At 69.6% G+C, this 54,116-nt stretch carries 57 protein-coding genes, 1 pseudogene and 1 riboswitch (1 of these 59 running past the window's edge); of the genes and pseudogenes, 26 read left to right on the top strand and 32 right to left on the bottom strand.

The annotated features are described in order from the left end of the window. Positions 1-809 precede the first annotated feature (809 nt). Both AC1DCG_RS02100 and AC1DCG_RS02105 read right to left on the bottom strand, forming a co-directional pair. Entirely contained in the window at positions 810-1,001 is a 192-nt protein-coding gene (locus AC1DCG_RS02100; protein ID WP_165256608.1) for a hypothetical protein, read from the bottom strand. 81 nt (positions 1,002-1,082) lie between these two features. Further along, on the bottom strand, positions 1,083-1,880 hold the full coding sequence (locus tag AC1DCG_RS02105; RefSeq protein WP_477029513.1) for an SDR family NAD(P)-dependent oxidoreductase: 798 nt from the start codon (positions 1,878-1,880) through the stop codon (positions 1,083-1,085). A 125-nt stretch (positions 1,881-2,005) separates the two neighbouring features. On the opposite strand from AC1DCG_RS02105, the gene AC1DCG_RS02110 reads away from it, so the two are divergent. The 5 genes and pseudogenes from AC1DCG_RS02110 to AC1DCG_RS02130 all read left to right on the top strand — a co-directional run. Beyond that, the gene (locus tag AC1DCG_RS02110; protein ID WP_477029514.1) at positions 2,006-2,506 is read left to right on the top strand and encodes a winged helix-turn-helix transcriptional regulator; all 501 of its coding nucleotides are present in this window, start codon (positions 2,006-2,008) and stop codon (positions 2,504-2,506) included. Positions 2,507-2,625: 119 nt separating this feature from the next. Further along, positions 2,626-5,808: an efflux RND transporter permease subunit gene (locus tag AC1DCG_RS02115; protein ID WP_477029515.1), complete on the top strand. Its 3,183-nt coding sequence runs from the start codon at positions 2,626-2,628 to the stop codon at positions 5,806-5,808. Then, positions 5,801-7,015: an efflux RND transporter periplasmic adaptor subunit gene (locus AC1DCG_RS02120; protein WP_477029516.1), complete on the top strand. Its 1,215-nt coding sequence runs from the start codon at positions 5,801-5,803 to the stop codon at positions 7,013-7,015. Before AC1DCG_RS02115 ends, AC1DCG_RS02120 begins: the two co-directional genes overlap by 8 nt. Further along, complete coding sequence (locus AC1DCG_RS02125; RefSeq protein ID WP_477029517.1) at positions 7,002-8,390, top strand: efflux transporter outer membrane subunit; 1,389 nt, start codon at positions 7,002-7,004, stop codon at positions 8,388-8,390. The genes AC1DCG_RS02120 and AC1DCG_RS02125 overlap by 14 nt, the downstream gene beginning before the upstream one ends. Positions 8,391-8,450: 60 nt before the next feature. Further along, a pseudogene (locus AC1DCG_RS02130) lies at positions 8,451-8,558 on the top strand (hypothetical protein); the annotation flags it as partial. A 35-nt stretch (positions 8,559-8,593) separates the two neighbouring features. On the opposite strand, the gene AC1DCG_RS02135 reads toward AC1DCG_RS02130, so the two are convergent. The 4 genes from AC1DCG_RS02135 to AC1DCG_RS02150 all read right to left on the bottom strand — a co-directional run bounded on the left by AC1DCG_RS02135 (position 8,594) and on the right by AC1DCG_RS02150 (position 11,660). After that, positions 8,594-9,079, bottom strand: coding sequence for a nuclear transport factor 2 family protein (locus tag AC1DCG_RS02135; protein ID WP_477029518.1), 486 nt, complete (start codon positions 9,077-9,079; stop codon positions 8,594-8,596). 30 nt (positions 9,080-9,109) lie between these two features. Further along, the gene (locus AC1DCG_RS02140; RefSeq protein ID WP_477029519.1) at positions 9,110-9,487 is read right to left on the bottom strand and encodes a hypothetical protein; all 378 of its coding nucleotides are present in this window, start codon (positions 9,485-9,487) and stop codon (positions 9,110-9,112) included. Positions 9,488-9,552: 65 nt separating this feature from the next. Continuing rightward, positions 9,553-10,980: a heavy metal sensor histidine kinase gene (locus tag AC1DCG_RS02145; RefSeq protein ID WP_477029520.1), complete on the bottom strand. Its 1,428-nt coding sequence runs from the start codon at positions 10,978-10,980 to the stop codon at positions 9,553-9,555. After that, complete coding sequence (locus AC1DCG_RS02150; RefSeq protein ID WP_165256590.1) at positions 10,977-11,660, bottom strand: heavy metal response regulator transcription factor; 684 nt, start codon at positions 11,658-11,660, stop codon at positions 10,977-10,979. Before AC1DCG_RS02150 ends, AC1DCG_RS02145 begins: the two co-directional genes overlap by 4 nt. A gap of 308 nt (positions 11,661-11,968) precedes the next feature. On the opposite strand from AC1DCG_RS02150, the gene AC1DCG_RS02155 reads away from it, so the two are divergent. Together AC1DCG_RS02155 and AC1DCG_RS02160 are read left to right on the top strand one after the other, a co-directional pair. Next, positions 11,969-12,628 carry a hypothetical protein gene (locus tag AC1DCG_RS02155; protein WP_477029521.1) on the top strand — a complete coding sequence of 220 codons (660 nt, stop codon included), beginning with the start codon at positions 11,969-11,971 and terminating at the stop codon, positions 12,626-12,628. A 15-nt stretch (positions 12,629-12,643) separates the two neighbouring features. Beyond that, a complete protein-coding gene (locus AC1DCG_RS02160) occupies positions 12,644-13,306 on the top strand; it encodes a hypothetical protein (RefSeq protein ID WP_477029522.1) in 663 nt (220 codons plus the stop codon). Here AC1DCG_RS02160 and AC1DCG_RS02165 read toward each other — a convergent pair whose 3' ends face one another. Together AC1DCG_RS02165 and purL are read right to left on the bottom strand one after the other, a co-directional pair. Further along, positions 13,307-13,669, bottom strand: a complete 363-nt coding sequence (locus AC1DCG_RS02165) for a hypothetical protein (RefSeq protein WP_477029642.1) — start codon at positions 13,667-13,669, stop codon at positions 13,307-13,309. A gap of 41 nt (positions 13,670-13,710) precedes the next feature. Further along, on the bottom strand, positions 13,711-15,930 hold the full coding sequence (gene purL / locus AC1DCG_RS02170) for a phosphoribosylformylglycinamidine synthase subunit PurL (RefSeq protein ID WP_477029523.1): 2,220 nt from the start codon (positions 15,928-15,930) through the stop codon (positions 13,711-13,713). A gap of 67 nt (positions 15,931-15,997) precedes the next feature. Here purL and AC1DCG_RS02175 point away from each other — a divergent pair, with 67 nt between their 5' ends. The 4 genes from AC1DCG_RS02175 to AC1DCG_RS02190 all read left to right on the top strand — a co-directional run bounded on the left by AC1DCG_RS02175 (position 15,998) and on the right by AC1DCG_RS02190 (position 17,915). After that, on the top strand, positions 15,998-16,261 hold the full coding sequence (locus tag AC1DCG_RS02175) for a type II toxin-antitoxin system VapB family antitoxin (RefSeq protein WP_477029524.1): 264 nt from the start codon (positions 15,998-16,000) through the stop codon (positions 16,259-16,261). Beyond that, positions 16,258-16,653, top strand: coding sequence for a type II toxin-antitoxin system VapC family toxin (locus AC1DCG_RS02180; protein ID WP_477029525.1), 396 nt, complete (start codon positions 16,258-16,260; stop codon positions 16,651-16,653). Before AC1DCG_RS02175 ends, AC1DCG_RS02180 begins: the two co-directional genes overlap by 4 nt. 138 nt (positions 16,654-16,791) lie before the next feature. After that, on the top strand, positions 16,792-16,938 hold the full coding sequence (locus AC1DCG_RS02185; protein ID WP_164467334.1) for a hypothetical protein: 147 nt from the start codon (positions 16,792-16,794) through the stop codon (positions 16,936-16,938). Positions 16,939-17,129: 191 nt separating this feature from the next. Continuing rightward, the gene (locus AC1DCG_RS02190) at positions 17,130-17,915 is read left to right on the top strand and encodes a hypothetical protein (protein WP_477029526.1); all 786 of its coding nucleotides are present in this window, start codon (positions 17,130-17,132) and stop codon (positions 17,913-17,915) included. 3 nt (positions 17,916-17,918) lie between these two features. Here AC1DCG_RS02190 and purQ read toward each other — a convergent pair whose 3' ends face one another. The 9 genes from purQ to purC form a co-directional block, all read right to left on the bottom strand. Continuing rightward, positions 17,919-18,581 (bottom strand): phosphoribosylformylglycinamidine synthase subunit PurQ, encoded by a 663-nt coding sequence (gene purQ, locus AC1DCG_RS02195; RefSeq protein ID WP_165256572.1) that lies wholly within the window; start codon positions 18,579-18,581, stop codon positions 17,919-17,921. A gap of 55 nt (positions 18,582-18,636) precedes the next feature. Beyond that, complete coding sequence (locus AC1DCG_RS02200) at positions 18,637-19,122, bottom strand: DUF3291 domain-containing protein (protein ID WP_477029527.1); 486 nt, start codon at positions 19,120-19,122, stop codon at positions 18,637-18,639. Between the two features lie 89 nt (positions 19,123-19,211). Beyond that, on the bottom strand, positions 19,212-20,309 hold the full coding sequence (locus tag AC1DCG_RS02205; protein ID WP_477029528.1) for an SCO family protein: 1,098 nt from the start codon (positions 20,307-20,309) through the stop codon (positions 19,212-19,214). Position 20,310: 1 nt separating this feature from the next. After that, positions 20,311-21,138: a HEAT repeat domain-containing protein gene (locus AC1DCG_RS02210; protein ID WP_477029529.1), complete on the bottom strand. Its 828-nt coding sequence runs from the start codon at positions 21,136-21,138 to the stop codon at positions 20,311-20,313. A gap of 15 nt (positions 21,139-21,153) precedes the next feature. Continuing rightward, the gene (locus AC1DCG_RS02215; protein ID WP_477029530.1) at positions 21,154-22,401 is read right to left on the bottom strand and encodes a tyrosinase family protein; all 1,248 of its coding nucleotides are present in this window, start codon (positions 22,399-22,401) and stop codon (positions 21,154-21,156) included. Continuing rightward, positions 22,401-22,901 carry a hypothetical protein gene (locus AC1DCG_RS02220; protein WP_477041360.1) on the bottom strand — a complete coding sequence of 167 codons (501 nt, stop codon included), beginning with the start codon at positions 22,899-22,901 and terminating at the stop codon, positions 22,401-22,403. The genes AC1DCG_RS02215 and AC1DCG_RS02220 overlap by 1 nt, the downstream gene beginning before the upstream one ends. A 140-nt stretch (positions 22,902-23,041) precedes the next feature. Further along, entirely contained in the window at positions 23,042-23,704 is a 663-nt protein-coding gene (locus tag AC1DCG_RS02225; RefSeq protein WP_477029532.1) for a DUF3885 domain-containing protein, read from the bottom strand. Between the two features lie 8 nt (positions 23,705-23,712). Beyond that, on the bottom strand, positions 23,713-23,952 hold the full coding sequence (purS, locus tag AC1DCG_RS02230) for a phosphoribosylformylglycinamidine synthase subunit PurS (RefSeq protein WP_165256560.1): 240 nt from the start codon (positions 23,950-23,952) through the stop codon (positions 23,713-23,715). A gap of 65 nt (positions 23,953-24,017) precedes the next feature. Further along, complete coding sequence (purC, locus tag AC1DCG_RS02235; RefSeq protein ID WP_101712523.1) at positions 24,018-24,773, bottom strand: phosphoribosylaminoimidazolesuccinocarboxamide synthase; 756 nt, start codon at positions 24,771-24,773, stop codon at positions 24,018-24,020. A 386-nt stretch (positions 24,774-25,159) separates the two neighbouring features. On the opposite strand from purC, the gene AC1DCG_RS02240 reads away from it, so the two are divergent. From AC1DCG_RS02240 to AC1DCG_RS02250, 3 genes are all read left to right on the top strand, one after another. Further along, complete coding sequence (locus AC1DCG_RS02240) at positions 25,160-25,477, top strand: DUF1476 domain-containing protein (protein ID WP_165256558.1); 318 nt, start codon at positions 25,160-25,162, stop codon at positions 25,475-25,477. Between the two features lie 222 nt (positions 25,478-25,699). After that, positions 25,700-26,119, top strand: coding sequence for a DUF1842 domain-containing protein (locus AC1DCG_RS02245; RefSeq protein ID WP_477041361.1), 420 nt, complete (start codon positions 25,700-25,702; stop codon positions 26,117-26,119). A gap of 177 nt (positions 26,120-26,296) precedes the next feature. Beyond that, positions 26,297-26,668 carry a DUF1842 domain-containing protein gene (locus tag AC1DCG_RS02250; RefSeq protein ID WP_165256554.1) on the top strand — a complete coding sequence of 124 codons (372 nt, stop codon included), beginning with the start codon at positions 26,297-26,299 and terminating at the stop codon, positions 26,666-26,668. A gap of 2 nt (positions 26,669-26,670) precedes the next feature. On the opposite strand, the gene AC1DCG_RS02255 is transcribed toward AC1DCG_RS02250, so the two are convergent. From AC1DCG_RS02255 to AC1DCG_RS02270, 4 genes are all read right to left on the bottom strand, one after another. Further along, the gene (locus AC1DCG_RS02255; protein WP_477029534.1) at positions 26,671-27,171 is read right to left on the bottom strand and encodes a DNA-deoxyinosine glycosylase; all 501 of its coding nucleotides are present in this window, start codon (positions 27,169-27,171) and stop codon (positions 26,671-26,673) included. Between the two features lie 14 nt (positions 27,172-27,185). Further along, positions 27,186-27,935: a 2OG-Fe(II) oxygenase gene (locus tag AC1DCG_RS02260; protein ID WP_477029535.1), complete on the bottom strand. Its 750-nt coding sequence runs from the start codon at positions 27,933-27,935 to the stop codon at positions 27,186-27,188. A gap of 5 nt (positions 27,936-27,940) precedes the next feature. Further along, positions 27,941-29,251: an adenylosuccinate lyase gene (gene purB, locus AC1DCG_RS02265; RefSeq protein ID WP_477041362.1), complete on the bottom strand. Its 1,311-nt coding sequence runs from the start codon at positions 29,249-29,251 to the stop codon at positions 27,941-27,943. A gap of 238 nt (positions 29,252-29,489) precedes the next feature. After that, positions 29,490-30,983: a spinster family MFS transporter gene (locus AC1DCG_RS02270; protein ID WP_477029536.1), complete on the bottom strand. Its 1,494-nt coding sequence runs from the start codon at positions 30,981-30,983 to the stop codon at positions 29,490-29,492. Between the two features lie 218 nt (positions 30,984-31,201). On the opposite strand from AC1DCG_RS02270, the gene AC1DCG_RS02275 reads away from it, so the two are divergent. After that, positions 31,202-31,369: a hypothetical protein gene (locus AC1DCG_RS02275; RefSeq protein WP_477029537.1), complete on the top strand. Its 168-nt coding sequence runs from the start codon at positions 31,202-31,204 to the stop codon at positions 31,367-31,369. A gap of 90 nt (positions 31,370-31,459) precedes the next feature. Here the strand turns inward: AC1DCG_RS02275 and AC1DCG_RS02280 are convergent, their stop codons facing one another. Beyond that, positions 31,460-32,794: a spinster family MFS transporter gene (locus tag AC1DCG_RS02280; protein ID WP_477029538.1), complete on the bottom strand. Its 1,335-nt coding sequence runs from the start codon at positions 32,792-32,794 to the stop codon at positions 31,460-31,462. A gap of 94 nt (positions 32,795-32,888) precedes the next feature. On the opposite strand from AC1DCG_RS02280, the gene AC1DCG_RS02285 reads away from it, so the two are divergent. Beyond that, positions 32,889-33,506, top strand: a complete 618-nt coding sequence (locus AC1DCG_RS02285) for a glutathione S-transferase family protein (protein ID WP_477029539.1) — start codon at positions 32,889-32,891, stop codon at positions 33,504-33,506. A gap of 203 nt (positions 33,507-33,709) precedes the next feature. Here the strand turns inward: AC1DCG_RS02285 and AC1DCG_RS02290 are convergent, their stop codons facing one another. The 3 genes from AC1DCG_RS02290 to AC1DCG_RS02300 form a co-directional block, all read right to left on the bottom strand. After that, positions 33,710-34,360, bottom strand: a complete 651-nt coding sequence (locus tag AC1DCG_RS02290; protein WP_477029540.1) for a glutathione S-transferase family protein — start codon at positions 34,358-34,360, stop codon at positions 33,710-33,712. A gap of 131 nt (positions 34,361-34,491) precedes the next feature. Then, positions 34,492-35,475 carry a methylmalonyl Co-A mutase-associated GTPase MeaB gene (meaB, locus tag AC1DCG_RS02295; RefSeq protein WP_477029541.1) on the bottom strand — a complete coding sequence of 328 codons (984 nt, stop codon included), beginning with the start codon at positions 35,473-35,475 and terminating at the stop codon, positions 34,492-34,494. A 9-nt stretch (positions 35,476-35,484) separates the two neighbouring features. Next, entirely contained in the window at positions 35,485-35,802 is a 318-nt protein-coding gene (locus AC1DCG_RS02300; RefSeq protein ID WP_165259373.1) for a heavy metal-binding domain-containing protein, read from the bottom strand. A gap of 175 nt (positions 35,803-35,977) precedes the next feature. Between AC1DCG_RS02300 and AC1DCG_RS02305 the strand changes: the two genes are divergently transcribed. Both AC1DCG_RS02305 and AC1DCG_RS02310 read left to right on the top strand, forming a co-directional pair. After that, the gene (locus AC1DCG_RS02305) at positions 35,978-36,442 is read left to right on the top strand and encodes a DUF4112 domain-containing protein (protein ID WP_477029542.1); all 465 of its coding nucleotides are present in this window, start codon (positions 35,978-35,980) and stop codon (positions 36,440-36,442) included. Between the two features lie 32 nt (positions 36,443-36,474). Continuing rightward, a complete protein-coding gene (locus AC1DCG_RS02310) occupies positions 36,475-36,945 on the top strand; it encodes a DUF4112 domain-containing protein (protein WP_477029543.1) in 471 nt (156 codons plus the stop codon). 191 nt (positions 36,946-37,136) lie between these two features. Here AC1DCG_RS02310 and AC1DCG_RS02315 read toward each other — a convergent pair whose 3' ends face one another. The 4 genes from AC1DCG_RS02315 to AC1DCG_RS02330 form a co-directional block, all read right to left on the bottom strand. Continuing rightward, on the bottom strand, positions 37,137-37,712 hold the full coding sequence (locus tag AC1DCG_RS02315; RefSeq protein ID WP_477029544.1) for a Uma2 family endonuclease: 576 nt from the start codon (positions 37,710-37,712) through the stop codon (positions 37,137-37,139). 44 nt (positions 37,713-37,756) lie between these two features. Next, on the bottom strand, positions 37,757-38,188 hold the full coding sequence (locus AC1DCG_RS02320) for a hypothetical protein (protein WP_477029545.1): 432 nt from the start codon (positions 38,186-38,188) through the stop codon (positions 37,757-37,759). Positions 38,189-38,306: 118 nt separating this feature from the next. Next, positions 38,307-40,463, bottom strand: coding sequence for a methylmalonyl-CoA mutase (scpA, locus tag AC1DCG_RS02325; RefSeq protein WP_477029546.1), 2,157 nt, complete (start codon positions 40,461-40,463; stop codon positions 38,307-38,309). Between the two features lie 3 nt (positions 40,464-40,466). Further along, the gene (locus AC1DCG_RS02330; protein WP_477029643.1) at positions 40,467-41,909 is read right to left on the bottom strand and encodes a methylmalonyl-CoA mutase family protein; all 1,443 of its coding nucleotides are present in this window, start codon (positions 41,907-41,909) and stop codon (positions 40,467-40,469) included. 181 nt (positions 41,910-42,090) lie between these two features. Here AC1DCG_RS02330 and AC1DCG_RS02335 point away from each other — a divergent pair, with 181 nt between their 5' ends. The 7 genes from AC1DCG_RS02335 to AC1DCG_RS02365 all read left to right on the top strand — a co-directional run bounded on the left by AC1DCG_RS02335 (position 42,091) and on the right by AC1DCG_RS02365 (position 50,198). Further along, the gene (locus tag AC1DCG_RS02335; RefSeq protein WP_477029547.1) at positions 42,091-43,098 is read left to right on the top strand and encodes an NAD(P)H-dependent flavin oxidoreductase; all 1,008 of its coding nucleotides are present in this window, start codon (positions 42,091-42,093) and stop codon (positions 43,096-43,098) included. 92 nt (positions 43,099-43,190) lie between these two features. Then, complete coding sequence (locus AC1DCG_RS02340) at positions 43,191-43,928, top strand: DUF2793 domain-containing protein (protein WP_477029548.1); 738 nt, start codon at positions 43,191-43,193, stop codon at positions 43,926-43,928. A gap of 247 nt (positions 43,929-44,175) precedes the next feature. Next, a riboswitch (yybP-ykoY riboswitch) is annotated at positions 44,176-44,289 on the top strand. Positions 44,290-44,379: 90 nt separating this feature from the next. Continuing rightward, the gene (locus AC1DCG_RS02345) at positions 44,380-44,955 is read left to right on the top strand and encodes a TMEM165/GDT1 family protein (protein ID WP_477029549.1); all 576 of its coding nucleotides are present in this window, start codon (positions 44,380-44,382) and stop codon (positions 44,953-44,955) included. Positions 44,956-45,013: 58 nt separating this feature from the next. Beyond that, positions 45,014-48,619 (top strand): hydantoinase B/oxoprolinase family protein, encoded by a 3,606-nt coding sequence (locus tag AC1DCG_RS02350; RefSeq protein WP_477029550.1) that lies wholly within the window; start codon positions 45,014-45,016, stop codon positions 48,617-48,619. A gap of 44 nt (positions 48,620-48,663) precedes the next feature. Next, positions 48,664-48,876, top strand: coding sequence for a hypothetical protein (locus tag AC1DCG_RS02355; RefSeq protein WP_165259356.1), 213 nt, complete (start codon positions 48,664-48,666; stop codon positions 48,874-48,876). A gap of 62 nt (positions 48,877-48,938) precedes the next feature. After that, positions 48,939-49,553 (top strand): peptidylprolyl isomerase, encoded by a 615-nt coding sequence (locus AC1DCG_RS02360; protein WP_477029551.1) that lies wholly within the window; start codon positions 48,939-48,941, stop codon positions 49,551-49,553. 60 nt (positions 49,554-49,613) lie between these two features. Further along, positions 49,614-50,198 carry an SRPBCC family protein gene (locus AC1DCG_RS02365; RefSeq protein WP_477029552.1) on the top strand — a complete coding sequence of 195 codons (585 nt, stop codon included), beginning with the start codon at positions 49,614-49,616 and terminating at the stop codon, positions 50,196-50,198. On the opposite strand, the gene AC1DCG_RS02370 is transcribed toward AC1DCG_RS02365, so the two are convergent. The 3 genes from AC1DCG_RS02370 to AC1DCG_RS02380 are packed head-to-tail and all read right to left on the bottom strand — an operon-like array spanning position 50,195 to position 51,867. Beyond that, positions 50,195-50,548, bottom strand: a complete 354-nt coding sequence (locus AC1DCG_RS02370; RefSeq protein ID WP_477029553.1) for a potassium channel family protein — start codon at positions 50,546-50,548, stop codon at positions 50,195-50,197. The genes AC1DCG_RS02365 and AC1DCG_RS02370 overlap by 4 nt on opposite strands. 24 nt (positions 50,549-50,572) lie before the next feature. Next, positions 50,573-51,127: a hypothetical protein gene (locus tag AC1DCG_RS02375; protein WP_477029554.1), complete on the bottom strand. Its 555-nt coding sequence runs from the start codon at positions 51,125-51,127 to the stop codon at positions 50,573-50,575. Further along, positions 51,124-51,867 (bottom strand): 2OG-Fe(II) oxygenase family protein, encoded by a 744-nt coding sequence (locus AC1DCG_RS02380; RefSeq protein ID WP_477029555.1) that lies wholly within the window; start codon positions 51,865-51,867, stop codon positions 51,124-51,126. The genes AC1DCG_RS02375 and AC1DCG_RS02380 overlap by 4 nt, the downstream gene beginning before the upstream one ends. A 618-nt stretch (positions 51,868-52,485) precedes the next feature. On the opposite strand from AC1DCG_RS02380, the gene AC1DCG_RS02385 reads away from it, so the two are divergent. After that, positions 52,486-54,116, top strand: partial view of a TonB-dependent receptor domain-containing protein gene (locus AC1DCG_RS02385; protein ID WP_477029556.1) — the 5' portion only. Its footprint extends 1,309 nt past the window's final position; only the first 1,631 of its 2,940 coding nucleotides appear in the window; its start codon is at positions 52,486-52,488; the stop codon falls past the right edge of the window.

The following is a 54,116-nucleotide window of genomic DNA, read 5'->3' on the forward strand; positions in this document are numbered from 1 at the left end:
GGAAGGGTTCGCAGGGCCCCGGAGATCTATCCACGAACAGACCCTGTCCCGCCTTCCCGAGACCTTCTTGCGGCCCCGCTCGATGCGGTCCTCGCCACGCTTGGGCCGGTACCAAGAGCCCTCCCCATGGCGGGGACGGCTTTGATTATGCAGCCGGTTTGAGCGCGTCTGATTGAATAGGATGAGAAAGTTGTAGAGCGTTGAGTTCGTGGAACTCTTTTCGGCCAACGCCGGGGATAGACCGGGCTCTATCCCCATAACCGGGAACCTCCCCCTGTGGGGGAGGCGATCGCGCAGCGATCGGTGGGGGGAGTTGGAGGAAGACGGCCAGCGCCCCGCAAGCTGAGAACTTCCCCCCACCGGCCTTCGGCCGCCTCCCCCACAGGGGGAGGTTCCTGGGGGCGGGAGCTGTCGCCCTCGGGTCCGGCCAAAGGCCGGCCCGAGGATAAACTCCGCGACTGAGGGGGGGCCTGGCGCCGGCGCTGGCGCCCTCAGGCCCTTCGGGCCACCTCCGGGAGGATCTGGAGGGGCTCGCCCGCCTCACGCTGTGGGTAGCGGGCCTGCCGGCCCAGGCCGTGCGCGAGCGGCTCCTGCCGGTGCACGAGCTGCGCCACCTGACGGTGGAGGTCGGGTAGAGATCCTCTCCCCGAAGGGGGAGGGTGGCCTCCCGGAGGGAGGTCGGGTGAGGGGTCTCTCAAAACAAGACGCCGCGACAGCCGATCAGCCGTCGCGGCGTTCTCGTACATGCGACCCCTCATCCGTCGACTTCGTCGACACCTTCTCCCGCAAGGGGAGAAGGATTGGAAAGATCACTCCGCCTCGTCGTTGGCCGCCTCGACCTCGACGCCGAACACCTCGTCGATGACCTCCATGATCTCTTCGAGGTCGTCGAGGGTGACCTTGACGCGCATGGTCTGGTCGTCGTCGGCGGTGAGCGTCAGGAAGATACCGTGCTCGGTCTCTTCCAGGATGAACTCGTCGAGATTGGCTATGACGGCCATGTTGCGCCTCCCGGTTTCACAAGGGGGAGCGGCCGGCGGCGGCTTTCGTTCCGTGGTCTGGCCGCCGCCGACACGGGGGCTTCAGGCCACGCCGTAGCGGGGCGCGGGACGGTCGCGCGACAGGTTGGGCGCCAGGTTCAGGCGGGCCGCGTCATAGGCGGCGAAGTCGGCCGCCTCGGGCAGCGAGGGGATGGTGATCAGCTCGCCCAGGTCGAAGCCCGCCAGGGCCGCGTCGACCAGGTCGCCGACCTCCATCACCGTGGACGGGTCCAGCGCGTCGACGCTGCCGCCGGAGCGGTCCCAGATCTCGGTGCGGGTGGCGCCGGGCAGCACCGCCTGCAGCTTCACCGTTTCGGGCAGCTGACTGCGCAGGCCTTGGGTGAAGTAGGTCACATAGGCCTTGGTCGCGCCGTAGACCGGCGAGCGGAACTCGGGCAGCAGGCCCACCACCGACGAGATGTTGACGATGGCGCCGCGCCCGCGGGCCTGGAAGGCGACGGCGGCCGCGTGGGCCAGGCGCGTCACCGACACCACGTTCAGCTGGATCAGGTTGTCGACCTTGTCGACGTCCTGCTCGACGAAGTCGCCGCCCAGGGCCGCGCCGGCGTTGTTGATCAGGAGGTCGATGCTCGCGTCTTCGGCCAGGCGGGCCTCGACCCGGGCCAGGTCGACGGCGTTGGTCAGGTCGGCCTGCAGCACGTCGACCTTGACGCCGGTCTCGCTGCGCAGGCGTTCGGCCAGGGCGGCCAGGCGCGCCGCGTCGCGGGCGACCAGCACCAGGTCGTGGCCGCGGCGGGCCAGGCGGTCGGCATAGGTGGCGCCGATGCCGGTCGAGGCGCCGGTCACCAGGGCCGCGCCGGAAAACTGCTTGTTGCTCATGTCTGGATCCCCTCGGGATGCTGGCCGCCACGCTCGTCGCGGCGGGGTGACTTGCAGATGGCTAGTGACTTTCGAATTGCAAGTGACTGGCTTTCATTTTGCTATCGACCGCCTATCTTGATCTCATGACCACGCGCGCCTTCGATCCCGGACAGTGCCCCGTCGGCCGCACGCTCGAACGCGTCGGCGACACCTGGAGCCTGATGATCCTGCGGGACGCCCTGCAGGGGCTGACCCGCTTCGACGAGTTCGAGAAGAGCCTCGGCGTGGCCCCCAACATCCTCGCCAAGCGCCTGGCCGGACTAGTACAATCCGGCTTTCTCGAGCGGCGGCCCTATCAGGAGCGGCCGGTGCGCCATGAGTATGTGCCGACCGCGCGCGGCCGCGACTTCGCCCCGGTGCTGACCGCGCTGCTGGCCTTCGGCAACCGCCACTTCGCCGATGAGGGGATCGCCGGGCAGTTGGTCGACCGGACCACCGGCCGGGCGGCCGAGCCGATCGTGGTCGACGCCGTCAGCGGCCGCCCGATCGACGGCGAGACCTTCACCTACGCCGCCGGCCCGGCCGCGGGACAGACGGTGCGCGACCGCGCGGCCCTGATCGAGGCCAGACGCGGGCGCGGCTGAAACGGCCCAAGGCTCAGGTTGTCCACCGTTGCTGACCGCCTTGTCAGGCAGGCGTCAGCCTGACGACCCGATGGCGCCGCTACATCCGTCGCAACCTCTCCGGAACGACGGATGCTTCGATGATCTCGCTTGTGCGGACGGCCTTGGCGCGTCCCTACACCTTCGTCGTCATGGCCGCGATGATCCTCATCGTCGGCGTGCTGGCGATCCTGCGCACCCCGACCGACATCTTTCCGGAGATCCGCGTCCCTGTCGTGGCGGTGGCCTTCACCTATAACGGCCTGTCGCCGGAGGACATGTCGGGCCGGATCCTGACGCCCTACCAGCGGGCCCTGACCACCACGGTCAACGACATCGAGCACATCGAGGCCACCTCGCTGCAGGGCATCGGGGTGGTGAAGGTGTACTTCCAGCCCGGCGCCGACATCCGCCTGGCCAACGCCCAGATCACCGCCGTCTCGCAGACCCTGCTGCGCCAGATGCCGACCGGCACCACCCCGCCGCTGGTGCTGAACTACAACGCCTCGACCGTGCCGATCGTGCAGCTGGCCCTGTCGGGCCAGGGCATGAGCGAGCAGCAGCTGTTCGACTACGGCGTCAACTTCATCCGCACGCGGCTGGTGACGGTGCCCGGCGCGGCCGTGCCGTTCCCGTTCGGCGGCAAGACCCGCCAGATCCAGGTCGACATCGATCCGCAGGCCCTGCTGTCCAAGGGGCTGTCGGCCACCGACGTCGGCGCGGCCATCGCCGCCCAGACCCAGATCACGCCGGCCGGCTTCGTCAAGATCGGCGAGTTCCAGTACAGCCTGCGCCTCAACAACGCCCCCGGCTCGGTCGACGAGCTGAACGCCCTGCCGGTGCGCACGGTCAACGGCGCGACCATCCGCCTGGGCGACGTGGCCCACGTGCGCGACGGTTCGGCCCCGCAGCAGAACGTCGTCCACGTGGACGGCCAACGCTCGGTGCTGATGACGGTGCTGAAGTCGGGCGCGACCTCGACCATCGCCATCGTCGACGGCATCAAGGGCGCGCTGCCCGAACTGAAGGCCCAGCTGCCGGACAACCTGTCGATCACGCCGCTGAACGACCAGTCGACCTTCGTGAAGGCCGCCGTCGAGGGCGTGGTGCACGAGGGCGCGCTGGCCGCCATCCTGACCTCGCTGATGATCCTGCTGTTCCTGGGCAGCTGGCGCTCGACGGTGATCATCGCCGTGTCGATCCCGCTGGCCGTGCTGGCGGCGGTGGCGGCCCTGGCCGCCTTCGGCCAGACCCTGAACGTCATGACCCTGGGGGGGCTCGCCCTGGCCGTCGGCATCCTGGTCGACGACGCCACGGTGACCATCGAGAACATCAACTGGCACCTGGAGCACGGCAAGGACGTCAAGACCGCGATCCTCGACGGCGCGGCCCAGATCGTCACGCCGGCCTTCGTCTCCCTGCTCTGCATCTGCATCGTCTTCGTGCCGATGTTCTTCCTGCCGGGCGTGTCGGGCTTCCTGTTCGTGCCGATGGCGATGTCGGTGGTCTTCGCGATGATCGCCTCGTTCCTGCTGTCGCGCACCCTGGTGCCGACCATGGCGGCCTTCCTGCTGAAGCCGCACGCGCCGCACGACCAGGAGGCGCCGTCCAAGAACCGCCTGGTGCGCTTCCAGCGCGGCTTCGAGCGGGTGTTCGCCAAGGTGCGCGACGCCTATGCCGGCCTGCTGGGCTTCGCCCTGGGCGCGCGCGGCAAGTTCGTCGCCGGCTTCCTGGCGTTCGCGGTGCTGAGCCTGGCGCTGGTTCCGTTCCTGGGCCGCAACTTCTTCCCGGCCGTGGACTCCGGCTCGATCGCCATGCACGTCCGCGCGCCCACCGGCTATCGCATCGAGGAGTCGGCGGCGCTGTTCGACCGCATCCAGCGCCAGGTGCGTACGGTCATCCCCAGCGCCGAGATCGACACCATGGTCGACAACATCGGCCTGTCCACCAGCGGCATCAACGTCGCCTACAACGCCTCGGGCACCATCGGCCCGATGGACGGCGACATTCTGATCAGCCTGAAGAAGGGCCACAAGCCGACCGACGACTACGTTAAGGCGCTGCGCCAGGAGCTGCCCAAGGCCTTCCCGAACGCGACCTTCTCGTTCCTGCCGGCCGACGTCACCAGCCAGATCCTGAACTTCGGCAGCCCCGCGCCGATCGACATCCAGGTGGCCGGCGGGGATGCGGCGACCAACCAGGCCTACGCCCAGAAGATCCTGCGGGCCATCCGCGGCGTCGAGGGCATCGCCGACGTGCGGATCCAGCAGCCCACGGCCTCGCCGCAGCTGCGCTTCGACGCCGACCGCACCCGTATCCACGCCCTGGGCCTGGACGAGCGCGACGTCACCGCCAGCCTGGCCGGCGCCGTGGCCGGCAGCGCCCAGACCGCGCCGGTGTTCTGGCTGAACCCGCAGAACGGGGTGTCCTACCCGATCGTCGCCCAGACGCCGGAATACCTGATCGACAGCTTCGAGAAGCTGGGCGCCATCCCGGTCACCGGCAGCCGCGTTCCCAACGAGGCGCCGCAGGTGCTGGGCGGCCTGGGCGCGCTGAGCCGCGGCACGACGGCGGCCGTGGTCTCGCAGTACAACATCCAGCCGATGGTCAACGTCTATGCGGCCACGCAGGGCCGCGACCTGGGCGGCGTGGCGGCCGACGTCCAGAAGGTTCTCAAGAGCCTGGAGAAGGACAAGCCGGCCAAGGTGCGCGTAACCCTGCGCGGCCAGTACCAGACCATGAACACCGCCTTCTCCGGCATGGGCTGGGGCCTCTTGGGCGCGGTCGTGATGATCTACCTGCTGATCGTCATCAACTTCCAGTCCTGGCTGGACCCGTTCGTGATCATCTCGGCCCTGCCGGCCGCCCTGGCGGGCATCGCCTGGATGCTGTTCGCCACCGGCACGCCGCTGTCGGTGCCCGCCCTGACCGGCGCGATCATGTGCATGGGCGTGGCCACGGCCAACTCGATCCTGGTGGTCAGCTTCGCCCGCGAGCGGCTGGCGGCCACGGGCGACGCGGTGCAGGCCGCCTTCGAGGCCGGGGTCACCCGCTTCCGCCCGGTGCTGATGACCGCCCTGGCCATGATCATCGGCATGGGGCCCATGGCCCTGGCCCTGGGCGAGGGCGCCGAGCAGAACGCCCCACTGGGCCGCGCCGTCATCGGCGGCCTGATCTTCGCCACCTGCGCCTCGCTGCTGTTTGTTCCGACCATCTTCGCCATCGTCCACGGCCGCCGCCCCCGCGCGGAAGCGCCGTCCACCGAAGGATCCGTCCATGCCTGACACCCTGCCCAAGACCGATCCGCGTCGGCTGCGCCGTCTGGCGCTGGTCGGCGCCGCGGGTTTCGCCCTGATCCTGGCGACGGGCGCGGCCGCCCGCTTCATGAGCGGCAAGGACCTGGCCGCCGCCAGCCAGGACGCCGGCGTCGTCACCGTCAGCGTCGTGCGGCCGACCGCCGGCGAGGACGGCGCGCTGGTGCTGCCCGGCCGCCTGCAGGCCTGGAACCAGGCCCCGGTCTACGCCCGCACCGACGGCTATCTGCGTCGCTGGTACGTCGACATCGGCCAGCCGGTGAAGGCCGGCCAGGTGCTGGCCGATATCGACGCGCCGGAAGTCGACCAGCAGCTGGTCGCCGCCCGCGCCGCGCTGGCCACGGCCTCGGCCCAGCGTGACCTCGCCTCGGTCGGGGCCGCCCGCTGGAAGCGCCTGGTGAGCGAGAACGCCGTCTCCCAGCAGGAGGCCGACGAGAAGCAGGGCGACCTGGCCGCCCGCGAAGCCATGCGCAACGAGGCCGCCGCCAATGTGCGCCGGCTGGAGAGCCTGGCCGCCTTCAAGCGCATCGTCGCGCCGTTCGACGGCGTGGTGACCAGCCGCGACACCGACCTGGGCGCCCTGATCAGCGCCGGGGGCGGCGCGCCGTCGCCCTTGTTCACGGTGTCGGACACCCGTCGCCTGCGCCTCTATGTCAGCGTGCCCCAGAGCATGGCCGCCTCGATCCGTCCGGGCATGACCGCCAGCTTCGCCACGCCCGACCAGCCCGGCCAGTCGTTCCAGGCGCGGCTGGTGCGCGCCGCCGACGCCGTCGACGCCCAGTCGGGCGCCATGCTGGTGCAGCTGGAGGTCGACAACGCCGCGGGCCTGCTGAAGCCCGGCGCCTACGCCCAGGTCAGCCTCGATCTGGGCAAGGGCGGCCTGGCCCAGGCCGCGCCCGCCACCCTGCGCGTGCCGGCCAACACCCTGCTGTTCCGCAAGGAGGGCACGGCGATCGCCGTGGTCGACAGCAACGGCAAGGTGCACATCCGCAAGGTCACGATCGCCAAGGACCACGGCTCGGAACTGGAGCTGGCCGGCGGCCTGGCGGCCAACGAATGGGTGGTCAGCAGCCCGCCCGACGCCATCGCCGACGGCGACAGCGTGCGCGCCATCCAGCCCAAGCCCGCCCAGAACAAGACCGCCCAAGCCGAGGGAGGCGCCGGTGCGCGCGGCTAAGGCTGTCCTGCCCCTGGCGCTGCTGGGCCTGGCGGCCTGCAGCACGGCGCCGGCCTATGCGCCGCCGGCCGTCCAGGCCCCCGCCGCCTTCCGCGACACCGGACCCTGGACCCCGGCGGGCGCGGCCGGCACGGCTCAGGCCGGCGACTGGTGGGCGGTGTTCGCCGATCCGGTGCTGGACGGCCTGGAGCAGCGCCTGTCGGGCGGCAACGCCAGCCTCGCCCAGGCCCTGGCGCGCTATGACCAGGCCCGCGCCCTGGCCCGCCAGGCGCGCAGCGACCTCTATCCGACGGTGGGGATCGACGCGGGCGCGGCCAGCCAGCGCACGACCTCCGCCGGCCGCACCGATCCGGTCGGCCTCAGCGCCTCGGCCGCCTACGAGCTGGACCTGTGGGGCCGCGTGCGCAGCCAGGTGGCGGCCGGCCGGGCCGACGCCGACGCCAGCGCCGCCGACCTGGCCGCCGTGCGCCTGAGCCTGCAGGCCCAGCTGGCCGACGCCTATTTCCAGCTGCGCGGGGCCGACGCCCAGATCGCCGTGCTGTCGTCGACCGCCGACGCCTATCGCCAGGCGCTGGACCTGACCCGGCGACGCCAGGTGGGCGGCGCCTCCAGCGCGCTCGACACCGGCCGGGCCGAGACCCAGCTGGCCACCGCGCTGGCCCAGCAGGAGCAGGCCCTGGCCGATCGCGCCTTGCTGGAGCACGCGCTGGCGGTGCTGGTCGGCGAGCCGGCCTCCAGCTTCTCGGTCGTGGCGATCGACGGCCTGTCGGATGCGCCGAGGACGCCGGTGACGACGCCGTCGCTCGTTCTGCAGCGTCGGCCCGACATCGCCGCGGCCGAGCGCCGGGTGGCCGCCGCCAACGCCCGCATCGGCGTGGCCCGCGCCGCCTGGTTCCCGACCGTGACCCTGGCCGCCAGCGGCGGCTGGCAGTCGACGGGCGGGGAGCTGCTGACCACGGCCAATCGCGTCTGGGCCCTGGGACCGGCGGCGGCGGCCCTGCCGCTGCTGGACGGCGGCGCCCGCAAGGCCGAGGTCGCCCGCACGCGCGCCGTGTTCGACGAGGCCGCCGCAGGCTATCGCCAGACCGTGCTGGACGCCTTCCGCGAGGTCGAAGACCAGATGGCGCTGGCGAACCGCCTGGCCGCGGCCCAGGCCCGCCAGGACGAGGCGGTCGACGCCGCCGCCCGCACCCGCGCCCTGGCCACGACCCGGTATCGCGAGGGGGCGGCCAGCTATCTCGACGTGGTCACCGCCCAGACCGCCGAACTGGACGCCCGCCGCTCGGCCCTGGACCTGCGCACCCGCCGCCTGGCGGCCAGCGTCGACCTGATCCGCGCGCTGGGCGGCGGCTGGAGGGGTGGGGAGAGCGCCTAAGGGGGGCGCCCAATCGTCCGGCGGCAAGACGCCGTGGCGTTCAAAGCCTCCAACGATCGTCATCCCGGCCGCAGCGAAGCGGAGAGCCGGGACCCAGGAGCAACCGCAGTGCGACGGCCCCTGGGTCCCGGCTCTACGACCCGCGATGCGGGTCTTCGGCCGGGATGACGGCCTTTTTCACCCGTCCCAATCGAGTCCGGATTCTAGGACTTGGCCGCCGGCGGCTGGGGCTTGGGGTACCAGAGCGCGTTGACGATCACCCAGCGGTCGCCGAACCGGCCAAGGTTGAGATGGTCGACGAACCAGGGGGTCTCGACCCGCGCCACCGCCACGTTGCCGGCCACGTCGAGCACGCGCACGCTGCGGTCCCACTTCTCGCGCGGGGTCTTCAGGGCGCCTTGCCGGGTCAGGCTGACGAGCTCGTCGCGGTTCATGCGGCGCAGGCCCAGGGTCTCGTCCGGATCCGGACGCGCGCGGATGGCGCGCTTGGCCAGATCGGGGTGCAGCGAGCGGGTGACGCGCGCGACGTCGCCTTCCAGCTGGCCGTCGACATAGTCGTAGGCCACCGCCTCGACCGCCTTGACGGCGGCCGCATCCAGCGCCTGCGGGGCGGCGGCTTGCGGCTGGACCGGAACGGCGGGCGGCGCGGCGGCTTCGAGGGCGATGGCGGCGAGCAGGGCGGCGATCATGGGCGTCTCCGGTTTGCTGTCGTTGGCGGGTCAGTCGGCCAGGCGGGTCCAGACCAGGGCGGCCAGGTCCTTGGGCTTGAGGTCGATGTCCTCGCCCTCGGGCGTGCCGTGCTGGAACCCTTCCAGGCATGTGGGGAAGCCGTCCTCGAGCCAGAGGATGAACCCCATCAGGAGGGTCCTGCCGTCGACCGCGACCTCGGCGGTCGGGCTTTCCAGCGTGCGCGTCGGCCAGTCGAGGGGCGGCTGGGCGCGGTCGACGTCGAAGCAGGTGTAGAAGCCGTGGCCGGTGTTCTCGCGCTCGGCCAGCTGCATCGTCGCCAGCAGCGAGCGCAGTTGCCGCGCCATGCCTGGCCTGGCGTCGCAGATCGCGCTCAGCGCGGCCTTTTCAAGATCCGTGAAACCCGACATGCGCCCCCCCTGGACGCGGACCTTAGCGCCAAGGTTACGGGTCGCCTATGGGGGTCTGGCGGCAGTCAGGCCTGAACCGGCTCGCCCCTGCGCGTCGCGGGCTCCTGGGGATCGCCGGAGGGGGCCGCGCCGCCGGGCAGGGTGAAGCCGATCAGCACCTCGCCCTCGTCGCAGCGGGCGAACACCGCGCCGCCATGCATGGTGACGATGGCCTTGACCACGGCCAGGCCCAGGCCGTGGACGTCGTGGCTGTGCTCGCGGGCGCGGTCGAGGCGATAGAAGCGGTCGAACAGCCGCGCCAGGTGCGCCTCGGGTATGGGGCCGCCGCGGTTGCGCACGCCCAGGCAGACCTTGCCGTCCGGCTGCGGCTCGATGGTCACGCGCACCGTCTTGCAGTCGACCCCGTGGCGGATGGCGTTGTCGAGCAGGTTGGTCACCGCCCGGCCCAGCAGCGAGGCGTCGGCCGCCACCAGGCCGTCGCCGACCACCACCAGCGCGACGCCGGCGTCCTCGAACAGCACGTCGAGGAAGTCGGCGGTCTTGTGGGTCAGGGCCGCCAGCGACACCGTCTCCAGGTTGGCCGCCAGCGCGCCCTGGTCGGCGCGGGCCATGAACAGCATGTCGTTGATGATGCAGCGCAGGCGGTCCAGCTCTTCGAGGTTGGAATGCAGCACCTCTTCCAGCTCGCCGGTCTCGCGCGGGCGCGACAGGGCCACCTGGGTCTGGCCGATCAGGTTGCCCAGCGGCGTGCGCAGCTCGTGGGCGACGTCGGCGTTGAACGAGGCCAGGCGCTCGTAGGCGTCCTGCAGGCGGTCGAGCGCGCCGTTGAAGGCGGTCATCAGGCCCACCAGCTCGGTCGGCAGGTCGTGGGTGGGCATGCGCAGGCCAAGATCGTTGGGGTTCAGCGCGCGGGCGCGCTGCGACAGGCGGTCGACGGGGGCCAGGCCCTTGCGCGCCACCCACCAGCCCAGCAGGCTGACCAGGGCGATGGTCACCAGCGACACGGCCAGCACGCCGACGCCCAGCACGCGGCGCGAGGCGTCGAACGGCGCGGTGTCGGTGGCGATCACCAGCCGCACCTCCGGCCGTTCCAGATAGGGCGGCACGCGCCGGGTCAGCGTCATGTAGCGCTTGCCGTCGAAATGGATCAGGTCGACGCCGTCGCGCGCCCGGGCCAGGGCGTCGTCGGGGGCGAAGCGGAAGCGGGCGTCGGGACAGTCGACCCGGTAGCGGGTGCTGCCGTTGGCGGGGGTGAACGATTCCAGCTTGTCGCCCAGCATCGGCCAGCGCTGGGGATCGCCGGCGTGGCGGATCATCGCGTCGATGATCTCCATGCGGGCGTTCAGCTCCTCGGCCTGGTGGCGGCGCAACTCCAGGCTCTGGAAGCCGAAGATGGCCACGCCCGCCAGCACCGACACCAGGGTGGTGGCGATGGCGAACATCAGGGCCAGGCGGCCGGCTATGGACTTGGGCGCGATCGAGGCGGGGGTCATTCGGGGCCTCCGTCGGGGCGGTGCTCGAGCACGTAGCCCATGCCGCGCACGGTGTGCAGCAGCTTGGTCTCGAACATGCCGTCGATCTTGGCCCGCAGCCGCTTGATGGCCACCTCGACCACGTTGGTGTTGGTGTCGAAATTGATGTCCCAGACCAGCTCGGTGATGATCGTCTTGGAGACGATCTGCGACTGGCGCCGGCCCAGCACGGCCAGCAGGGCGAACTCCTTGGCCGTCAGGTTCAGGCGGCGTCCGGCCCGGGTGGCGCGGCGGGCCAGCAGGTCCAGATGCAGGTCGCCGACGGTGATGGTGGTGGCCTCGCCGCGTCCGCGCCGGGTGATGGCCTGCAGCCGCGCCAGCAGCTCCAGGAACGAGAACGGCTTGACCAGGTAGTCGTCGGCGCCGGCCCCCAGGCCGCGCAGGCGGTCGTCGACGCTGTCGCGGGCGGTCAGCATGATCACCGGCGTCTGGCGGGTCTGGCGCAGGCGCTCCAGCATGGCCACGCCGTCGAGGCCCGGCAGCATGCCGTCCAGCACGATGGCGTCGTAGTCGAGGGTCTGGGCCAGGTGCAGGCCGTCCTCGCCGTCGCCGACGAAGTCGACCGAGTAGCCCTGTTCCGTCAGCCCCTTGCGCAGATAGGCGACGGTCTTGGGTTCGTCCTCGACGATCAGGATCTTCATGATGGCGGCTGGCCCGGCGGCGCGGTGTTCGTGCGGCGGAGGCGCAAGGCCTCCTCGAACAGCTTTGATACAGCGTCCCCGCGCCGACCGCCACGGCTGGGGCGGGAAGGGGGCTCGGTAGCGGCCGGGCGAGGACTGCAGCCTAGATGGCAGAGGGCTCGGGTCGCCAGGCTGACGCCCGCATGACATTTTCGACCCGAACGCGCCGGGGGCATCGCGGCGAACCATCTTCAATTGTGGAAATAACTGTTTCTCGCATAGCTTGTGCTCGTTTCGGCGCGAGGTCGCGCCGCGGGCAGGGGCGAAAGATGGCGATCTGGACGATCGAGGTGGTCAACGAAACCGGGGCGGCGCAGGACTTCTTCGTCTTCAGCCAGCCGCCGGAGGTGCGTTTCGCCGGCCAGGCCGTCGCGGTGCATCCCTGCGCCTGGATCACCTATCCGGGCGTCCAGCCCGGCGAGCGGCGGCGCTCGACGTTCAGCGAGAGCATCTCCATCTATGTCGACCTGAACGGCGCCAAGCCCGCGCCCGGCGTGGTGCTGGTGGAAAGCGCCAATGTTCCGGTCGACGCCCGGGCGCGCGACAGCGTCAGCCTGCTCACCGACTTCAACAGCGGCATCTTCGGACCGGTCGAGCACGGGCGGTCGGAGTACGGCACGGTCTCGCTGCACACGTCCGATCCGCTGGTGAGGGAGGGCTTCCCGCCGCCTTCGACGGTCGGGCTGGGCAAGTTCGGCGACAGCGACCTGCCGTACCCGATCGCCGGTTTCGCGCCCAAGCCGGGCGGCGTGTTCGTGATCAAGCCGTCGCGCCGCTTCCACCTGGCGCAGGGACGCCCGCTGCGGGGCGAGGCGCTGGCGCTGCATCCGCCGTCGGTGGCCGATATCGACTTCGACGCCGACGACCTGAAGGCGACGATCACGGCCGGGGCCGACGGGGTCTTCGCCGTCGCCTACGGCGCGAACTGAGCCGGCGGAGGGGGCATGGCGGTCTGGACGATCGAGATCGTGAACGGCGGCGACGCGGTTCGCAGCTATGGGCTGCTGCCCGCGCCGCCGGACGTCACCCAGGACGGCGCGCCGGTGGCGGTTCTGCCCGCGGTCTGCGCGGCGTTCGACTATGTCGAGCCGGGCGCGCCCCGCACCACCACCTTCAGCGAGGCGGTCCAGGCCCTGGTCGACTTTCCCGCCGTCGTGCAGGTCGACCGGGTGATCAAGGGCCTGTTCGCCGTGCCGGTGAACCCGCTGGCCCGCGACCTCGTCACCATCACCCACATGGACGACCAGGGCGGCAGCCGGGGCTTCGCCGAGGAGTTGACGTCCGGCGCGGCCGAGCCAGGCCACTTCGCGATCCGCACCAAGGCCGACTTTCCCAACGGCGACGGGGTGGTGCTGGGCGTGACCAAGCAGATCGACAGCAACGAGCCCGTGCCGGCGGCGGTGTTCGCGGCCCGGCCGCAGATCACCTACCAGATCCGGCCACGGCCGGTGTTCCACCTGATCGAAGGGCGCTATGTGCGCGGCAAGGTGCTGGACCTGTCGGCCAGGGCCGGGGCGGTCATCGACTTCACCGGCCGCGAGCGGGCCAAGGCCACCGTCGTGCAGGCGGCCGACGGCGGCTTCTCGGTGACCTACGGGGCGATCTAGTCAGTCGACGCAGATCGCGCCGACCGCCTTGCCGTTGACCACCTTGGCGTAGCAGCCGAACTGCACGTTCGAGCGCTTGCACTGGCCGGTCACCGGGGCGTCGTTGGGTTCGAGGTTGCCCTCGACGATGCAGCCGCCCTGGCACTGGGCGTTGTCGGTGCAGGCCTTGCCGGCGTCGGCGTAGGGCACGACGCAGGTGGGCAGGCCGCGGCGGCCGACCATCTCGATCTGGCCGCCGCGCGCGGCGCAGGCCTCGGCGGTATCGCCGGCCGAGGCGGCCTGGGCGGGCCCCGCCGGCGGAGGAGCCGTCGGGGCGCAGGCGGCCAGGGTCAGCAGGGCGGCGGCGATCAGCGGCAGGCGCATCAGGAACACTCTCTTCTCGATACTCTCGCCGCTCTCGGCGATCAGCCCATGAACGCCGGCAGCCAGGCTTCGTTCGCCTCGCGCAGCTTGGCCAGCGGGATCGAGAACAGGTCGGTCGAGGCGAAGGCCTCGCCGCCGGCCACGCCCGCGAGATTGGCGTGCACGCCGGCTTCCTTGGCCGCTTCCAGCAGGGCGTCCGGATCGGGCGTCGCCACCAGGTAGCGGGCCTGGTCCTCGCCGAACAGGTAGGGGTGGGCGTGGGCGTGGCTGGTGGCGTTCAGGGTGACGCCGACCTTGCTGGCCAGCGCGATGTCGGCCGCGGCGACCAGCAGGCCGCCGTCCGACAGGTCGTGCACGCCGGCCACCAGGCCCGAGCCGATCAGGCCGCGGACGAAGTCGCCGTTCTTACGCTCGACCGCCAGGTCGACCGGCGGCGGGGCGCCGTCCTCGCGGCCCAGGATCTCGCGCAGATAGATCGAGGCGCCCAGTTCGCCGTGCGTCTCGCCGATCAGCACCAGGGTGTCGCCCTCGGCCACGTTGCCGAAGCCCGTGCGCAGGTCGTAATCGGCCAGCAGGCCGACGGCGCCGACGGTCGGGGTCGGCGGAATGGCGACGCCGTTGGTCTCGTTGTAGAGGCTGACATTGCCGCTCACGACCGGGAAGTCGAGCACGCGGCAGGCCTCGGCCATGCCGTCGGTGGCGCGCACGATCTGGCCCATGGTCTCGGGCTTTTCGGGGCTGCCGAAGTTGAGGTTGTCGGTGATGGCGATGGGCAGCGAGCCCGCAGCCGTCAGGTTGCGCCAGGCTTCGGCGACAGCCTGCTTGCCGCCTTCGTACGGGTCGGCCTGGACGTAACGCGGGGTGCAGTCGCTGGTCACGGCCACGGCCTTGCCGGTGCCGTGGATGCGCACGATGCCGGCGTCGCAGCCGGTGGCGCTGTCTTCCAGCGTGTCGGCCATCACGTGACGGTCGTACTGCTCCCACAGCCAGCGCTTGGAGGCCATGTCGGGGCAGCCGAGGACCTTGAGCACGGCCTCTTCCCAGTTCTGCGGCGCGGCGACCTTGGCCGGGTCGAGGCGGGCGTCGACCTTCGGTTCGGTCCAGGGACGGTCATAGAGCGGCGCATCGTCGAACAGCGGGGCCAGCGGCACGTCGCAGACGGTCTCGCCGTGGTGCTTGAGCACCAGGCGGCCGGTGTCGGTGGTGTAGCCGATGACGGCGGCGTCCAGGCCCCACTTCTCGAAGATGGCGTGGCCGTCCTGCTCGCGGCCGGGCTTCAGGACCGCCAGCATGCGCTCCTGGCTTTCCGACAGCATCATCTCGTAGGCCGACATGCCGGTCTCGCGCTGCGGGACCATGTCCATGTTCAGCTCGATGCCGACGCCGCCCTTGCCGGCCATCTCGACCGACGACGACGTAAGACCAGCAGCGCCCATGTCCTGGATGGCGGCGACGGCGCCGGTGGCCATCAGCTCCAGCGTGGCTTCGATCAGCAGCTTTTCGGCGAAGGGGTCGCCGACTTGCACGGTGGGGCGCTTCTCCTCGGAATCCTCGGAGAACTCGGCCGACGACATGGTCGCGCCGTGGATGCCGTCGCGGCCGGTCTTGGAGCCGAAATAGACGACCGCCAGGCCCGGGCCTGGAGCGGCCGAGTAGAAGATGCTGTCGGCCTTGGCCAGGCCCACGCACATGGCGTTGACCAGGATGTTGCCGTTGTAGCCCTTGTGGAAGTTGGTCTCGCCCGCGACGGTGGGCACGCCCACGCAGTTGCCGTAGCCGGCGATGCCGGCGACCACGCCGTCCACCAGGCGCTTGGTCTTGGGGTGAGCCGGCTCGCCGAAGCGCAGGGCGTTCAGCAGGGCGATGGGACGCGCGCCCATGGTGAAGACGTCGCGCATGATGCCGCCCACGCCCGTCGCCGCGCCCTGATAGGGCTCGATGTAGGAGGGGTGGTTGTGGCTTTCCATCTTGAAGATGATCGCGTCGCCGTCATCGATGTCGATGACGCCGGCGTTCTCGCCCGGACCGCAGATCACGCGCGGGCCGCTGATCGGGAACTTCTTCAGCTGGTTCTTGGACGACTTGTACGAGCAGTGCTCGGACCACATCACCGAAAACACGCCCAGCTCGACGAGGTTGGGCTCGCGGCCCAGGCGGTCGAGGACGACCGCGTATTCCTCGGGCTTCAGGCCGAACTCGGCGGCCGTATCGGCCATCGTCTTGGCGGGGGACTTGGCGGGGGCGTTGGTCGGTGCGCTCATGGGCGCGCCTTCTAGCGCGGCTGCGGGGATTCCGCTATATTCTAGAAAGCTGAAGGTGGTTCTAGAAATGGGCATCAGCATCAAGCGCGCCGAGACCGAGGCCCTGGCCCGTCAGGTGGCTGAAGCCACGGGCGTCAGCCTGACGGATGCGATCCATAATGCGCTGGCTGATACGTTGAAGACGCTGGGGCTTGAGCCCCAGGCGCAGACGGATCGACGCGTCGAGATCGAGGCTTGGCTGCGGGAGGTCGATGCGCGGCTCCGCATCTCCGACAAGACGGCGGCGGAGATCGATGCCGAAATGTATGACGAGCAGGGCCTGCCTCGTTGATCGTCGTCGATACGTCGGCGTTGGCGGCCATCGTCCTGAAAGAGCCCGAGCGCGAGATGTTTCTCTCGCTCCTGCTCGCCCAGCCGCGCAAGGCGATGTCCGCCGCCAGTGTGGTCGAGGCCGCCCACGTCTATGCCAGGGCCTACGGGCCAGAGATCGTCTCGAACGAGCTCGACAGGGATCTGCAGATGCTCGGCATCGAGATTGTCGATGTCGATCGTGTGCAGGTGCGCGTGGCGGTCGAGGCGGCGATGACTTTTGGCAAAGGCCGCCATCCGGCGAGGCTGAATCTCGGAGACTGCTTTTCCTACGCCCTCGCCAAGTCGCTGAATGCGCCGCTGCTCTTCAAGGGCGACGACTTCGTCCATACCGACATCCGTTCGGCGATCTGACGTCTCGCGCGAAAACCCGCGTAAAAACATAAGCTAAGCAGGAACTAAGGCAGCTGCGCCGAAGGAACGCGGCGAGTCTCGCGCCCGTTCTTCATCCCGTGCGCATCGCAGCGCGCGGAACGAAGAGGAGTAAGGCCCATGGGCGAACAAACCCGCAATCCGCAGCAGCAACAGCAGAACCCGCAGCGCCAGGCGCCGGGCCAGCAACAGCAGCAGCGCCAGAACGAGCAGGGCCGCAACCCGGGCGGCCAGGAAAATCAGCCGGAGCGCGATCGCGACCGCTGATCTGAAGCTTCAGCGCATTTTCTGACGACGAACCGGTACCCACTTCGTCGGAAAATGCTCTGGCGAGCGTTAGCAGCGCTCCATCGGAGGAAGGGCCGGCGTCGCTCCGCCGGCCCTTTTTCGTGGGCGTTTACGTCGGCTTGAGCCGCGGTCATGCGCGTGGTTCCCTCATGCCAACTTGAGGGGGTGTGATGGGTTGGAAGCAGGCGGGCGCTGTGATCCTGGCCACGGCGATGATCGTAGGCTGCGAGCGCGAGGCCGAAGGCAACGGAGAGGCGTCGGTCGAAGCCGTCCTGCTGGCTCCGTTCGAGGGTAAGGTGTTCGACACGGTTCGGGCTGCTTGTCACGGTGCTCGGCCAAGCCCCGAGCCCGCAGGGCGCTATGAAAACGTTCCCTATGATCCGACGGTCTTCCTGAAGATGCAGCGGGAGGATATGGCGGCCAAGAACCGCGCCGAGGCGCCGGCCGTGCTGTCCACCCTGGGGCGTGTACGCCGCGAGGGCGAGGTGCTGACCGTCTCTGGTGTTCGGTTCGTCGACCGGACGCGGGAGGAGCACAACGACGCCGCCAGCGCCTATCGTTACCTGGGCCGTATCGACGGCGCGCCGATCGACGTCGTGCATGGCGTTCTCTGGGAAAGCGAGACCTGGACGCTGGTCGACATGGGCGGACGCGCGATCTCGCTGGCGGGAGCGCCCGTGGTCTCGCCGAAGGGCGGCTCGTTCGCCGCGGCGGGAGGCGACGTCGACGGCGAGGGGCTGAACGGCGTGCAGATCGCCGATTATAAGGACGGTGTCTTCAAGCTCGTCGAGCTCGATGCTCCATCGGCGTGCGACCCGCGCTGGATCGACGAGAACACACTGGAGTTTTCGCGGGCGATATCGCCGGATGCGTCCGAGCGCATGTCGTCTAACGGGACACGCGTTCAGGTCGTTCGCGACGGCGCCGGCTGGAAGCTGGTTCCGCCGACGTCGTAGTCGTCAGGCGCTCTGGAAGACGCTGCGGAACAGGATCGCGCCGTCTTCCGAGCCGAGGTCGGCGTCGAACGAGCGGTCGGGGTGGGGCATCAGGCCCAGGACGTTGCCACCGGCGTTGACGATGCCGGCGATGTCGCGGGCCGAGCCGTTGGGATTGTCCTTGTAGCGGAACACGACCTGGCCTTCGCCTTCGATGCGGTTCAGCGTCTCTTCGTCGGCGAAGAAGTTGCCCTCGCCGTTGCCCACGGTCATCACCGCGTCGCGCTGCTCGCCGAAAGCGGCGGTGAAGCGGGTCTGGGCGTTGACGATGTCCAGCTCGACCGGCTTGCAGATGTACTTCAGCTTGGCGTTGCGCAGCAGGGCGCCGGGCAGCAGGCCGACTTCCGTCAGCACCTGGAAGCCGTTGCAGATCCCCACGACGGCCACGCCGCGGTTGGCTGCGGTGACGACTTCCTTCATCACCGGGCTCTGGGCGGCCATGGCGCCGCAGCGCAGGTAGTCGCCGTAGGAGAAGCCGCCGGGCAGGACGATCAGGTCCAGGTCGTCCGGCAGGGCCGTCTCCTGGTGCCAGACCATTTCGACGCGGGCGCCGGTGGAGCGCTCGACGGCGACCTTGCAGTCACGATCGCAGTTGGAACCGGGGAAGACGACGACGGCGGCTTTCATGGCGCGGGCCTGTAGCACCGTTCGAAGCGGATGTCAGCGGCGTAGGCGCTGAAACTCACGCGCATTCGTCCAGCACGGGCCCGACCGCCTCGCCGGCCGGGGCCGGGAAGGGCTGGCGGAAGGTGAAGGCCGCGGGCGTCGGGCCGTGGGCGGCCAGCAGGGCCAGCTTCTCCACCGCCTCCTCGACGGTGGGGCGATGACCGGCGGGAACCCACCACAGGGCCATGTGCGGCCCCTCGGCCGGCTCGAACCATTCGCGGCGGCGACGCATGATCTCGACATGGGCCGAGCGATAGACATAGGCGCCCAGCGACGGGATGTCGGTCCAGGTCGACAGGTTGGGGATCAGCAGCGGGTCGCCGCCGATGGGCAGGTCGGTGGCGTTGCCGCCGTCGCCCTTCAGCCGCCACACGAACCCGGGCGAGCCCTCGGCCAGCAGGTTGATCCGGTCGAGGTTGTCGGCGAAGTCCTTGATCGACGGATGGTCGATCGGCGCCTTCAGCCGGCCGATATTGACCTGGGCCAGCTCGAATGCCGCCATGACGTCCTCCCGGTTGTGCTTGTCCTGGAGGTAGGCGCCGCCCGGCCGTTCCGAAAGGGGCTGTTCCGAAAGGGACGCCGCGAAAGAGGTCAGGCGCGGATCAGCCTGGCCAGCGTCTCGAACACCTCGCCGTCGTCCCACAGCCGGTGGGCGTGGCTGAGCGCGATGCGGCCCGCAGCGTCGATCACGGCCAGGTCGATGCGGTGCTGGTTGACCGTGGCCGGGCCAAAGCCGACGCCGAGCTCGAAATGGGCCTGCAGCGGTTCCAGAGGTCCGGTGGTGCGCAGCAGCCGGCAGCGGGCGTCGAACGGGAAGTCGCGGTCGCGGCCGTAGGTCTCCAGATGGCGCGGGGTGTCGTAGGCCGGGTCGTAGGTGAAGGCCGCCACGCTGGCCTGCTCGTCCAGTCCCGCCGCCTTCAGCCGCGCCTTCACGGCCGCCAGGCGCGAGATGGTCAGCGAGCATTTCTGCGGGTTCATGCACCGCGTGTAGAAGAAGGCGATGGCGGCCGGCCGGCCGGCGAACAGGTCGCCAAAGCGCATCACCGCGCCTGTCTGGTCCTGGATCTGCACGTCGTCGACGGCTCCGGGCGCGGCGGCGGGCGGGGCTGGGACGGCGCCCGCCCGTCCGCCGCAGCAACCCTTCGGCGCGGCGGCTTCGGCCGTGGCGATGGCTTCGGAGAGGGCGGTCGTCACCGCCGCCGACCAGCCGCCTTCGGCCCGCAGAACCCGCAGTCGCGAGGCGGCCGGCGGACCGTAGCGGGCCATGGCGCGTACGACCTGCGCGGCCGCGCTGGCGGGCGGACCCGCGCCCAGCGCCGTCAGGTCGTCGACCGGCCGGATGCGCAGGGCGGCGGCCGCCAGGAGGTCCAGCGCCTCGATCGGCGGCGAGGTGGTTCCCGCCAACGCCAGGGCGGCCCCGGCCACCACCTGCGGGTTCAGCCCCGTCTCCAGCTCGGCCAGCACCTGGGGCAGGGCGGTCGGCGGCAGGCCTGCGACCGCGAAGCCCGCCAGCACCCGTCCGCGCAGGCGTTCGGCCTCCGACGCGCCCAGGCCGCGATAGAGCGGTCCGTCCTCGGCCAGCAGCCGGGTCAGGGCCGCCGGCGCGTCCGGGCCGGCGAGGGCCAGGTCGATGGCCGCCTGCCGTTCGTCGGCCGGCGCCGTGGCGTCGATCGTGGCCCCGGCGGGCATCTCAGGCGTCCGACCCGGGCCTGATGCGCGAGAGCAGGGCCGAGAAGGCGTTCGAGGACAGCTTCTCGCCGATCGCCTTGGCCGAGGCCCGCACCGCCGGATTGCTCAGCAACTGCTCGGCGATCGGGCTGCGCGCCAGGCCGTTCAGGGCGGTGGCCCGGATGTCGTCGAAGTCGTGGTCGTCGACGGCGATCTGCTGGGCCACCTTCTGGAACAGGTTCTCGTTCAGCTTCTGCAGGCCCACGGCGCTGATCTGGCGCACTTCCTTGAACTCGTCCTTGTCGCGCATGAAACGCGCGAACAGGTCGGCCGCGTTCGGGTCGGCCGTCAGGGTGCGCAGGGCCGCGACCCTGGTCTCCAGGTCTTTCTCGCGCTCCAGCACCAGGCGGGCCAGCGGGGTCACGGCGCTGTGCTCGTCGAGGCTGAGGAACTCCAGCGCGTTGGCCGCCGAGACCAGGGCCTTGGCCGGGTTCTTCAGGCCCTCGGCCAGGGCCTTCTGGGCGACGTCGTCCTTGACCGCGCTCAGCCATTCCAGCGCCAGGCGACGCAGGGCCGGGGCGTCGTCGGTGATCAGCTTGCGCAGCGCCGCCAGATACTCGGCGCGATGGCCGTCGAACGCCTGGCCAAGGAAGGTGGCGGCGTGCACCTGTTCCAGCGCGGCCTGGCGATCGTCCTCCGAGGCGGTCTTGTCGGCGGCGATGGCCAGCAGGGACGGGATGTCGTCCTCGGCGTCGATCTCGGGCGCGGCGGCGGCGCGCAGGCCGTCGGTGAACGAGGCCGAGGCGGCGAGCTGGGCCTCGTACTGCCGGCGATAGTCACTGGCCTTCATCGTCTGGCTCCCGCGTCAGGCGGCTTCGAAGGGGACGTCGTCATAGGCGAAACCCTGGTCCAGGCCGCTCCTGACGCCGAGGTAGTCGAGCATGACGCCCACGGTGGGCTTGGGGCCGGGCTGCCGGGTGACGGGCGAGTCCTTCAGCGGCCCGCCCGGCGCCGTGGGCGGGCGCTCGCCGCCGGTGACGCCGTTCCAGGGCCACATGGTGTCGGGCAGCCGGTGGCCGAGCGGGCCGCCGGCCTGGAAGGCGTCCGGATCGGCCGTGTCGAAGCGCCGGTTGGCCCACTGCCACTTGGCCCACAGCCGGTCGACATTGCCGTGCAGCAGGAAGAACAGCGGGTCTTTCGCCGCGGTGGGGATCGAGCTGATGAAGCCCGAAAAGCTGACGTGGGCCGGCCCGTGCGGGGCGCTTTCCATCGCCCGCAGCTGGCGGAAGGTGACCCCCAGATCGAGGGTCTCGCGCTCGGTCAGCACGTAGGCGCGACCGGCGCGGCGCGACGGCGGGGCCGTGCTGATGTCGAAGTTGGGCCGCCGCATCACGCCGGTGAAGCTGTCGGTCGACCAGTGCTCCAGCGGATGGCCGGGCGGAAACCGCACCAGGTCGCCGGCCGTCGGCGAGGCCGCGGGCATGCTCAGGAAGTGCGAGTCGAAGATGTTGGGCGCCGGCTTGTCGAAGCGCCAGTAGGGCAGGGCGACGCTCGGATCGATGGCCTGCAGCTCGCGCTCAAGGTCCAGCAGGTACGAGCGGTGCCAGGACAGGAAGCCGGGGCCGCCGTGGGCCTCGCGGCTGGAGAGGTTGGTGTGCATGTCGCGGAACGCCCGGAAGGGGCCCGCGCCGGCGTCGTTCAGCCGGGCMAGCGCCACCAGGAAGCGGTCGCGTTCGGCCTCGGTCAGGGTCTGGGCGTCCTTGCGGATGCGCACCATCAGCGGCGTCGTGCCGACGACCGCGCCGCCGACGCTGGCCTTGATGCCGGCGTCGCCGTAGCTCTTGCTGGGTTCGCCGAACTCGCCGGCCACCCAGAACGCGACGGGCGTTCCGTTGCGCGGCAGGCGCAGGCGAAGGCTCGGATCGCCGTCGTGGCGGCGCTTGGTGTCGAACACCACCTTGCCGCCGCCGGCCGAGCCGCCGTTCTCGAGCAGGACGTCCACGTCGCCGCCCGCGCCGCCGTCGATCACCCGCGCGGTCGCCTTGACGGGCGCCCAGGTCAGGAACACCCGGCCGTCGGGCAGCTCGCCCTCGATGTCGATCTCCACACGCATCACGCCCGTTCCCTGTGTCGCGCGCGCCCGGCGCCGCTAGAAATCCATCCGTGCGCCAGCAGGCCCAGCCCGTGGCCCGCGACCATGGCCGCCAKCATCGCCGCGAGCGTCGCGCCCAGGCTCTTGCCGCCCCAGGCGGGCAGGGCGCTGAGACCGGCCATCGCCAGCAGCATGCCGCCCAGCGCCAGTCCCGAGGCCAGCAGGGCGCGGTCGCGCGCCGCGGCCTCGGCTCGCCACGGCGCCTGCCGGGCCAGACTGGCGCAACAGCCGGCCAGCGCCCCGACGACCATGCCCAGATGTCCCAGTTCGCAGACCGCCATGAAGGCCGGGCCATAGCCGCCCGAGCGCGTGCAGAGACCCGCGAGCATCGCGCCCGCGCCATTGGCCCAATCGACCGCCAGACCCAGGGCCAGGCCCAGCCCGCAGCCGATCAGTTGCGGCAGGGTCGCCCGCAGCGGCGTGGCCGAGCAGGGCTCCGGGCGGGCGGGGTCTGGGCACATCCGTGCGCGCCTTCAGAGTGTTTGCTTGAAATGCAACCTGAAAAAGTAGCTCACGCTGGAGCTTGGTCGTCAATATCGCGTAACGTCGTTCTGCAATGTGCGCGGGCGCACAGCCGGCGGGCGATTGCTGGCGAGCCGGCTCAGACCACGGTCAGGCGGGGCGCGGCGTCCCGCCAGGGCGCCAGCAGGGCGTCGCAGCGCTCGATCTCGACGTCGCGCACCCAGTCGCGGAACCGCCAATAGACCGGCGCCAGGCGCTCGGGCGTGACGGCCATGGGGGTCATGCCCTTGGCGTCGTAGAACTCCAGGGCCAGGCCCGTCTCGAAGTCGACGATCCCGACCGACAGGTTGATCAGGCCCCGCTTCTGGAAGCCGCCGACCGCGGCCAGCAGGAAGGGGGCCAGGGCGTCGGCGGCGGCGGTCGTCTCGACATAGGCGAGGTTCCACCACCAGTCGGGCGCGTCCTGCGGATCGGGGCGCAGGCGCCAGGCCGGATCGCGCGGCAGGTCGAAGCCCAGGTGCGACAGGCGCTTGAACGGCGGCTTTTCGTGGGAGCTCCAGCCCAGCTCCAGGGTCACGCGCTCGGATCGGCCGAACATGGCGGCGACGACCGCGCGGGCGGTGTCGAGCTCGCGCAGGAGGCGGGCGGAGGCGGTGAAGGGCTGGGGAAGACGGTCGGGGGCCGTGGCGTCGGGGATCAGTTCGATCCGCGTCCAGGCCGGCCCCCGGAAGTCGTGCAGGCGCTCGACGCCGAAGACGTCGAGCATCCGCTGGCGGGTGGGATGGAGGCTGGCCTCTCCCACGATCCGCCTCAGGCGATATCGATGCGGTAGCTCTCGATGACCGTGTTGGCCAGCAGCTTGTCGCACATGGCCTTGACCTCGGCCTTGGCGGCCTCGGCGTCGGCGGCGTCGAGATCGAACTCGATGACCCGGCCGACGCGGGCGTCCTTGACCGACGGCCAGCCCAGGCCGTGCAGGGCGTTCTCGACGGCCTTGCCCTGGACGTCGAGCACGCCGGGCTTCAGGAACACGTGGACGGTGGCTTTCAACGCAAAATCTCCCCAGCGACGCAAGCGTCGCGACGCCTCCCGCCAGGGAGGCGTCCTGACTGACCTTAGTGCACGCCGCCTTGGATGACGGTGGGCATTTCCTTCATGATGCCGAGGCGGCGGGCCACTTCGGTGTAGCTCTCGATGACGTTGCCGAGGTCGCGGCGGAAGCGGTCCTTGTCCAGCTTCTCGTTGGTCGCCGAATCCCACAGGCGGCAGCTGTCGGGGCTGATCTCGTCGGCCAGGATGATGCGCGAGAAGTCGCCTTCGTAGACGCGGCCGAACTCGATCTTGAAGTCCACCAGCGTGATGCCGACGCCGCCGAACAGGCCCGACAGGTAGTCGTTCACGCGCAGGGCCATGGCCATCATGTCGTCGATCTCCTGGGTAGCGGCCCAGTTGAACGCGGTGATGTGCTCTTCGGAGACCATCGGGTCGCCGAGCTTGTCGTCCTTGTAGTAGAACTCGATGATCGAACGCGGCAGCGGCTGGCCTTCGGTCAGGCCCAGGCGCGTGGCGATCGAGCCGGCGGCGATGTTGCGCACGACGACTTCCAGCGGAACGATCTCGACTTCCTTGATCAGCTGCTCGCGCAGGTTCAGGCGGCGGATGAAGTGGTTCTGCACGCCGATCGCGTTCAGGCGAGTCATGATGTACTCGCTGATGCGGTTGTTGATCACGCCCTTGCCTTCCAGGACGGCCTTCTTCTGCGCGTTGAACGCGGTGGCGTCGTCCTTGAAGTACTGGATCAGGGTGCCGGGCTCGGGGCCCTCGTACAGGATCTTGGCCTTGCCTTCGTAGATCTTCTTGCGACGGGTCATGGCTCTCGTCGAGGCCCTTCCTGCGAATAAGCGCGCCATCCTTGCCCGGATGACTCCCGAGAAAACGAAAAGCGCGCGCGGCGGATAGCTGCGCGCGGCGTTCGACTCAAGGCCGCTCACTGAAAAATGTCCGGCGGAACCTACCCGAACGCAGCCTTTTCCGCAAACGCGGGCTGCCATCGTGGTAAACCTTCGCCCTGCGGCGTCGCGGGCGATTGCCCCCCGCCGCTGGGCGGGATATGGAGCCGCCACAAGAACACTTCGTCTCGCGGACATACCATGTTCGCAGGGGACGAAACCGAACTACTCTCTTACACTGGAGCGCCGTACTACCGCCCTGGGTTGCACCCTTCGGCGGGAAGCGTTTCGGGAAACTTGGGGCTTTCATGACGACCTTCGACGACCGCGAGCAGGCTTTCGAACGCAAGTTCGCGAACGACCAGGAGCTGGAGTTCAAGGCCACCGCGCGCCGCAACCGCCTGCTGGGCGAATGGGCCGCCGGCCTGATGGGCTTGGCCACGGTCGAGGAATACGCCCGCGCGGTCGTGAAGTCGGACTTCGAGCAGCCCGGCGACGAAGACGTGTTCCGCAAGGTCTTCGAAGACCTGAAGGGCTCGGGCGTCGCGGCCTCGGAAGGCGAAGTCCGCATGAAGATGGCCGAGCTGCTGGCCTTCGCCCGCGAACAGGTTCGCGCCGGCGAGTAAGCGATCCGCCGAAAGGCGAACGAAAAGGCCCGGCCGGTTTCGCACCGGCCGGGCCTTTTTCTTTGGTCGCTATCGCGCATCTGTGAATTTGCGCACCTTTAGGTTGTCAAAAAGCTGCAATCGTCCTCAGGCTTTATCGGGCGGCGAATTCGCCCGTGAGGCGCATCGTCGACAACGGGGCGGCGAACAAGCGACCGCTCCGATAACCCGGAGGACGCAAACATGGCTGACGACGTCGGCAACCTGCATTCCCAATCGGCCGAGATCGGCCCGGTCGGCCTCTACCTGGTCAAGGTCGTGGTCGGCGACGTCGGCACGCCCGGCGCTCCGATCGTCAACCTGGCCCTGACCGTCGACGCGCCCTCGGGCAATGTCAGCGGCATCGCCGAGATCACCCAGGCCGTGCAGGGCGGCAATCATCGCTTCCCGGTCTCGGGCCACATCTACCACACGGGCCTGGRCCAGGATCAGCTGCTGGTCGCCCTGCAAGGCCAGTTCGTCTACAGCGTGCCGCCGCCCGCCATCGGCTCGTTCCTGGCGAACTTCCGCGCCGGGCTGGTGGTCGACAAGACCTGGAACGGCCACGGCGGCTTCGACTACCTGAACACCCATATCGACAACGTGCTGGTCAAGCGGGTCTGACCCCTTCGGCGACGTAGAGCAGCGAGGTCCGGCCGCGCATCGGCCGGACCTTTGCCGTTCTCATTGATCGGCGTTGTGCGAAATCGCACGGCGAAGCCGGCGGCGTGTGCTTTAACTCGGCCATGACGATCGAAGCGGCGCAGGGGGCGACCGCTCGGCGCTCGGGGGAGTTCAGGCATGGCCGACGGCAGCGAAATGTGCGGCGCGGACGCATCGGCCGTCCAACTGGTGGTCGGCAAGCTGGGCATGCCCGGCGCGCCGATCGTGCGGCTGGACCTGCAGTTCGCCGCCGACCGCGCCAACGGCGTGGCCGAGATCAACCAGGCGGTGATCGGCGGCAAGCACCGCTTCGAGGTGTCGGGCGAGGTTTCGCCGACCGGCGACGCGCCCTTTGGCCTGCGGGTGGCGCTGGCGGGCGAGTTTCCGCACGGGGGCCAGACCGCCCGGTTCAACGCCGTCCTGTCGGTCGACGAGGCCTGGGTCGGCGAGGGCCAGTTCGACTACCTGCAGACCAAGGTCTCGAAGGTTCCGGTCAAGCCCGCGGGCTGAGCCTACAGGTACGCCCGCAGCGTCAGCCAGGCTTCGCGCTTGGCCTCGAACCCCATGGCCGCATGGGCGGGGCTCGACGAGGGCAGGGGAACGAGCGTCAGGTCGGTTCGTCCCGCCAGCAGGCGCGCGCCGGCCTTGGCCGCCGCGCCGCCGTTGAACGCCAACGCCCGCAGGCGCGGCAGGCTGTCGATCAGGCCCAGGAGGTCGTTGTCGGCGGCGTCCTTGATGGCCGCGTCCAGGCTGCCCGGGCGCACGGCCTCGGCGTGCACGTCCCACAGCCCGACGCCGGCGGCCAGCAGGGCGGCCAGCCGCGCCTCGTACGGCAGGGCCGGCAGGTCCTGCTCGATTGCCGCGCCGACCAGCCGCCAGAAGCCGTTGCGGGGATGGCCGTAGTATTGCGCCGCCGCCAGCGAGGCGTCGCCCGGCAGGCTGCCCAGCACCAGCAGGCGCACGTCCGGATCGACGACGGGGGGAAAACCGCGCTTGCGGACCTCGCCGGTCATCTCGCCCGCGCCGCTCAGGCCCGCGGGGCGCCGTCGGGCGGGCTGTCCTTCAGCCAGCCGGTGATCATCAGCCGCGGCGCGCCGGCATAGGGCGCGACGGGGGCCACCGAGTGCTGCCTGGGCACCTTGAAGATGGTCATGGTGTTGAAGGCCGGCGCGTAGCCGCGCTCGATGTCGCCCTGGTCGTCGTGGAACAGCAGCTGGCCGCCCCAGTCGCTGCGCCATTCGCGCGTCAGGCTGATGGTGTAGGCCGCGCGCCGGTCGCCGTCGCCGGTGTCGTCGTGGCGGGTCAGGAAGTCGCCCGGCCGGTAGAGCGTGGCCTGGGCGTCCAGCTTGGTCAGCCCAGGCACGCCGATCACGTCGGCGCCGAAGGCGACCATCTCCGGTCCGTTGAGGAACTCGGTCAGGTCGTGGATCGGATGGCCCTTGTCGCGCCCGGCCAGGTAGGCGGTGATCATCGGGTAGCCGAGATAGACATAGGCGAAGCCGCTGCGGGCCCGCAGGGTGGCGCCCTTCAGCTTCTCGGCCACGGCCGCCCCGCCCAGTTTCTGGATCGTCGCGCGATCGAGCACCTCGGCCTTGCCGGTCTCGGTCGAGCAGATGACGTCCCAGTCGATGGCCTTTTCGAGCATCCGGGCCAGGATGTCGGCCACCGCCGGCTCGAAGATGGCCGGGATGCGGACCATGCCGTCCCGGGCGTAGGCGGCCGCGAGGGCCGCCGGATCCAGCGCCGGATTGAGACGAAGGATCGGCGGCTCGCTCACGCCGTTCAGGCCTGCTCGCCGAAGACGCGCTTGAAGATCACGTCGACGTTCTTGGTGTGGTAGCCGAGGTCGAACAGCTCCTCGAGCTCGGCGTCGGTCAGGGCCTTGGAGACCACCGGATCGGCCTTGAGGAAGTCGAGGAAGCGGCCTTCGCCACGCCACACCTTCATGGCGTTGCCCTGCACGGCGGCGTAGGCGTCTTCGCGCGAAACGTCCTTGTGCGTCAGGGCCAGCATGACCCGCTGCGAGAACACCAGGCCCCCGAGCTTGTCGAGGTTCTTGGCCATGTTGTCGGGATAGATGTTGAAGCGCTCGATGACGCCCGCCAGGCGGCGCAGGGCGAAGTCGAGGTGGATGGTGGCGTCCGGGCCGATGCCGCGCTCGACCGACGAGTGGCTGATGTCGCGCTCGTGCCAGAGGGCGACGTTCTCCATGGCCGGCACCACGGCCGAGCGGACCAGGCGGGCCAGACCCGTCAGGTTCTCGGTCAGGATCGGGTTGCGCTTGTGCGGCATGGCCGACGAGCCCTTCTGGCCCGGATCGAACGGCTCTTCGGCTTCCAGCACCTCGGTGCGCTGCAGGTGGCGGATCTCGGTGGCCAGGCGCTCGATCGACGAGGCCACGACGCCCAGGGCGGCGAAGTAGGCGGCGTGACGGTCGCGCGGGATGACCTGGGTCGAGACCGGCTCGACGGCCAGGCCCATCTTGTCGGCCACGTGCTGTTCGACGCGCGGGTCGACATTGGCGAAGGTGCCGACGGCGCCCGAGATCGCGCAGGTGGCGATTTCGAACTTGGCCATCGCCAGGCGTTCCTTGGCGCGCTGGAACTCGGCGTAGTAGCCGGCCAGCTTCAGGCCGAAGGTGATCGGCTCGGCGTGGATGCCGTGGCTGCGGCCGACGCAGACGGTGAACTTGTGTTCCAGCGCGCGGCGCTTGAGGGCGGCGAGCACCAGGTCGACGCCGTCGAGCAGCAGGTCGGTGGCGCGCGACAGCTGCACGGCGAAGCAGGTGTCCAGCACGTCGGACGAGGTCATGCCCTGGTGCAGGAAGCGGGCCTCGGCGCCGACGATTTCCGACACGTGGGTCAGGAAGGCGATGACGTCGTGCTTGGTGACGCGCTCGATCTCGTCGATGCGGTCGCTGTCCCAGACCGCGTCGCGGCCCTTCTCCCAGATGGTCTCCGCGGCGAGCTTGGGGATGACCCCCAGTTCGGCCATGGCGTCTGCGGCATGGGCCTCGATCTCGAACCAGATCTTGTACTTGGTCTGGCTGGACCAGATGGCGGCGGCTTCGGGGCGGGCGTAGCGGCTGATCATGGGCCGGGGGTTTCGTCGCGCGGGGCCGCGGAGTCAAGGGAAGCGGGTTATTACTTAGGTCCAGCGTCCCTCTCCCCTTGCGGGAGAGGGTGGCCTGCGGAGCAGGTCGGGTGAGGGGTCTCTCAAGCCTATCCGCCGAGAAAACCGAACGACCGGGTGTGGCGGTCGAGATCTGAGAGACCCCTCATCCGACGGCCTTCGGCCGCCACCTTCTCCCGCAAGGGGAGAAGGATCGCTTCTAGCCCCGCGCCTTCATGTGCTTGACCATGCCGATGGCCGCCAGGGCGTAGTGCACCCCCGCCCAGGCGTAGAAGCACAGCGAGACGATGATGCCCTGCTGGGTGGCGCGGGCCATGGCGCCGCCGCAGGCCTTGGCCGCCTCGATCGGCGCGCCCTTGGGAGCGATCCCGCCGGGGCAGGCGCTCGCGAAATCGATGGGGCCGGGCGAGAACATGCCGCCGAGGGCCCCGAAGATGCCGCTCGCGTCCGGATGGTTGAAGTGGAAGCCGGCCAGGTGGTCGATCAGCCAGCCGGTGAACACCGGCCCGCCGCCCAGGGCGATCAGGTTGAGGAAGAAGAACAGCAGGGCCGTGGCGGTGGCGCGGCGGCGCGGCTCGACCGAGTTCTGCACCACGCCGAAGGTCGGGGCGAGGTAGACGTAGTGGAAGACGCCCGGGATCAGCAGGATCAGGGCGGTCATCTGCCACTCGGTCTGCAGGTAGGCGATGATGTAGATCGGCGTGCAGAGAATGAGGCCGATGGCCGGGGTCAGGGCGTACCATTTGGCGCTGCGCTTGCCGGCCCAGTCGCTGAGGAAGCCGCCGACCAGCGTGCCCAGGCCCGCCGAGAAGCCGCCGATCAGGCCCACGATCAGGCCGACCTGCGCCAGGCCCAGGCCGAAGGCGCGCACGAAATAGGGCGGCACGAACGCGCCCGAGCCGTAGGAGCCGAACGAGGCGATGGTCACGCCCAGCACCATGTGCAGCACCGGCCACTTGCCGAACAGGATCTTGGTCACGGCCCAGAGTTCGGAGAACTCCTTCTTCAGCGAGAAGGCCGGCTTGGTCGGTTCGGCGGGGGTGACGGCCTCCGGCTCCAGCGGCGTCTCGACGACGTCGGAATGGCCGCGGGGCGGCTCCTTGACCACCAGCTTGACCAGCAGGGCCAGGAGGATGCCGGGCAGGCCGACGATGACGAAGGCCGCCCGCCAGGACAGTTCCTGAGCCAGCCACCCGCCCGCGACCGCGCCGAACATCGTGCCCAGCGGAATGCCGAAGCTGTAGATCGACAGGGCCGAGGCGCGCTGTTTGGGCGCGTAGTAGTCGCTGATCAGCGAGTGGCTGGGCGGCGAGCAGCCGGCCTCGCCGACCCCGACCCCGAAGCGGTAGAGCGCCAGCTGCGCGAAGCTGGCCGCGGTGCCGCACAGGGCCGTGAAGCCCGACCAGATGACCAGCGAGATCGAGATGATGCTGACCCGGTTCCAGCGCTCGGCCAAGCGGGCGATCGGAATGCCGAGGATGGTGTAGAGCAGGGCGAAGTACAGGCCGCCCAGCAGGCCCAGCTGGGTGTCGGTCAGGTGCAGGTCGACCTTGATGGCCTGGCCGATGGTGGCGATGATCGTGCGGTCGATGAAGTTGAAGGTGTAGGTCGCCAGCAGCAGCGCCAGCACCGAGGCCTTGTAGCCCTTCGAATAGAGCGGCGGCTCGCCGCCCGGCGCACGCGCCTGGCCCATCCTGACTCTCTCCCTTCAAACGTTTGTTCTATTTGCGCCGACTGTGACCCAAGGTCAGGCAGAGCGCCACCCCCCTTTTCGAAGCTTCGGAATGGTGGCGGCTTTGCGGCGCGGGGATGAACCGCAGATAACGGACGAGGGCGGGAAGGTTCAGGAAAGAGAGCGCCTAGTGGCGTCATACAAGGCCGCTCGAACGGCCGTCGCGTCGGAGGTCTCTCATGCAAGCCGCCCCCCGCAAGACCCGTCAGGAAACGCCCGCCCGGGACGCCGAGATCGTCACGCTGGCCCAGTTCAACCACGCCCGCTCGATGAAGGCGCTGGAGCGCTGGGACATCGGCGTTCCCGCCGACCCGTATCCCTTCGCCTACTGCTTTCCCAGGTCCTGAACGATCCTTCTCCCCTTGCGGGAGAGGGGCGCTTGGTGACTCGGGAGCTGAAAGAGGCTGCTACCTCCCCCAGAGGGGGAGGTTCTCTGACTATCCCACCATGTCTTCGCGGATCGTCTTGCGCGCCGCCCAGAACAGCGCGAACGCCACCAGGCCGAACATGGTCGAGACGATCAGCGCCCAGCGTACGCCCTGCGCTTCGCCAAGCCCCATCGGGCCGGCGAACATGTCGCTGAGCGCGCCGACGGCCACGGGGCCAAGGCCCAGGCCGATCAGGTTGATCACGAACAGCAGAACGGCCGAGGCGGTGGCCCGCATCGACGGGTCGACGATGCTCTGGGCCGTGGCGTAGACGGGTCCGTACCACAGCGTGCCCAAGAGGATCGGGATGGTCAGGATGCCGATGGCGGCGGTCACCGAGTCGAGGCTGACGGCGGCGATGTAGAACGGCAGGGTGACCAGCGAGGCGATCGCCGGCACGGTGACGTAGGCCCGCAGGTCCTTGGCCCCCAGTTTGTCGGCCAGCTGCCCGCCCAGCCAGGCGCCGATGACGCCGGCCATGCCGCCGATCAGGCCCAGCGCCAGGCCCAGGAAGCCGGCCGACTTCAGCCCGAACTGCGCGGCCAGGGCGGCGACGTCCGCGCCGTGGTTGCGGAAGAAGTACGAGGCGATGAACGGCGCCTGGCCATAGCCGACGAAGGCCTTGATCGAGGCGGCGAAGGCCACCAGCCAGAAGGTCTTCTTGGTCATCAGCACCGCCAGGGCCGCGCCGAAGCTGACCTGATGGGCGGCGCGGCCGGCCAGATCCGCCGCCAGCTGCTTGCGGGGCTCGACCAGGGTGAAGGCGGCGATGATGGCGAACAGCACGCCGGGCGCGCCGGCGACCATGAAGGCCGCGCGCCAGCCGTAGGCGTCGGCGATCAGCCCGCCCATGGCCATGCCCGCCAGCGTGCCCAGCGGCGTGCCGATCGAATAGAAGGCGATGGCGCTGGCCCGCTTTTCCTTGGGCACATAGTCGGTGATCAGCGAGTGGGCCGGCGGCGTGCAGCCGGCCTCGCCGACGCCCACGCCGATGCGGGCGGCGATCAGCTGCCAGACGTTCTGGGCGAAGCCGCACAGCACGGTGAAGGCGCTCCAGGCCAGGATCGAGGCGGCGATGATCCGCGGCCGGTTCTTGCGCTCGGCCAGCCGCGCGATCGGGATGCCCAGCACCGTGTAGAAGATCGCAAACGCCAGGCCCGTCATCATGCCCAGCTGCCAGTCGGCCAGCCCCAGGTCGCGCTTGATCGGCTCGGCCAGGATGTTGACCACCTGTCGGTCGAGAAAGTTCAGCGTGTAGATGATCAGCAGCACCCAGAGGGCGTAGCGGCGATAGCCGCTCGACACGGGCGCGATCACCGGCGACGGGGTTGCCGTCTCCGCCATGGGCGTTCCTCCTCGAACAGTTGTTCTAATCGTTGAGGCGACTGTAGACGCGCGTTAAGCCGGAAGGCCAGTCTGCATCGAACAGGAGACCGTCATGGAACTCGTCATCGGCACCAAGAAGTGGTCGACCTGGTCGCTGCGGCCCTGGCTCGTGCTCAAGCGCGTCGGCGCGCCCTTCAAGGAGATCGAGATCGAGCTGCGGCGCGGCGACGCCACCGAGGCCGACATCGCCAAGCACTCGCCCAGCAAGCTCGCGCCCGCCCTCAAGGACGGCGACCTGGTGGTCTGGGATTCGCTGGCGATCTGCGAATACCTGGCCGAGAAGTTCCCCGAGGCCAAGCTGTGGCCGACCGATCCCGAGCTTCGCGCCCTGGCCCGCTCGGCGGCGGCCGAGATGCATTCGGGCTTCTCGTCGCTGCGCGGCGAGTGCCCGATGGATCTTGGCCTGATCAAGAAGGCCGACCTGTCGGAAGCCACCCAGAAGGACGTGCGCAAGATCACCGAGCGCTGGAACCAGCTGCTGAAGCGCTCGGGCGGTCCGTTCCTGCTGGGCGAGTGGTCGATCGCCGACGCCTTCTACACCCCGGTCGCCACCCGCTTCCGCACCTACGGCGTGCACCTGTCGGACTATGGCGACACCGGCGCGGCCGGCGCCTATTGCGAGCGCCTGCTGGAGACGCCGGAGTTCCTGGCCTGGGAAGCCGCGGCCTAGGGCCCGTACTGATTGAAAGCTCCAAGAGACTTGTCATCCCGGCCGAAGGAGCGCGTCAGCGATCCGTAGAGCCGGGATCCCCCACGCCTGCAGATCCGAAAACGGTGGGAGATCCCGGCGCTTCGCTGCGCTACGGCCGGGATGACAAGCTCATAGATGGTTGAAAATGCTGGGTCGTGGGGCGGATCAGTTGCGGCCAGACCCTAAGCCGTCGGGAAGAAGCGCATGTAGGGCTCGGCCTCCTTCAGCGTGCGCGCGTAGGAGGGGCGGGCCTTCAGCCGTTCGAGATAGGCCGCCGCGTTGGGGCGCTGCGGCGCCAGCGGCATGACCTTGTCGGCATAGAACATCGCCGGAGCCGCGGCGCAATCGGCCATCGAGAACGTCTCGCCGGCCGCCCAGGTGCGGCCGTCCATGTCGCGTTCGACGATGTCGAGCGCGGTCGCCAGATGGGCGCGCGCCTCGGCCAGGCCGTGCGGGTCCTTGGCGTTGGCCGGCCGGATGCGGTCGTTGACGATCTTCTGCATCGGGACCTGCACCGACAGGTCGAAGAACCGATCCCTGGCCCGCACCTCCAGCGCCAGGTCGCGATCCTGCGGGATCAGGGAGACGGCGCCCGGGTGATGGATCTGAAGGTATTCGATCAGGATCGAGCTTTCCGGCACGACCGCGCCGCGGCCCGTATCCTCCAGCACCGGCATCCGCGCCATTGGCCAAAGCGCCCGGAACGCTTCCGCCGAGGCCGGATCGCCGAAGTCGACCATCCGCTGCTCGAACGGCAGGTCGAGTTCGTACAGGGCCGTCAGCGCCTTGTGGCAGAACGACGAGAGCGGGTGGGCGTGCAGGATCAGCGCCATCGGTTTCCTCCCAGCGGCGGGGAAGACCCCCTCCGGCCCTTCGGGCCACCTCCCCCAGAGGGGGAGGATCTGGCGAGTTAAGCAGATGCTCCCCCTCTGGGGGAGCTGTCACCGAAGGTGACTGAGGGGGCTTACAGCCCGAACGCCTTCAGCAGCCGGTCGGCGGCGGCGGAAGCCGGCAGGCCGCCGGTCCGCACCGCGCCTTCGGTCTCGTCGACCAGCGCGGCCACGGCCGGCGCAGCGCGGAAGGCCTCGGCGAGGCGGTCGTTGACCATGGCCCACATCCAGCGGGCGTCCTGGTCGGCGCGGCGGGCGGCTCTAGCGCCATTGGCGCTCATCACCTCGCGGTGGCGCTGGACCTGGCTCCACAGCACGTCGAGCCCCGCGCCGGTCAGGCCCGAGGCGGTCAGCACCGGCGGCGTCCAGTCGCGGTGGGCGGGGGTGAGGATGTGCAGGGCGTTGCGATAGTCGCGGGCCGAACGCTCGGCCTTGGTCGGATCGGCGTCGGCCTTGTTGATCACCAGGAGGTCGGCCAGTTCGATCAGGCCCTTCTTGATGCCCTGCAGTTCGTCGCCGCCGCCGGGGATCAGCAGGGCCACGAAGATGTCGACCATGTCGGCGACGACGGTCTCGGACTGACCCACGCCCACGGTCTCGACGATCACCACGTCGAAGCCGGCCGCCTCGCACAGCAGCATCGCCTCGCGGGTCTTGCGGGCCACGCCGCCCAGCGCGCCGCCGGACGGGGAGGGGCGGATGAAGGCGTTCGGATCGACGCTGAGCCGCTCCATGCGTGTCTTGTCGCCCAGGATCGAGCCGCCGTGCCGACCCGACGACGGGTCCACGGCCAGCACCGCCACCTTGCAGCCGTCGGCGGTCAGCGCGCAGCCCAGGCTCTCGATGGTGGTCGACTTGCCCGCCCCGGGCACGCCGGTGATCCCGACGCGCTGGGCGCGGCCGGTATGCGGCATCAGCTTTTGGAGAAGCTCGCGGGCGGCGGCCTGGTGGTCGATCCGGCGGCTCTCGACCAGGGTGATGGCGCGGGCCAGGGCGGCGCGCTCGCCGGCCAGCAGGCGGCGTTCGAGATCGGCGATGTCGAGGGCGGGCGGAGACACGCCCCCGACTTAGAGGACGACCGCCGTGCCGGAAACCGAAACCATCATCATCTGCCCGTTGGGGCCGACGGTGTTGTAGTCGAGGTCGACCGCCAGGATGGCGTTGGCGCCGACCTTCTGGGCCTCTTTCATCAGGCCCTTCAGGGCGTCCTCGCGGGCGCGTTCCAGCACGCGTTCATAGGAGCTGGAGCGGCCGCCGATGAAGTCGCGGATCGAGGCCAGCAGGTCGAGCACGACGTTGGCGCCGAGGATCGCCTGGGAATAGACCGCGCCCTTGTACTCCTGGACCGGACGGCCCTCGATGAACGGGGTGGTCGAGATCAGCATGCCTGCGGGTCCTTCGATCGATGGCGCATAGTTAAGCATAAACGGCGCGGGCCGCGAGGGGCTCCGGCGCTGCACGCACGGCGATACGGCGAAGTTTCGCCTCTTGCGGGAAACCGGCTTTCGGCAAGCCTGGCCTTGAGGCAGATTGCCCGCGCTGAAGCTGGGGGGCTGGCCGTTGTTCTTCGCCAAATCGCATCTCGACCTGCACAACATCCGGGGCAGCGTCGAGCGCACGGTCAAGCTGTCCGACAACATCGTCGGCGTGGGGCCGGTGGGCATCGGCCTGGACGGCATCCTGGCCTGGTTCGGCGGGGCGGGCTCGCTCTACTCGCTGGGCGCGGGCGGGGTGCTGATGTTCGACGGCGTGCGGGCCAGGGCCGCGCCGATGGTGCTGATCCAGATGGCCGCCGTGCTGCTGATCGACGCCCTGCTGCCGTTGGGGCCGCCCGGCCTGGGCGCGGTGGCCGACACCCTGTTCACCGGCCAGAAGTGGGCCGGCGGGATGTTGATCAAGCACATGGACGACACGATCTATTTCGAGGGCTCGCGCAAGGAAGCCCAAGGTACGGCCGAGTATCGCGACCTGCTGGAGCGGATCCGCTCGGGCAAGGAAAAGCGCCGGGTGGTGTTCCTGGGCTGACAACCAAGCTTGCGGCGGAGCGTTGAGACCACATGACCGACGAAGCCGCCCTGCATGGCGAAGTGATCGATGCCAAAATCCTTGATGGGGGCCCCGCCGACCATCGGCGGCGGGCGCACAAGGCCTGGCGCAACGCCGAGACCATCAAGCGCCTGTCCGACCGGCTGATCGGCGTTGGTCCCTTCGGCATCGGCCTCGACGGCGTGCTGGCCTGGGTGCCGGGCGCCAACACCGCCTACAGCCTGGGCGCGGCCGCCGTGCTGGCCTATCACGCTTGGCAGGCCAAGGCTTCGTTGCCGACCGTGGCGCGGATGGCCGGCTACATGCTGTTCGACAGCTCGACCAGCGCCGTGCCCGTCGTCGGCTGGGCGATCGACACCCTGTTCCCCGGCCACCTGATGGCGGCCAAGGCGCTGCAGAAGGACATCGAGGCCCGCCACGGCGCGCCCGAGGAGGTCGACCTCAAGCGCCGCAAGAAGAAGGCCAAGGCCGGGAAACGCTGAGGCGGATCGACATTCATCCAACCGCGACGCCCAATAGGCCGATTTTCCCCGCGAAGGCGGGGATCCAAGCTGAGGTTCAGGCTTGGGCGCGGCCGTGGACTATCGGCGACCTCGGCTTGGGTCCCCGCCTTCGCGGGGATGCTCGGTGAAAAATCGGGGCAAGCGATTGAATGCCGATCCGCCCTAGTCGGTCAGCGGATGGGCTTCAGGTCGGCCAGGCACAGGCTGAGCTGGGGCAGGACGAGCGACGTCACCGTATCCCGCGCCGAATAGCGCACGACGTCGCGATAGACGCCGCCGCTGAGGCTACGGTGCACGACGATCTCGGCGCTGTTGACGTCCACCATCCAATAGTCGCGCACGCCATGGTCGGCATAGAGGTCGGCTTTCACCGAAAGGTCCTTGGCGACAGTGCTTTGGGCGACTTCGATCACGAGGCCGACATTGCGCCCGTCGATCGTGTTCAGCGGCAGTAGGGCGTCATAGGCGTAGAGGTCGGGATCCGGCGCATAGGTGGCCGCAAGCCGCAGCGTCGAGTCCACGATCACTTCGATCGCCTGTCCTGCCTGGGCGAGGAGCACCTTGGCGATCTGCATCTTGACGCGCGTGTGCTCGGCGCCTTCCGAAGCCATCTCGACCAGCCCCCCGTCGATCAGCTCGACCCGGGCGTCGGCGTCGAGAATGCCGGCGTCCTGCATGCGCAGGACGTCTTCCAGCGTGAACCGGTGAGGTTCTGAGGTTTCGAGCGCGCGGGCCAGGGCGTTCATGGGGGAACGATAGCACGAGCCTGGCGATGCGTAACGCTGTGCGCTCAGAGCACCAGCCGGCCGCGGGGCGGCTCGGCGACGGGCTTCAGCATCCATTGCCGGCCGTAGGCGATCCACCAGACGCCGAGGCCGGTCAGCAGGCCGACGCCGGTGCAGAGCGGCCAGGCGCCTTGGATCTCGAAGAAGAGGCCGTCGCGGAACGAGAACCAGGCCACACTCGCGCCGATGGCGGTTCCGACCAGGGCCGCAGCCCACGGATAGTGACGCTCGATCTGGGCGAGCAGGGCCCAGGCCGCGAGACCGGCGGCCAGGTAAGGCCAACCGAGCAGCAGGCCCATCATCGGCGCGGCGAGAACGTAGGATTCCGCTTCGGCGCCGCTGTGCGGAAGGCGTGGAACGAACAGGTCGTACACCGTTCCCAGGATCAGCGACGGCGCGAGGTGGCTGAACAGAGCCCCCGCGATCACCCTCGGCATGGTCGTCCGCTCGCTCGCCCTGTGCACCCGCATCTCCCGCCTATCGCGATCGGGCGATGAGAGGGCGCGCGGATGCAGCCGGCTTGGCGCTCGCGGTGGAGAAACGGTGCAGAGGTCGCTACGCCGCCTCGCCCTGGGTGTAGCCCAGCTGCTTGTTCAGCTTGTCGAGCAGTTCGATCACCGCCTCGGCGATCACCGTGCCGGGCGGGAAGATCGCCGCGGCGCCGGCGTCGCGCAGGGCCTGGAAGTCCTGCGGCGGGATCACCCCGCCGACCACCATCATGATGTCGGCGCGGCCCTGCTTGCCCAGCTCCGCCTTCAGTTCCGGGGCCAGCGTCAGGTGGCCGGCCGCCAGCGAGCTGGCGCCGACGATGTGGACGTCGTTTTCCACGGCCTGGCGCGCGGCCTCGGCCGGTGTCTGGAACAGCGGGCCGATGTCGACGTCGAAGCCGAGGTCGGCGAAGGCGGTGGCGATCACCTTCTGGCCGCGGTCGTGGCCGTCCTGGCCCATCTTGGCGACCAGGATGCGCGGGCGGCGGCCGTCGGCCTGGGCGAAGGCCTCGACCATGGCCTTGGCGCGGGCGGTGGTGGGATCGGAACCGGCTTCCTTCATGTAGACGCCCTGGATCGACTTGATCTCGGCCCGGTGGCGGCCGAACACGCGCTCGAGCGCGTCGCTGATCTCGCCCACCGTGGCCTTGGCGCGGGCCGCGTCGACGGCCAGCGCCAACAGGTTGCCGGTCCCGCGTGCGCCGTCCTCCAGCGCCTGCAGCGCGGCCTGCGTGGCGGCCGGATCGCGCTCGGCCTTCAGGCGGGCCAGCTTTTCGAGCTGCTGGTTGCGCACCGAGCTGTTGTCGACCTTCAGCATCGGGATGACGTCGGCCACCTCGGGCTTGTAGCGATTGACGCCCACGACGCTCTGGCGATTGGAGTCGATGCGGGCCTGGGTCTTGGCGGCGGCTTCCTCGATGCGCAGCTTGGGGATGCCCTGCTCGATGGCCTTGGCCATGCCGCCGGCCGCCTCGACTTCCTCGATGTGGGCCAGGGCTTTCACCGCCAGGTCATGGGTCAGGCGCTCGACATAGAAGCTGCCGCCCCAGGGGTCGGCGACGCGGGTCGTGCCGCTTTCCATCTGCAGGAACAGCTGGGTGTTGCGTGCGATGCGGGCCGAGAAGTCGGTCGGCAGGGCGAGCGCCTCATCGAGAGCGTTGGTGTGCAGGCTCTGGGTCTGGCCGTTCACGGCGGCCATGGCCTCGACGCAGGTGCGCGAGACGTTGTTGAACACGTCCTGCGCGGCCAGCGACCAGCCCGAGGTCTGGCTGTGGGTGCGCAAGGACAGCGAGCGGTCGTCCTTGGGCTCGAACTCGCGCTTCATCAGGCGGGCCCACAGCAGGCGGGCCGCGCGCATCTTGGCGACCTCCATGAAGTAGTTCATGCCGATGGCCCAGAAGAAGGAGAGGCGCGGGGCGAAGGCGTCGATGCTCATGCCGGCCGCCACGCCGGCGCGGGCGTACTCGATGCCGTCGGCCAGGGTGTAGGCCAGCTCCAGGTCGGCCGAGGCCCCGGCCTCCTGCATGTGGTAGCCGCTGATCGAGATCGAGTTGAACTTGGGCATGTTCGCCGAGGTGAAGGCGAAGATGTCCGAGATGATCCGCATCGAGGGCGCGGGCGGATAGATATAGGTGTTCCGCACCATGAACTCTTTGAGGATGTCGTTCTGGATCGTGCCCGACAGCTTGTCGGGCGAAACGCCCTGCTCCTCGGCGGCGACGATGTAGAGCGCCAGGATCGGCAGCACCGCGCCGTTCATGGTCATCGACACGCTCATCTTGTCGAGCGGGATGCCGGAAAAGAGGGTGCGCATGTCGAGGATCGAGTCGATGGCGACGCCCGCCATGCCGACGTCGCCCTTCACCCGCTCGTGGTCCGAGTCATAGCCGCGGTGGGTGGCCAGGTCGAAGGCCACCGACAGGCCCATCTGACCGGCCGCCAGGTTACGGCGGTAGAAGGCGTTCGAATCCTCGGCCGTGGAGAAGCCGGCGTACTGGCGGACCGTCCAAGGGTTGGTGACGTACATGGTCGGGTAGGGGCCGCGCACGAAGGGCGCGACGCCGGGGCGGCCGTCGGTGAAGTCCAGGCCCGCCGCGTCGTCGGCGGTGAAGGCGGGGGCGACGTCGACGCCCTCGGGCGTGCTCCAGGCCTTGCCGGCCTCGGGGGCGACGGCGGGCTCGGGCGCCTCGAAGGCGACGTCGGCGAAATCGGGGAACTTGCTCACGGCTCAGGCTCCCTCGAAGGCGGCGGCGAAGCGGATGGGCGTCAGGGGCGGGCAGCGGCTGTCGGGGCCGGGCAGGCGCGGGTCGGGACCGTCGACGGCGAAGGCGGCCGGATCGGGCGTCTCGACCTCCGGCGTCTTGTCGTCGGCGTTGGGGAAGGCGGTGACGCCCAGGATCTTGCGGCTCTTGTCGGCGAAGGACGCTTCCTGGCCTTGCCGGGTTTCGGCGACGATATCGGCGATCAGGCCGCTTTCCAGCGCCTTGACGATGCCGCCGTCGGCTTCGATGGCCTGGAAACCGCCCCAGGCGGCGCGGGCCAGCTGGTCGGTCAGGGTGTCGAGGTACCAGGCGCCGCCGGCCGGGTCGGCGACACGGCCCAGGTGGCTCTCTTCCATTAGGACGAGCTGGGTGTTGCGGGCCTGGCGGCGGGCGAAGGCGGTCGGCAGGCCGATGGCGTCGGTGAAGTTTCCGAGCACTACCGTGTCGGCGCCGCCCACCGCGCCCGCGAAGCCGGCGGCGGTCAGGCGCAAAAGGTTGGTCCAGGCGTCGGCCCGGGCTAGCATCCGCTGCGACGAGCGGGCCTCGATGCGGGCGGGGACGTCGACGCCGCAGGCCTTGGTCAGTTGCGCCCAGAGCGACCGGACGGCGCGCACCTTGGCCACGCCCGTGAAGTACTCGCCGTCCAGGCTGACGCCCAGCACGATGCGCGACCAGGCTTCATTCATGGAAAGGCCCGAGCGGACCAGGGCCTTGGCGTAGGCGACGGCGCTGGCGGCCATCACCGCCAGCTCCTCGGCGTTGGAGCCGCCGGCCTCGTGCACGGCGCGGCCGGTGGCCAGGAACAGGCTGGCCACCGCGTAGGTTTCGGCGAGGCGCGCGCCGACCGTGGCGGCGCTGAAGACGTGGCTCTCGATCGGGCCGGGGCTGACGCCGGCCAGCATCCAGGCGCTCAGCGGGTCCATGTGGAAGGCCAGCGGCGCGTTGGGCGCGGCCTTGGCCAGGGCGCCCAGCCAGTCGGCGGCCTTGGGGCCCAGGAACCCGGCGTCCAGCGCCACGGGGGCGAGGTCCAGCAGCACGCCGTCCAGCACGCGGGCCAGGTCGTCGCGCGAGCCGACCGCGACGCCGGTCTGGCCGGCCGGATCCAGCGCCAGCAGCACCGAGGCCGCGCCGTTCTCCAGGTCCTTCAGGATCTCGCCATTGGCGTGCTTGGCGTCGGGGTGGGCGACCTTCGTGCGGAGGTCCCAGGGGCGGTCGATGTCGCGGGCGCGCAGGTCGCGGGCCACGGTGACGGCGTCGTCGGCGGTGTAGAGCGGGCGGATGGCGATCCCGTCCGGGGTGGCGCGCGTCAGGGTCTCGTCGAAATCGGCCCCTTTCAGGGTCTTCTCGACCAGTTTCAACCACTTGGCCTGGGCCAGGGCTTCGTCGGGCGGGCCGAAGTCGTCGGCCAGTTGGGCGGGCGCCTCGCTCACGACGGGGTTCTCCTGCGGTGCGGCATTCTTGTATTTTGATGCAGTTGCGCGCCTGCCGCCACGGAGGTCAAGCGCTTGCAAGTCCCATGAACAGGCGTTTAAGCTAACGCTGTTAACATGCGCGGCGCGTGACGTCGCGGAACGAGGAGACCCCCGTCCCATGGCTCTGCCGCCCATCCTGCGCGACCGTCTGCGCCTGCCGGTGATCGCCTCGCCGCTATTCATCATCAGCAACCCGGACCTCGTCATCGCCGAGTGCAAGGCCGGCATCGTCGGCTCGTTCCCGTCGCTGAACGCTCGCCCGCTGTCGCAGCTGGACGAATGGCTGGCCCGGATCACCGAGGAACTGGCGGCGTGGGACAAGGCCCATCCGGACATGCCGTCGGCCCCGTTCGCGGTGAACCAGATCGTCCACAAGACCAACAACCGCCTCGAGCAGGATCTCGAGCTGTGCGTGAAGTACAAGGTGCCGGTGGTGATCACCTCGCTGGGCGCGCGCGAGGACCTGAACCAGGCGATCCACTCGTACGGCGGCATCACCCTGCACGACGTGATCAACGACCGTTTCGCCCGCAAGGCTGTCGAGAAGGGGGCCGACGGCCTGATTCCCGTGGCGGCCGGGGCCGGCGGCCATGCCGGCGCCATCTCGCCCTTCGCTCTGGTGCAGGAGATCCGCACCTGGTTCGACGGCCCGGTGGCCCTGTCGGGCGCCATCGCCAGCGGCCGCTCGATCCTGTCGGCCCAGGCCATGGGCGCGGACCTGGCCTATATCGGCTCGGCCTTCATCGCGACCGAAGAGGCCAATGCTCCCGAGGCCTACAAGCGGACGATCACCGAGGCCAACGCCAGCGACATCGTCTACTCGAACCTCTTCACCGGCGTGCACGGCAACTATCTGCGCCAGTCGATCGTCGCCGCGGGCCTGGATCCCGACAACCTGCCGGAAAGCGATCCCTCGAAGATGAGCTTCGGCTCGGGCGGCAACCAGGACGCCAAGGCCTGGCGCGACATCTGGGGCTCGGGCCAGGGCATCGGCGCCATCAAGGAAGTGCTGCCGGTCGCCGAACGCATCGCCAAGCTGGCGGAGGAATATGAGGACGCCAAGGCCGAACTGGCGGCCAAGACGGCCCTGACGGCCGGTAATCGCCTGGCTTTCGCCGCCGAGTAGGACGGGGATTGCGCCGGGGACGAAGGCGGCGTCGTCCCCGGCTGCTCCGGCAAGGCGATCCTGAGCGGGTTCGAAACCGCCAGGAGCGCCTCATGTCCGACGCCGCCACGCCCCGCCTTTCGCTGCCTTACGTGGCCGCGGGGCAAGCCCAGAAGCACATCACGGTCAACGAGGGCCTCGCCCGGCTGGACGGCCTGGTCCAGCCCTGCGTGATCAGCCGCACGACCAGCGTCCAGCCGCCCGCGCCCGCCGACGGCGCGATGTGGATCCGTCCCGCCGCCGCGACCGGCGCCGATTGGGCCTCCGCTTCCGCTCACAGCCTGATGCGCTTCGAGGCCGGGGCCTGGGAGGCGATCGCCCCCGCCGCCGGCTTCACCGCCTGGATCGCCGACGAGGGCCAGGTGGCGGTGTTCACCGGCTCGGCCTGGGCGGCGCTCTCGTCGACCTTCCAGGGGCTGACCGCCGCTCGCTCGCCGTTCGGGGCCGACGTGCGCGTCGAGATCCGCGAGGTCGAGGCAAGCCTCACCGGCGCCTCGGTGGCGACGGCCGCCGTGATCCCGGCCCGCTCGATCGTGCTGGGGGTCTCGACCCGCACCAGCGCCGCCGTCACCGGCGCGATCTCCTACAGCTGCGGCGTGGCCGGCGAGACAGGCAAGTTCGGCAGCTCGCTGGGCGTGGGGCTGAACGCCAGCAACATCGGCGTGGTGGGGCCGACGGCGTATTACGCCGACACGCCCGTGGTGCTGACGGCGGCTGGCGGCAACTTCGTCTCCGGCAAGGTGCGGGTGTCGATCCAGCTGTTGCGGTTCGAGGCGCCGGCGGCGGTGTAGGGGGGGCTTCTTCCCGTTAGCCCGTCATTCCCGCCCTTGTGGCGGGAAACCCTGGTTCCGCTGACATGTGAGGCGCAAGCGGCGTGCCGAGCACGCCGCCCCATCCACACCTGCGGCTGACAGAGGGGTTCCCGCCACAAGGGCGGGAATGACGGGAGCGGGGGAGCCGCCCACCCCCCTCCGCCAGCCGACCACACCCCAACTTGCGAATGGCTCTCTGCTTGATCCGGGCGGCGGGTGCGGCTACACGCCCGTCATCCCTTGGGGAGTAGCCGCCCGCGCCTATCAGCGGGGCCCGCCGTCAACATACTTGGTCTTTCGGGACCATGGCGCGGGCGAGGAAAGCACCGACAGCTTTCCTGGCGAGACCAATGGCGTCGTTTTCCGTCCGGGCTGGGCGGGGAAACGGTCGCTGTTGTCTTGTCTGCGCTCGGCCCCGCAACGGTGTTTCATGGAATCCCTGCTCGTCTCGACCCTGGTCGTGGCCATCGCCGAAATCGGCGACAAGACCCAGCTTCTGGCCATCATCCTGGCCACGCGGTTCAAGAAGCCGATCCCGATCATTCTGGGCATCCTGGTCGCCACCCTGCTGAACCACGCCCTGGCGGCGCTGGCCGGTTCGCTGGTCGCCCAGTACCTGCAGGGCGCCTGGTTCCAATGGCTGATCGCCATCTCGTTCATCGCCATGGCCGGGTGGGCGCTGATCCCCGACAAGGCCGACGACGAGGATGGCGGCGCGGTCGGGCGCTACGGCGTGTTCGCCACCACGGCCGTCGCCTTCTTCCTGGTCGAGATGGGCGACAAGACCCAGATCGCCACGGTGGCCCTGGGCGCCCAGTTCCACAACGTCGTCATGGTGGCCGCCGGCACCACGCTGGGCATGATGCTGGCCAACGTGCCGGCCGTGTACCTGGGCGAGGCGGCGACCAGGATCGTGCCGCTGAAGTATGTGCGCATCGGCGCGGCGCTGATCTTCCTCGGGATCGGCCTTTGGGGGATCGCCAGCCTGCTGGGTCTCTTCAAGTAATGACGTAGGCGGGGGCGGGAGCTATTCACGGGTCGAAGTGATCCGGAGCCCCCGCCCCATGACTCTCGAAGACCCGCGCGCGACCGGTTGGGAATTCTGGATCGATCGCGGCGGCACCTTCACCGACATCGTCGCCCGCCGGCCCGACGGACGCCTCGTCACCCACAAGCTGCTGTCGGAAAATCCCGAGCAGTACGAGGACGCCGCCGTCGCGGGCGTTCGCGCCCTGCTTGAACAGGGCGGCGGCGGGACGGCCGTGGCGGTGAAGATGGGCACCACGGTGGCCACCAACGCCCTGCTCGAGCGCAAGGGCGAGCCGACGGTGCTGGCGATCACCAAGGGTCACGCCGACGCCCTGCGCATCGGCCAGCAGGCCCGGCCCAAGCTGTTCGACCGCAACATCGTCAAGCCCGAGGCGCTCTACACCCAGGTCGTCGAGATCGACGAGCGCGTCGGCGTCGACGGCGAGGTGGTGCGCCCGCTGGACGAGGCCGCCGCCCGCGAGGGGCTGCAGGCCGCCTACGACGCCGGCTTCCGCGCGGTGGCGATCGTGCTGCTGCACGGCTTCCGCTTCACCGACCACGAGGCCCGGGTCGCGGCCATCGCCCGCGAGGTCGGCTTCACCCAGGTTTCGGCCAGCCACGAGGTCAGCCCGCTGATGAAGCTGGTCGGGCGGGGCGACACGGCGGTGGTCGACGCCTATCTGTCGCCGATCCTGCGCCGCTATGTCGACCAGGTGGCCTCGCGTCTCGGACAGGAGACGCGGCTCTTCTTCATGCAGTCGAACGGCGGCCTGACCGACGCGCGGGCCTTCCGGGGCAAGGACGCCATCCTGTCGGGTCCGGCCGGCGGCGTTGTGGGCATGGCCAAGACGGCGGCCGAGGCGGGCTTTTCCCGCGTCATCGGTTTCGACATGGGCGGCACCTCGACCGACGTCTGCCACTATGCCGGCGAGTACGAGCGGGCCTACGAGACGGTGGTGGCCGGGGTGCGCATGCGCGCGCCGATGATGAACATCCACACCGTGGCGGCCGGCGGCGGCTCGATCTGCAGCTTCGACGGCGCGCGCCTGCGGGTGGGCCCGGCCTCGGCCGGGGCCAATCCCGGTCCGGCCTGCTATCGCCGCGGCGGGCCGCTGACGGTGACCGACTGCAACGTCATGCTGGGCAAGTTGCAGCCGGAGTTCTTCCCGCACGTCTTCGGCCCGAACGCCGACCAGCCGCTGGACCGCGACGTGGTCGCGCAGCGCTTCGAGGCGCTGGCCGCCGAGATCGAAGCGGCGACGGGCCGCGCCATGACCCCGGCCGAGATCGCCGAGGGGTTCCTGACCATCGCCGTCGAGAACATGGCCAAAGCCGTGCGGCAGATCTCGATCCAGCGCGGCTACGACGTCACCCGCTACGTGCTGGCGTGCTTTGGCGGAGCAGGCGGGCAGCACGCCTGCCTGGTGGCCGACGCACTGGGCATGAAGACGGTGATGATCCACCCGTTCGCTGGCGTGCTCAGCGCCTATGGCATGGGCCTGGCCGACCTGCGCCTGCTGCGCGAGGCCACGGTGGAGCAGCGCCTGGACGAGGCCGCCGCGACCCTGCCGGCCCGCGCCGCCGTCCTGGCGGCGGAGGCGCAGGCCGCGCTGCGCGCCCAGGATGCGCCGCTGGTGACGGTCGAGACAGAAGCGGCCCTGCTGGTGAAGTACGCCGGCACCGACACGCCGCTGCGGGTGCCGCTGACGGACGCGGAAGGCGTAAAGGCGGCGTTCGAGGCGCTGCATCAGCGCCGCTTCGGCTTCGTCTCGCCGGCGACGCCGCTGGTGGTCGAGACCCTGAGCGTCGAGGCGATCGGCCATGCCGACGCCGGCGCCGCGCCCGATCTGGGCGTCGGGCAGGGCGGGGCGGGCGGCGTGCTGGCCGTCGTGCCCGCGCGGCTGGCCGGCGAGGCCCATGATGCGCCGGTGCTCGACCGCGCCGGCTTGTTGATCGGGGCCGAGGTGGCCGGGCCGGCGATCATCCGCGAGGCCACCGGCACCACTGTGGTCGAGCCCGGCTGGCGGGCCCGCGTCGATGCGCATCACAACCTGATCCTCGACCGCGTCGAGGCCCTGGCCCCGCGCCGGGCGGCCGGAACCGAGGCCGACCCGGTGATGCTGGAGGTGTTCAACAACCTCTTCATGGCCGTGGCCGAGGAGATGGGTTTCGCCCTGCAGAACACCGCCTATTCGGTGAACATCAAGGAGCGGCTCGACTTCTCCTGCGCCCTGTTCGACCGCGACGGCAACCTGATCGCCAACGCCCCGCACATGCCCGTGCACCTGGGTTCGATGGGCGACAGCGTGCGCGCCATCCGTGATGGCCGCAGCGGTGACGGCCGGGGCATGAAGCCCGGCGACGTCTACATGCTGAACGCCCCCTATGCCGGCGGCACCCACCTGCCGGACGTGACGGTGGTCATGCCGGTGTTCGACGCGGCCGGGGCTCTGCTGTTCTACGTCGCCGCGCGCGGCCACCAGGGCGATATCGGCGGGATCACCCCGGGCTCGATGCCGCCCGGCAGCAAGACGGTCGAGGAGGAGGGCGTCCTCATCGAGAACTTCCTGCTGGTCGAGGGCGGGCGGTTCCTGGAGGCCGAGACGCGGGCGCTGCTGGCTGGCGGCAAGTGGCCGGCGCGCAATCCCGACCAGAACATCGGCGACCTGAAGGCCCAGGTGGCTGCCTGCGCGCGCGGCGCGGAAAGCCTGACCGGCCTTGTCGCCGAGTTCGGCCAGGACGTGGTCGAGGCCTACATGGCCCACGTGCAGGACAACGCCGAGGAGGCCGTGCGCCGCGTGCTGGCCAAGCTGTCGGACGGCGCCTTCGCCTACGAGCTCGACGACGGCAGCGTGGTGAAGGTCGCCATCGCCGTCGACCAGACCGCCCGCACGGCGCGGGTCGACTTCACCGGCACCAGCGACCAGGTGCCGACCAACTTCAACGCCCCGGCCTCGATCTGCCGGGCGGCGGCGCTGTACGTCTTCCGCACCCTGGTGGACGACGAGATCCCGATGAACGACGGCTGCCTGCGGCCCGTCGAGCTGGTCATTCCCGAGGGCTCGATGCTGAAACCCCGCTATCCGGCGGCGGTGGTGGCCGGCAATGTCGAGACCAGCCAGGTGGTGGTCGACGCGCTCTATGGCGCGCTGGGCGTGATGGCGGCCGCGCAGGGCACGATGAACAACTTCACCTTCGGCGACGAACGGCGGCAGTACTACGAGACCATCTGCGGCGGAGCCGGCGCAGGGCCGGATTTCGACGGCGCCGACGCGGTGCAGACCCACATGACCAACAGCCGCTTGACCGATCCCGAGGTGCTGGAAACCCGCTATCCGGTGCGGGTCGAGGCCTTCTCGATCCGGCGCGGCTCGGGTGGCGCGGGCGAGCATCACGGGGGCGACGGGGTGGTGCGCACCATCGGCTTCCGCGAGCCTATGACCGTGACCCTGCTGTCCAACCGCCGCCGCGTGCCGCCGTTCGGCCTGCACGGCGGGGCCAGCGGCGCGCTGGGCCTTGCGCGGATCGAGCGGGCCGACGGGAGCGTGCAGGCCCTGGCCGCCACCGACGAGGCCCAGGTCGGCGCAGGGGATCGCGTGGTCATCGAGACGCCGGGCGGCGGCGGCTGGGGCAAGGCCTGAGCACGATCGTGGGGCGGTTGCTGAAAGAACCGGATGGTCCGGGCATGTCCTTCCTCAAGGCCTTCGGCGCGACGCTGGGGGCCGTTGGCTTTCCCGTCCTGATGCGCGTGTTCTTCGTGGCCGAGGGCGACGCCGAGGGACGGATCATCATGGTCCTGCTCGTCTTGGGCGTGGCCGTCTTCGCCGGACTGGCCTGGGCCGTACGCAGCCTGCTGCTGCGATGGGCCTATGACCGGGTGACCCGCGGGCCGTTCTGAGCGGTCGACGGCGCGGCGCGGGGCCGCTAAGCCAGCAGGGCGCCACAGGAGACGTCACCAGCATGAGCCGCGCCCCCCTTATCGCCCGCCGCACCCTGATCGGCGTCGCCGGCCTGCTGGTCGCCGCGCCGGGCCTGGCCCTGGCCGCCGGCAAGCCGCGCGTGGCCATCCAGACCAGCGCTGGCCTGATCGTGGTGGAGCTGGAGGACAAGAAGGCGCCGATCACCTCGGCCAACTTCCTGCGCTATGTGGACGCCAAGAAGTACGACGGCGGGACCTTCTATCGCGCCTCGCGCACCAAGGGCGTGAAGGGGGCGGGCTCGATCCAGGGCGCGCCGCCGCCGCGCGCGCGCCGCTTCGCGCCGATCGCCCACGAGAGCACGACCAAGACCGGCATCCGCCACAAGCCGGGCGTGATCTCGATGGCCCGCAACGCGCCGGGCACGGCCACGTGCGACTTCTTCATCTGCGCCAGCGCCATGCCGTATCTCGACGCCCATCCGGGCGCGAAAGGGGACAATCTGGGCTTCGCCGCCTTTGGGACTGTCGTTGAGGGCCTGCCGATCGTGAAGAAGATCCTTGCCATGCCGACCGGCGGCCCCGCCTACACCGAGGCGATGAAGGACGAGATGCTGAAGGCGCCCGTCCAGATCCTGAGCATGAAGCGGGTGGGCTAGGCTCGCATCTGATCGCCTGTCGGACACGTAGCTGCCTTTGGGGCTTTCCCGGAGGCGCGGTTGCGGACGCTATCGATCCTGATCCTGGCCTTCTTCGGTGCTTCGCCGGCCTGGGCCTTCGAACTGTCGCCGCAGGCCCAGGCGACGCTGGCGCGTGGCGAGGCCCATGCCGAGGTCTCGCCCGATCCGGCTGGCGCGACCGGCGGCCAGGTTCGTGGAGTCGTCGACATCCCCGCGTCGCCAGACAGGGTATGGGCGGTGCTGACAGATTGCGCGAGCGCGGCGCGGATGATCACCAACCTTGAACGCTGCGCGGTGTTGTCGGGCGATCAGAAGCGAGGCTGGGACGTGCGTGAACATATCACGCGCAAGAGCCTGTTCTTTCCCCGCATGCGCATCGTGTTTCGATCGGACTACGAGATGCGCCGACGCATCCGGTTCCGCTTGGTCGAAGGCGACCTCAGGGCCGAGGAGGGGCAATGGCGGCTGGAGCCCCTGAACGGCGGGGCCGGCACGCGGGTGTTCTATGAAAATCGCCTGTCGGTGGACTGGGCGATCCCCAAGGCGCTGCTGCGCGCCGGGCTCCGCAAGGACACGCCCAAGGCCCTGGTCCGACTGCGCGAGGCGTGTCTCGAAGCGACCTAGTCCTTTTCCGCCAGCTTGGCCTCCAGCCGCGCCAGCGTCGCCTTGATCTCTTCCTGCTCGGCGTGGCTGAACTCGTTGGCGTCCTTGATGCAGCGCGAGCAGATGGTGCCGATCAGCAGCGGCAGGATCAGCAGAAGGGTGACGTGCATCAGCAGCACGGCGACCACCCGTCCGCCGGGCGTGGCCGGGTAGAAGTCGCCATAGCCGACCGTGGTGGCCGTCACGCAGGCCCACCAGATGGCGTCGAGATACGACTTGCCCTCGAAGAACGCATAGGCGCCGGCGGCGGCCAGCAGGATGACGAGATAGGCGACGAGCAGTTCGCGAACCGTGTCGAGGTATTTCATCATCTGCTGGCCTCCCGGCCTATGCTGTCAGGGACCGACGACCCGCCGCGCGCGGACGGCGGTCTGTCCGTCGATGTTCATCAGGTAGCTGCCGGCGGCGGCCTTGCGAATCTCGACCTTCGAGCCCGCCTTGGGCGGCGAGGACAGCGAGCGGTCGTCGGCCTGGCGCCAGGTCGCGCCGTCGGCGAGGGTCAGGATCCAGCGGCCGTCGGCGCCGCGGACGGCCTTGGTCACCTCGCCCGCGATGCGGTCGACCTCCTCGGCCTTGTCGCCGCGGTCGAAGATCGACAGGGCCGAAAGGTCGAGGCCGAAGGCCTGGCGCCTGGCCGCCTGGGCCTGCTGGCGATCGACGATGATGACGTCGCCCTTCTTCTCGGCGGCGGTGATCGAGTCGACGGCCGCGTCGTAGCAGGCCAGGCGCTTGTCGTTCTCGGCGACGCCCCGGCAGTCGAGCAGGGCCTTCAGGGCGGGGGCGACGTCGCGGACGACCGGAGCTGCGGCCTGGGCCGCGCCCACCGCCAGGAGGGCGGCGACGCCGGTGGCGACCAGCGCGCGGGGCGAAGGAAGGGAAAGGCGGTTCATCGCGGCGCTCCTTGGGGGTCGTCGATCAGCCAGCCCGTGATCGACAGGCGCTTGGCGGCGGCATAGGCGGCGACCGGCGCCACCGAGTGCTGGCGGGGCACCTTGAACAGGGTCAGCACGTTGAAGCCGGGCATGAAGCCGCGCTCGATCTGGCCGTCGGCGTCGTGGAACAGCAGCTGACCGCCCCAGTCGGGCCGCCATCCGCGCGTGAAGCCCAGGGTGAAGGCGGCCAGGCGCGTGTCGCGGCCGTGCTTGTCGTCATGCAGGGTGAGGAAGTCGCCCGGGCGGTAGTTCGACGCCTGCACGCGAACGCCGGCGACGTGCGGCGCGCCGATCACCTTCGCACCGAAGTCGAGGAACGCCCGGCTCTGCGCCAGTTCGGTGAGGGCGTGGACGGACGGGGAGGGGTCTCGCGCGTACTCGTCCTGCAGCGGGTAGGACAGGTGAATGAACGAGAACCCGCGCGAGGCGCGCTTGAGCGCGCTCTGCAGGAACTGGCGCACGGCCGCGTCGCCGAACTTGCGGACAGCCTCGTTGGTGATGACCAGCGTCTCGTTCTTCTCGTCGGGGGCGACGATCGCCCACGAAGAGACGGCCTCCAGCAGGTCGCCGGCGGCTTCGGCGTCGATCGGCTGCAGGAACACGGGGATCTGCACCACGCCCTCGCGGGCGAAGGTTTCGGCGTACGACGAAGGATCGAGATCCGCGCGGATGCGCAAGGCGGGCTTGAGGGCCGTCATCGGGCGGCGTGGTTCACGGCGAATCTCCCCCGTCGCGGCGAGGGCGACGACGGGTTCTAGCTAACAGATCGACGTTCGCCGGTTCAATCACCCCCGACAGGCGTCATATGTCGGGCGCCGAAAAAACGGGCGCCTCGCCTTCACGGCGTCAGGCCGGCGGCTTCGGCGAATGACGGCGGATTACCAAATTGCAATGTTATCCATTACGTGCTTTTGAGTTGAAAACTGGCGAACGCGAGTTTTCGTATACCGTCGACAACACAACAATTGATCGAATTCTTACCGGCAAAGCTGGAACAAATTGCCGATGATGCTCAAGCCGACTTGGCCGTGGGCATTGGTCGATTATCGATATGAATTGTTTCTGTTCTAGAAACATTTCCAGGACTTGTTCGACCATAATGGGCGAAAACGCAGCAATGTGTGGCGCGTTTGGGGCGGAGTGCGTCCCTTTTGTTACAGTGTGAACCAAATGTAATCCGATCCGTCAGGGCAAGATTGACCCCGGTTCGGCAAACGACGTTCATGGCGCAGACCCGCTTCGAGCCCGACGCGGGGGGGCAAAAATGCGCCGCACGGGGGAACGCGAGCGGCGCTGCGATATGTTTTGGAGGTTTGATGTTGCACGCCTTGTCCATGCGTAAGCGTTTGCTTGCGTCCACCCTGCTCTGCGGCGTGATCGCGCCGGTCGTGGTGGCCTCGCCGGCTTTCGCGCAGGAAGAACCTGCCGCGGTCGAGGAAATCGTCGTCACCGGTTCGCGCATCGCGCGTCCTGACCTGACCTCCAGCAGCCCCGTCGCCGCCGTCGGCGAAAAGGAACTGCAGCAGTCGGGCGTGGTGAACACCGAAAACCTGATCAACACCCTGCCGCAAGCCGTCCCGGGCATCACCTCGACGGTCAACAACGGCAGCAACGGCACGGCCACCGTCAGCCTGCGCGGCCTCGGCTCCAACCGCACCCTGGTGCTCGTGGACGGCAAGCGCCAGACGCCGACCACCCAAGCCGGCAGCGTCGACATCAACCTGATCCCGCCGGCCCTGATCAAGCGCATCGAAGTGCTGTCGGGCGGCGGTTCGGCCGTTTACGGCTCGGACGCCATCGCCGGCGTCGTCAACTTCATCCTGAAGGACGACTTCGAAGGCATGGAAGTGTCGGCCGGCTACCAGGCCACCGACAAGGGCGAAGCCCCGATCTACTCGGGCTCGATGACCTTCGGCGCCAACTTCGGCGGCGACAAGAAGGGCAACGTCGTCCTCAGCCTCGGCTACAACAAGCGTGAAGCCCTGACCCAGGGCGAGCGCGGCGGCATGCTCAGCACCGCCTGGGGCGACAACGCCACCCGCACGGGCCTGGTCCCCAGCGGTTCGGGTTCGAACGAACCGGGCCAGGTCGGCTCGTTCGTTTCGGGTCGCTTCGTGACCCTGCCGGGCGTGGCCAACAACTCGGCCAACACCGCGCTGTTCCTGACGGACGGCAACGTGCGCCTCTACAACGCCGCCACCGACACCTACAACTTCGCGCCGGTCAACTACGTCCAGACCCCGCAAGAGCGCTACTCGGTCACCTCGCTGGCCAGCTATGAGATCAAGCCGGGCCTGACCGCCTACGCCAAGGGCAACTTCGTCAGCAGCAAGGTCATCACCCAGCTGGCTCCGACGCCGATCGGCAACCGCACGTTCCGCTTCACGCTGGACAACAACCCGTTCCTGACGGCCGCGGCCAAGACCGCGCTGAACAGCCTGGGTTCGAGCACCGCCTACACGATCCCGTCGAGCGCCTCGTGGACCGCCGGCACCTTCACCGACGTCGACAGCGACGGCGACGGCCTCTACGACACCGTCACCGGCGTGTTCAACCGCCGCCTGTCGGAAGTCGGCCCGCGTATCTCGCGCTTCGACTTCAGCGGCTTCCAGGTCCAACTGGGCCTGAAGGGCGAGATCGAAGGCATCAACGGCGGCTTCGACAGCTACTTCCAGTACGGCAACACCCACGGCAGCAACTCGCTGCTGGGCGACACCAGCCTGGCCCGCATCCAGCAGGCCCTGCTGCTGAACGCCTCGGGCACCGGCTGTCTTGATCCGTCGGGCGGCTGCGTGCCGATCAACCTGTTCGGCCAAGGCAACATCTCGGCCGCCGCGGCGAACTTCATCAAGACCCGCATCAACTCGTCGCAAGACTACGAGCAGCTCTACGCGGGCCTGAACTTCTACGGCGACACCAGCAACTTCTTCTCGCTGCCCGCTGGTCC

This window comes from Caulobacter sp. 10L414 (genome assembly GCF_056395525.1).

What these genes read in the sequence shown, in the direction of transcription:
- AC1DCG_RS02100 (WP_165256608.1), bottom strand. Translation starts at nt 1,001, where the DNA reads ATGGCCGTCATAGCCAATCTCGACGAGTTCATCCTGGAAGAGACCGAG.
- AC1DCG_RS02105 (WP_477029513.1), bottom strand. Translation starts at nt 1,880, where the DNA reads ATGAGCAACAAGCAGTTTTCCGGCGCGGCCCTGGTGACCGGCGCCTCG.
- AC1DCG_RS02110 (WP_477029514.1), top strand. Translation starts at nt 2,006, where the DNA reads ATGACCACGCGCGCCTTCGATCCCGGACAGTGCCCCGTCGGCCGCACG.
- AC1DCG_RS02115 (WP_477029515.1), top strand. Translation starts at nt 2,626, where the DNA reads ATGATCTCGCTTGTGCGGACGGCCTTGGCGCGTCCCTACACCTTCGTC.
- AC1DCG_RS02120 (WP_477029516.1), top strand. Translation starts at nt 5,801, where the DNA reads ATGCCTGACACCCTGCCCAAGACCGATCCGCGTCGGCTGCGCCGTCTG.
- AC1DCG_RS02135 (WP_477029518.1), bottom strand. Translation starts at nt 9,079, where the DNA reads ATGATCGCCGCCCTGCTCGCCGCCATCGCCCTCGAAGCCGCCGCGCCG.
- AC1DCG_RS02140 (WP_477029519.1), bottom strand. Translation starts at nt 9,487, where the DNA reads ATGTCGGGTTTCACGGATCTTGAAAAGGCCGCGCTGAGCGCGATCTGC.
- AC1DCG_RS02145 (WP_477029520.1), bottom strand. Translation starts at nt 10,980, where the DNA reads ATGACCCCCGCCTCGATCGCGCCCAAGTCCATAGCCGGCCGCCTGGCC.
- AC1DCG_RS02150 (WP_165256590.1), bottom strand. Translation starts at nt 11,660, where the DNA reads ATGAAGATCCTGATCGTCGAGGACGAACCCAAGACCGTCGCCTATCTG.
- AC1DCG_RS02155 (WP_477029521.1), top strand. Translation starts at nt 11,969, where the DNA reads ATGGCGATCTGGACGATCGAGGTGGTCAACGAAACCGGGGCGGCGCAG.
- AC1DCG_RS02160 (WP_477029522.1), top strand. Translation starts at nt 12,644, where the DNA reads ATGGCGGTCTGGACGATCGAGATCGTGAACGGCGGCGACGCGGTTCGC.
- AC1DCG_RS02165 (WP_477029642.1), bottom strand. Translation starts at nt 13,669, where the DNA reads ATGCGCCTGCCGCTGATCGCCGCCGCCCTGCTGACCCTGGCCGCCTGC.
- purL (WP_477029523.1), bottom strand. Translation starts at nt 15,930, where the DNA reads ATGAGCGCACCGACCAACGCCCCCGCCAAGTCCCCCGCCAAGACGATG.
- AC1DCG_RS02175 (WP_477029524.1), top strand. Translation starts at nt 15,998, where the DNA reads ATGGGCATCAGCATCAAGCGCGCCGAGACCGAGGCCCTGGCCCGTCAG.
- AC1DCG_RS02185 (WP_164467334.1), top strand. Translation starts at nt 16,792, where the DNA reads ATGGGCGAACAAACCCGCAATCCGCAGCAGCAACAGCAGAACCCGCAG.
- AC1DCG_RS02190 (WP_477029526.1), top strand. Translation starts at nt 17,130, where the DNA reads ATGGGTTGGAAGCAGGCGGGCGCTGTGATCCTGGCCACGGCGATGATC.
- purQ (WP_165256572.1), bottom strand. Translation starts at nt 18,581, where the DNA reads ATGAAAGCCGCCGTCGTCGTCTTCCCCGGTTCCAACTGCGATCGTGAC.
- AC1DCG_RS02200 (WP_477029527.1), bottom strand. Translation starts at nt 19,122, where the DNA reads ATGGCGGCATTCGAGCTGGCCCAGGTCAATATCGGCCGGCTGAAGGCG.
- AC1DCG_RS02205 (WP_477029528.1), bottom strand. Translation starts at nt 20,309, where the DNA reads ATGCCCGCCGGGGCCACGATCGACGCCACGGCGCCGGCCGACGAACGG.
- AC1DCG_RS02210 (WP_477029529.1), bottom strand. Translation starts at nt 21,138, where the DNA reads ATGAAGGCCAGTGACTATCGCCGGCAGTACGAGGCCCAGCTCGCCGCC.
- purC (WP_101712523.1), bottom strand. Translation starts at nt 24,773, where the DNA reads ATGACCCGTCGCAAGAAGATCTACGAAGGCAAGGCCAAGATCCTGTAC.
- AC1DCG_RS02240 (WP_165256558.1), top strand. Translation starts at nt 25,160, where the DNA reads ATGACGACCTTCGACGACCGCGAGCAGGCTTTCGAACGCAAGTTCGCG.
- AC1DCG_RS02250 (WP_165256554.1), top strand. Translation starts at nt 26,297, where the DNA reads ATGGCCGACGGCAGCGAAATGTGCGGCGCGGACGCATCGGCCGTCCAA.
- AC1DCG_RS02255 (WP_477029534.1), bottom strand. Translation starts at nt 27,171, where the DNA reads ATGACCGGCGAGGTCCGCAAGCGCGGTTTTCCCCCCGTCGTCGATCCG.
- purB (WP_477041362.1), bottom strand. Translation starts at nt 29,251, where the DNA reads ATGATCAGCCGCTACGCCCGCCCCGAAGCCGCCGCCATCTGGTCCAGC.
- AC1DCG_RS02270 (WP_477029536.1), bottom strand. Translation starts at nt 30,983, where the DNA reads ATGGGCCAGGCGCGTGCGCCGGGCGGCGAGCCGCCGCTCTATTCGAAG.
- AC1DCG_RS02275 (WP_477029537.1), top strand. Translation starts at nt 31,202, where the DNA reads ATGCAAGCCGCCCCCCGCAAGACCCGTCAGGAAACGCCCGCCCGGGAC.
- AC1DCG_RS02280 (WP_477029538.1), bottom strand. Translation starts at nt 32,794, where the DNA reads ATGGCGGAGACGGCAACCCCGTCGCCGGTGATCGCGCCCGTGTCGAGC.
- AC1DCG_RS02285 (WP_477029539.1), top strand. Translation starts at nt 32,889, where the DNA reads ATGGAACTCGTCATCGGCACCAAGAAGTGGTCGACCTGGTCGCTGCGG.
- AC1DCG_RS02290 (WP_477029540.1), bottom strand. Translation starts at nt 34,360, where the DNA reads ATGGCGCTGATCCTGCACGCCCACCCGCTCTCGTCGTTCTGCCACAAG.
- AC1DCG_RS02300 (WP_165259373.1), bottom strand. Translation starts at nt 35,802, where the DNA reads ATGCTGATCTCGACCACCCCGTTCATCGAGGGCCGTCCGGTCCAGGAG.
- AC1DCG_RS02310 (WP_477029543.1), top strand. Translation starts at nt 36,475, where the DNA reads ATGACCGACGAAGCCGCCCTGCATGGCGAAGTGATCGATGCCAAAATC.
- AC1DCG_RS02315 (WP_477029544.1), bottom strand. Translation starts at nt 37,712, where the DNA reads ATGAACGCCCTGGCCCGCGCGCTCGAAACCTCAGAACCTCACCGGTTC.
- AC1DCG_RS02320 (WP_477029545.1), bottom strand. Translation starts at nt 38,188, where the DNA reads ATGCCGAGGGTGATCGCGGGGGCTCTGTTCAGCCACCTCGCGCCGTCG.
- AC1DCG_RS02335 (WP_477029547.1), top strand. Translation starts at nt 42,091, where the DNA reads ATGGCTCTGCCGCCCATCCTGCGCGACCGTCTGCGCCTGCCGGTGATC.
- AC1DCG_RS02340 (WP_477029548.1), top strand. Translation starts at nt 43,191, where the DNA reads ATGTCCGACGCCGCCACGCCCCGCCTTTCGCTGCCTTACGTGGCCGCG.
- AC1DCG_RS02345 (WP_477029549.1), top strand. Translation starts at nt 44,380, where the DNA reads ATGGAATCCCTGCTCGTCTCGACCCTGGTCGTGGCCATCGCCGAAATC.
- AC1DCG_RS02350 (WP_477029550.1), top strand. Translation starts at nt 45,014, where the DNA reads ATGACTCTCGAAGACCCGCGCGCGACCGGTTGGGAATTCTGGATCGAT.
- AC1DCG_RS02355 (WP_165259356.1), top strand. Translation starts at nt 48,664, where the DNA reads ATGTCCTTCCTCAAGGCCTTCGGCGCGACGCTGGGGGCCGTTGGCTTT.
- AC1DCG_RS02360 (WP_477029551.1), top strand. Translation starts at nt 48,939, where the DNA reads ATGAGCCGCGCCCCCCTTATCGCCCGCCGCACCCTGATCGGCGTCGCC.
- AC1DCG_RS02370 (WP_477029553.1), bottom strand. Translation starts at nt 50,548, where the DNA reads ATGATGAAATACCTCGACACGGTTCGCGAACTGCTCGTCGCCTATCTC.
- AC1DCG_RS02375 (WP_477029554.1), bottom strand. Translation starts at nt 51,127, where the DNA reads ATGAACCGCCTTTCCCTTCCTTCGCCCCGCGCGCTGGTCGCCACCGGC.
- AC1DCG_RS02380 (WP_477029555.1), bottom strand. Translation starts at nt 51,867, where the DNA reads ATGACGGCCCTCAAGCCCGCCTTGCGCATCCGCGCGGATCTCGATCCT.